Origin of the sequence: Nocardia sp. MH4 (assembly GCF_019266065.1) — a bacterium.
Taxonomy (GTDB): Bacteria; Actinomycetota; Actinomycetes; order Mycobacteriales; family Mycobacteriaceae; genus Nocardia; species Nocardia canadensis.
This window is the reverse complement of sequence record NZ_LPNR01000125.1, coordinates 108,420-163,176: the sequence shown is the minus strand read 5'-3', so window position 1 is coordinate 163,176 and position 54,757 is coordinate 108,420. Positions and strand designations below refer to the sequence as shown.

56 protein-coding genes and 2 tRNA genes (2 of these 58 only partly in view) are annotated in these 54,757 nt (G+C 70.1%); 32 read left to right on the top strand and 26 right to left on the bottom strand.

All coding sequences use genetic code 11. From position 1 onward, the window contains the following. From ATM97_RS29795 to ATM97_RS29780, 4 genes are all read left to right on the top strand, one after another. A protein-coding gene (locus ATM97_RS29795; protein WP_218721515.1) for an MFS transporter crosses the window boundary here: on the top strand, window positions 1-455 show its 3' end. 691 nt of this gene lie to the left of the window's left edge; only the last 455 of its 1,146 coding nucleotides appear in the window; its start codon lies beyond the left edge, outside the window; the stop codon is at window positions 453-455. A 344-nt stretch (window positions 456-799) separates the two neighbouring features. Continuing rightward, the gene (locus ATM97_RS29790; RefSeq protein ID WP_218721514.1) at window positions 800-1,666 is read left to right on the top strand and encodes an alpha/beta fold hydrolase; all 867 of its coding nucleotides are present in this window, start codon (window positions 800-802) and stop codon (window positions 1,664-1,666) included. Window positions 1,667-1,772: 106 nt separating this feature from the next. Then, window positions 1,773-2,981 carry a S9 family peptidase gene (locus ATM97_RS29785; protein WP_218721513.1) on the top strand — a complete coding sequence of 403 codons (1,209 nt, stop codon included), beginning with the start codon at window positions 1,773-1,775 and terminating at the stop codon, window positions 2,979-2,981. A gap of 58 nt (window positions 2,982-3,039) precedes the next feature. Then, the gene (locus tag ATM97_RS29780) at window positions 3,040-3,444 is read left to right on the top strand and encodes a helix-turn-helix domain-containing protein (protein ID WP_218721512.1); all 405 of its coding nucleotides are present in this window, start codon (window positions 3,040-3,042) and stop codon (window positions 3,442-3,444) included. Window positions 3,445-3,453: 9 nt separating this feature from the next. On the opposite strand, the gene ATM97_RS29775 is transcribed toward ATM97_RS29780, so the two are convergent. After that, the gene (locus ATM97_RS29775) at window positions 3,454-4,056 is read right to left on the bottom strand and encodes a TetR/AcrR family transcriptional regulator (protein ID WP_308248668.1); all 603 of its coding nucleotides are present in this window, start codon (window positions 4,054-4,056) and stop codon (window positions 3,454-3,456) included. A 60-nt stretch (window positions 4,057-4,116) separates the two neighbouring features. On the opposite strand from ATM97_RS29775, the gene ATM97_RS29770 reads away from it, so the two are divergent. The 3 genes from ATM97_RS29770 to ATM97_RS29760 are packed head-to-tail and all read left to right on the top strand — an operon-like array spanning window position 4,117 to window position 7,378. After that, window positions 4,117-5,070 (top strand): patatin-like phospholipase family protein, encoded by a 954-nt coding sequence (locus tag ATM97_RS29770; RefSeq protein WP_218721511.1) that lies wholly within the window; start codon window positions 4,117-4,119, stop codon window positions 5,068-5,070. Beyond that, window positions 5,067-6,545: an NAD(P)/FAD-dependent oxidoreductase gene (locus ATM97_RS29765; RefSeq protein ID WP_218721510.1), complete on the top strand. Its 1,479-nt coding sequence runs from the start codon at window positions 5,067-5,069 to the stop codon at window positions 6,543-6,545. Before ATM97_RS29770 ends, ATM97_RS29765 begins: the two co-directional genes overlap by 4 nt. Continuing rightward, entirely contained in the window at window positions 6,542-7,378 is an 837-nt protein-coding gene (locus ATM97_RS29760) for an SDR family oxidoreductase (RefSeq protein ID WP_218721509.1), read from the top strand. The genes ATM97_RS29765 and ATM97_RS29760 overlap by 4 nt, the downstream gene beginning before the upstream one ends. An 85-nt stretch (window positions 7,379-7,463) precedes the next feature. On the opposite strand, the gene ATM97_RS29755 is transcribed toward ATM97_RS29760, so the two are convergent. The 5 genes from ATM97_RS29755 to ATM97_RS29735 all read right to left on the bottom strand — a co-directional run bounded on the left by ATM97_RS29755 (window position 7,464) and on the right by ATM97_RS29735 (window position 13,161). Then, window positions 7,464-8,054: a ClpP family protease gene (locus ATM97_RS29755; protein ID WP_218721508.1), complete on the bottom strand. Its 591-nt coding sequence runs from the start codon at window positions 8,052-8,054 to the stop codon at window positions 7,464-7,466. A 25-nt stretch (window positions 8,055-8,079) separates the two neighbouring features. Then, a complete protein-coding gene (locus tag ATM97_RS29750; RefSeq protein WP_218721507.1) occupies window positions 8,080-8,685 on the bottom strand; it encodes a ClpP family protease in 606 nt (201 codons plus the stop codon). 120 nt (window positions 8,686-8,805) lie between these two features. After that, window positions 8,806-9,261: an SRPBCC family protein gene (locus ATM97_RS29745; protein WP_218721506.1), complete on the bottom strand. Its 456-nt coding sequence runs from the start codon at window positions 9,259-9,261 to the stop codon at window positions 8,806-8,808. A 181-nt stretch (window positions 9,262-9,442) separates the two neighbouring features. Continuing rightward, window positions 9,443-12,034, bottom strand: a complete 2,592-nt coding sequence (gene pepN / locus ATM97_RS29740) for an aminopeptidase N (RefSeq protein WP_218721505.1) — start codon at window positions 12,032-12,034, stop codon at window positions 9,443-9,445. 179 nt (window positions 12,035-12,213) lie between these two features. Then, window positions 12,214-13,161 carry an NADP-dependent oxidoreductase gene (locus ATM97_RS29735; RefSeq protein WP_218721504.1) on the bottom strand — a complete coding sequence of 316 codons (948 nt, stop codon included), beginning with the start codon at window positions 13,159-13,161 and terminating at the stop codon, window positions 12,214-12,216. 70 nt (window positions 13,162-13,231) lie between these two features. Between ATM97_RS29735 and ATM97_RS29730 the strand changes: the two genes are divergently transcribed. After that, entirely contained in the window at window positions 13,232-14,188 is a 957-nt protein-coding gene (locus ATM97_RS29730; RefSeq protein WP_218721503.1) for a GlxA family transcriptional regulator, read from the top strand. 207 nt (window positions 14,189-14,395) lie between these two features. Next, window positions 14,396-15,265, top strand: a complete 870-nt coding sequence (locus ATM97_RS29725; RefSeq protein ID WP_218721502.1) for a phosphoribosylaminoimidazolesuccinocarboxamide synthase — start codon at window positions 14,396-14,398, stop codon at window positions 15,263-15,265. A 60-nt stretch (window positions 15,266-15,325) separates the two neighbouring features. Here the strand turns inward: ATM97_RS29725 and ATM97_RS29720 are convergent, their stop codons facing one another. Further along, window positions 15,326-15,682, bottom strand: coding sequence for a helix-turn-helix domain-containing protein (locus ATM97_RS29720; RefSeq protein ID WP_218721501.1), 357 nt, complete (start codon window positions 15,680-15,682; stop codon window positions 15,326-15,328). 50 nt (window positions 15,683-15,732) lie between these two features. Here ATM97_RS29720 and ATM97_RS29715 point away from each other — a divergent pair, with 50 nt between their 5' ends. Then, window positions 15,733-16,626, top strand: a complete 894-nt coding sequence (locus tag ATM97_RS29715) for an NAD(P)-binding domain-containing protein (protein WP_308248667.1) — start codon at window positions 15,733-15,735, stop codon at window positions 16,624-16,626. Window positions 16,627-16,696: 70 nt separating this feature from the next. Here ATM97_RS29715 and ATM97_RS29710 read toward each other — a convergent pair whose 3' ends face one another. Further along, entirely contained in the window at window positions 16,697-17,428 is a 732-nt protein-coding gene (locus ATM97_RS29710; RefSeq protein ID WP_308248666.1) for an NAD(P)H-dependent oxidoreductase, read from the bottom strand. A gap of 125 nt (window positions 17,429-17,553) precedes the next feature. Between ATM97_RS29710 and ATM97_RS29705 the strand changes: the two genes are divergently transcribed. Next, the gene (locus ATM97_RS29705; protein ID WP_218721499.1) at window positions 17,554-18,501 is read left to right on the top strand and encodes an AraC family transcriptional regulator; all 948 of its coding nucleotides are present in this window, start codon (window positions 17,554-17,556) and stop codon (window positions 18,499-18,501) included. On the opposite strand, the gene ATM97_RS29700 is transcribed toward ATM97_RS29705, so the two are convergent. The 3 genes from ATM97_RS29700 to ATM97_RS29690 are packed head-to-tail and all read right to left on the bottom strand — an operon-like array spanning window position 18,502 to window position 19,891. Beyond that, complete coding sequence (locus ATM97_RS29700) at window positions 18,502-18,933, bottom strand: nitroreductase family deazaflavin-dependent oxidoreductase (protein WP_218721498.1); 432 nt, start codon at window positions 18,931-18,933, stop codon at window positions 18,502-18,504. Between the two features lie 45 nt (window positions 18,934-18,978). Next, window positions 18,979-19,455, bottom strand: coding sequence for an NUDIX domain-containing protein (locus tag ATM97_RS29695; protein WP_308248665.1), 477 nt, complete (start codon window positions 19,453-19,455; stop codon window positions 18,979-18,981). Between the two features lie 25 nt (window positions 19,456-19,480). Further along, window positions 19,481-19,891: a MarR family winged helix-turn-helix transcriptional regulator gene (locus ATM97_RS29690; RefSeq protein WP_218721496.1), complete on the bottom strand. Its 411-nt coding sequence runs from the start codon at window positions 19,889-19,891 to the stop codon at window positions 19,481-19,483. A 71-nt stretch (window positions 19,892-19,962) separates the two neighbouring features. Here ATM97_RS29690 and ATM97_RS29685 point away from each other — a divergent pair, with 71 nt between their 5' ends. Further along, window positions 19,963-20,376 carry a MarR family winged helix-turn-helix transcriptional regulator gene (locus ATM97_RS29685; RefSeq protein ID WP_218721495.1) on the top strand — a complete coding sequence of 138 codons (414 nt, stop codon included), beginning with the start codon at window positions 19,963-19,965 and terminating at the stop codon, window positions 20,374-20,376. Between the two features lie 67 nt (window positions 20,377-20,443). Here ATM97_RS29685 and ATM97_RS29680 read toward each other — a convergent pair whose 3' ends face one another. The 3 genes from ATM97_RS29680 to ATM97_RS29670 form a co-directional block, all read right to left on the bottom strand. Then, window positions 20,444-21,694: an RNA polymerase sigma factor gene (locus ATM97_RS29680; protein WP_218721494.1), complete on the bottom strand. Its 1,251-nt coding sequence runs from the start codon at window positions 21,692-21,694 to the stop codon at window positions 20,444-20,446. After that, window positions 21,691-22,086 (bottom strand): YciI family protein, encoded by a 396-nt coding sequence (locus ATM97_RS29675; protein WP_218721493.1) that lies wholly within the window; start codon window positions 22,084-22,086, stop codon window positions 21,691-21,693. The genes ATM97_RS29680 and ATM97_RS29675 overlap by 4 nt, the downstream gene beginning before the upstream one ends. Before the next feature lie 107 nt (window positions 22,087-22,193). Then, window positions 22,194-23,414, bottom strand: a complete 1,221-nt coding sequence (locus tag ATM97_RS29670; RefSeq protein ID WP_218721492.1) for an NAD(P)/FAD-dependent oxidoreductase — start codon at window positions 23,412-23,414, stop codon at window positions 22,194-22,196. 144 nt (window positions 23,415-23,558) lie between these two features. Here ATM97_RS29670 and ATM97_RS29665 point away from each other — a divergent pair, with 144 nt between their 5' ends. Beyond that, window positions 23,559-24,203 (top strand): DsbA family protein, encoded by a 645-nt coding sequence (locus tag ATM97_RS29665; protein ID WP_218721491.1) that lies wholly within the window; start codon window positions 23,559-23,561, stop codon window positions 24,201-24,203. 46 nt (window positions 24,204-24,249) lie between these two features. Here the strand turns inward: ATM97_RS29665 and ATM97_RS29660 are convergent, their stop codons facing one another. Then, window positions 24,250-25,479 carry a M48 family metallopeptidase gene (locus tag ATM97_RS29660; protein WP_255588607.1) on the bottom strand — a complete coding sequence of 410 codons (1,230 nt, stop codon included), beginning with the start codon at window positions 25,477-25,479 and terminating at the stop codon, window positions 24,250-24,252. A gap of 36 nt (window positions 25,480-25,515) precedes the next feature. Here ATM97_RS29660 and ATM97_RS29655 point away from each other — a divergent pair, with 36 nt between their 5' ends. Together ATM97_RS29655 and ATM97_RS29650 are read left to right on the top strand one after the other, a co-directional pair. After that, window positions 25,516-25,989 carry a ribose-5-phosphate isomerase gene (locus ATM97_RS29655; protein ID WP_019045753.1) on the top strand — a complete coding sequence of 158 codons (474 nt, stop codon included), beginning with the start codon at window positions 25,516-25,518 and terminating at the stop codon, window positions 25,987-25,989. 50 nt (window positions 25,990-26,039) lie between these two features. Next, window positions 26,040-26,843, top strand: coding sequence for an Fpg/Nei family DNA glycosylase (locus ATM97_RS29650; RefSeq protein WP_218721490.1), 804 nt, complete (start codon window positions 26,040-26,042; stop codon window positions 26,841-26,843). Here ATM97_RS29650 and ATM97_RS29645 read toward each other — a convergent pair. Next, on the bottom strand, window positions 26,794-27,426 hold the full coding sequence (locus tag ATM97_RS29645; protein WP_218721489.1) for a helix-turn-helix domain-containing protein: 633 nt from the start codon (window positions 27,424-27,426) through the stop codon (window positions 26,794-26,796). The two genes, ATM97_RS29650 and ATM97_RS29645, sit on opposite strands and share 50 nt — an antisense overlap. Before the next feature lie 92 nt (window positions 27,427-27,518). On the opposite strand from ATM97_RS29645, the gene ATM97_RS29640 reads away from it, so the two are divergent. Then, a complete protein-coding gene (locus ATM97_RS29640) occupies window positions 27,519-28,736 on the top strand; it encodes an MFS transporter (RefSeq protein WP_218721488.1) in 1,218 nt (405 codons plus the stop codon). 57 nt (window positions 28,737-28,793) lie between these two features. On the opposite strand, the gene ATM97_RS29635 is transcribed toward ATM97_RS29640, so the two are convergent. Next, window positions 28,794-29,750 (bottom strand): GGDEF domain-containing protein, encoded by a 957-nt coding sequence (locus ATM97_RS29635; protein ID WP_110039617.1) that lies wholly within the window; start codon window positions 29,748-29,750, stop codon window positions 28,794-28,796. 698 nt (window positions 29,751-30,448) lie between these two features. Between ATM97_RS29635 and ATM97_RS29630 the strand changes: the two genes are divergently transcribed. From ATM97_RS29630 to ATM97_RS29615, 4 genes are all read left to right on the top strand, one after another. After that, window positions 30,449-30,519, top strand: a tRNA-Gly gene (locus ATM97_RS29630). A 41-nt stretch (window positions 30,520-30,560) separates the two neighbouring features. Continuing rightward, window positions 30,561-30,637: transfer RNA gene (locus ATM97_RS29625), tRNA-Pro, on the top strand. Window positions 30,638-30,684: 47 nt separating this feature from the next. Then, the gene (gene fabG / locus ATM97_RS29620; RefSeq protein WP_218721487.1) at window positions 30,685-31,443 is read left to right on the top strand and encodes a 3-oxoacyl-ACP reductase FabG; all 759 of its coding nucleotides are present in this window, start codon (window positions 30,685-30,687) and stop codon (window positions 31,441-31,443) included. A 161-nt stretch (window positions 31,444-31,604) separates the two neighbouring features. After that, entirely contained in the window at window positions 31,605-32,849 is a 1,245-nt protein-coding gene (locus tag ATM97_RS29615) for a GDSL-type esterase/lipase family protein (RefSeq protein ID WP_255588606.1), read from the top strand. Between the two features lie 4 nt (window positions 32,850-32,853). On the opposite strand, the gene ATM97_RS29610 is transcribed toward ATM97_RS29615, so the two are convergent. Then, window positions 32,854-33,216: a hypothetical protein gene (locus tag ATM97_RS29610; protein ID WP_218721485.1), complete on the bottom strand. Its 363-nt coding sequence runs from the start codon at window positions 33,214-33,216 to the stop codon at window positions 32,854-32,856. Between the two features lie 160 nt (window positions 33,217-33,376). Here ATM97_RS29610 and ATM97_RS29605 point away from each other — a divergent pair, with 160 nt between their 5' ends. Next, window positions 33,377-33,781, top strand: coding sequence for a DUF1801 domain-containing protein (locus tag ATM97_RS29605; protein WP_218721484.1), 405 nt, complete (start codon window positions 33,377-33,379; stop codon window positions 33,779-33,781). Here ATM97_RS29605 and ATM97_RS29600 read toward each other — a convergent pair. Next, complete coding sequence (locus ATM97_RS29600) at window positions 33,778-34,578, bottom strand: metallophosphoesterase (protein ID WP_308248664.1); 801 nt, start codon at window positions 34,576-34,578, stop codon at window positions 33,778-33,780. The two genes, ATM97_RS29605 and ATM97_RS29600, sit on opposite strands and share 4 nt — an antisense overlap. 42 nt (window positions 34,579-34,620) lie before the next feature. Then, on the bottom strand, window positions 34,621-37,095 hold the full coding sequence (locus ATM97_RS29595) for a phosphoketolase (RefSeq protein ID WP_218721482.1): 2,475 nt from the start codon (window positions 37,093-37,095) through the stop codon (window positions 34,621-34,623). Between the two features lie 183 nt (window positions 37,096-37,278). Between ATM97_RS29595 and ATM97_RS29590 the strand changes: the two genes are divergently transcribed. The 5 genes from ATM97_RS29590 (at window position 37,279) to clpX (ending at window position 42,324) form a co-directional block, all read left to right on the top strand. Beyond that, complete coding sequence (locus tag ATM97_RS29590; RefSeq protein WP_218721481.1) at window positions 37,279-37,830, top strand: FKBP-type peptidyl-prolyl cis-trans isomerase; 552 nt, start codon at window positions 37,279-37,281, stop codon at window positions 37,828-37,830. Between the two features lie 137 nt (window positions 37,831-37,967). Continuing rightward, window positions 37,968-39,332, top strand: coding sequence for a trigger factor (gene tig, locus ATM97_RS29585; protein WP_218721480.1), 1,365 nt, complete (start codon window positions 37,968-37,970; stop codon window positions 39,330-39,332). A 187-nt stretch (window positions 39,333-39,519) separates the two neighbouring features. After that, the gene (locus ATM97_RS29580; protein WP_030202569.1) at window positions 39,520-40,095 is read left to right on the top strand and encodes an ATP-dependent Clp protease proteolytic subunit; all 576 of its coding nucleotides are present in this window, start codon (window positions 39,520-39,522) and stop codon (window positions 40,093-40,095) included. A 42-nt stretch (window positions 40,096-40,137) separates the two neighbouring features. Beyond that, a complete protein-coding gene (locus ATM97_RS29575) occupies window positions 40,138-40,803 on the top strand; it encodes an ATP-dependent Clp protease proteolytic subunit (RefSeq protein ID WP_218721479.1) in 666 nt (221 codons plus the stop codon). Window positions 40,804-41,043: 240 nt separating this feature from the next. Continuing rightward, window positions 41,044-42,324 carry an ATP-dependent Clp protease ATP-binding subunit ClpX gene (gene clpX, locus ATM97_RS29570; RefSeq protein WP_218721478.1) on the top strand — a complete coding sequence of 427 codons (1,281 nt, stop codon included), beginning with the start codon at window positions 41,044-41,046 and terminating at the stop codon, window positions 42,322-42,324. Window positions 42,325-42,393: 69 nt separating this feature from the next. Here clpX and ATM97_RS29565 read toward each other — a convergent pair whose 3' ends face one another. Together ATM97_RS29565 and ATM97_RS29560 are read right to left on the bottom strand one after the other, a co-directional pair. Continuing rightward, window positions 42,394-43,203, bottom strand: coding sequence for a hypothetical protein (locus ATM97_RS29565; RefSeq protein ID WP_218721477.1), 810 nt, complete (start codon window positions 43,201-43,203; stop codon window positions 42,394-42,396). A 288-nt stretch (window positions 43,204-43,491) separates the two neighbouring features. Further along, a complete protein-coding gene (locus tag ATM97_RS29560; RefSeq protein WP_218721476.1) occupies window positions 43,492-44,106 on the bottom strand; it encodes a dihydrofolate reductase family protein in 615 nt (204 codons plus the stop codon). 179 nt (window positions 44,107-44,285) lie between these two features. Between ATM97_RS29560 and mihF the strand changes: the two genes are divergently transcribed. Beyond that, window positions 44,286-44,600: an integration host factor, actinobacterial type gene (gene mihF / locus ATM97_RS29555; RefSeq protein WP_019045768.1), complete on the top strand. Its 315-nt coding sequence runs from the start codon at window positions 44,286-44,288 to the stop codon at window positions 44,598-44,600. A gap of 79 nt (window positions 44,601-44,679) precedes the next feature. Here mihF and ATM97_RS29550 read toward each other — a convergent pair whose 3' ends face one another. Continuing rightward, on the bottom strand, window positions 44,680-45,876 hold the full coding sequence (locus tag ATM97_RS29550) for an FHA domain-containing protein (RefSeq protein WP_218721475.1): 1,197 nt from the start codon (window positions 45,874-45,876) through the stop codon (window positions 44,680-44,682). A 278-nt stretch (window positions 45,877-46,154) separates the two neighbouring features. On the opposite strand from ATM97_RS29550, the gene ATM97_RS29545 reads away from it, so the two are divergent. Beyond that, window positions 46,155-46,832: a TetR/AcrR family transcriptional regulator gene (locus ATM97_RS29545; protein WP_218721474.1), complete on the top strand. Its 678-nt coding sequence runs from the start codon at window positions 46,155-46,157 to the stop codon at window positions 46,830-46,832. Beyond that, window positions 46,829-47,404, top strand: a complete 576-nt coding sequence (locus tag ATM97_RS29540) for a GNAT family N-acetyltransferase (protein ID WP_218721473.1) — start codon at window positions 46,829-46,831, stop codon at window positions 47,402-47,404. Before ATM97_RS29545 ends, ATM97_RS29540 begins: the two co-directional genes overlap by 4 nt. Before the next feature lie 43 nt (window positions 47,405-47,447). Here the strand turns inward: ATM97_RS29540 and ATM97_RS29535 are convergent, their stop codons facing one another. Further along, window positions 47,448-48,995, bottom strand: coding sequence for a glycerol-3-phosphate dehydrogenase/oxidase (locus ATM97_RS29535; RefSeq protein WP_218721472.1), 1,548 nt, complete (start codon window positions 48,993-48,995; stop codon window positions 47,448-47,450). Next, complete coding sequence (locus ATM97_RS29530) at window positions 48,985-49,605, bottom strand: TetR/AcrR family transcriptional regulator (protein ID WP_218721471.1); 621 nt, start codon at window positions 49,603-49,605, stop codon at window positions 48,985-48,987. The genes ATM97_RS29535 and ATM97_RS29530 overlap by 11 nt, the downstream gene beginning before the upstream one ends. A 193-nt stretch (window positions 49,606-49,798) precedes the next feature. Between ATM97_RS29530 and ATM97_RS29525 the strand changes: the two genes are divergently transcribed. Then, window positions 49,799-51,427, top strand: a complete 1,629-nt coding sequence (locus tag ATM97_RS29525) for an FAD-binding oxidoreductase (protein WP_218721470.1) — start codon at window positions 49,799-49,801, stop codon at window positions 51,425-51,427. Window positions 51,428-51,571: 144 nt separating this feature from the next. Continuing rightward, window positions 51,572-52,438, top strand: coding sequence for a YegS/Rv2252/BmrU family lipid kinase (locus tag ATM97_RS29520; protein ID WP_308248663.1), 867 nt, complete (start codon window positions 51,572-51,574; stop codon window positions 52,436-52,438). 177 nt (window positions 52,439-52,615) lie between these two features. On the opposite strand, the gene ATM97_RS29515 is transcribed toward ATM97_RS29520, so the two are convergent. Then, entirely contained in the window at window positions 52,616-53,317 is a 702-nt protein-coding gene (locus ATM97_RS29515; RefSeq protein WP_308248662.1) for an AAA family ATPase, read from the bottom strand. Between the two features lie 311 nt (window positions 53,318-53,628). Between ATM97_RS29515 and ATM97_RS29510 the strand changes: the two genes are divergently transcribed. Then, window positions 53,629-54,757 carry the beginning of a valine--tRNA ligase gene (locus ATM97_RS29510; RefSeq protein WP_218721469.1) on the top strand. 1,550 nt of this gene lie beyond the right edge of the window, so the window shows 1,129 of its 2,679 coding nt (coding positions 1-1,129); the start codon lies at window positions 53,629-53,631; its stop codon lies off the right edge, out of view.

Sequence of the window (54,757 nt, the reverse complement as noted above, 5' to 3'; positions counted from 1 at the left end):
CGGTGGCGGGTGCGGGCAGGCTGGTGGCGCTGGCCGCCCTGGCGGCCGGGCTCACCTCGGCGGCGATGGTGCGACTGTTGCGCCGCTTCCCGCCGGAATCGCTGCTCCGGGTGCTGTATTCGGTACGCCTGGCCGCCCTGCTGCCCGCTGTGTTCGTGCCCGGACCCCAGGTGCTGGTCGTGGTGGCCGTGCTGTTCGGCATCGCCTCGTTCCCGGTCATCCCACTGACCATGGCCATCCTGTCGCGCGGCCTCGACCCGGCGCGGATGGGCCGCACGCTCGCCCCCGCCTGGGTGATCCACCAGCTGGCCGCCGCCGCCGGCCTCGGCGTGGCCACCGTCGTGCACGCCCTCACCGACAGTTACCGCGGCTATTTCGCGCTCGGCCTGGTGTTCACCGTCGCCGCCGCCGCACTGATCACTCCGGTCCGCCACCGCGAACCGGTCACCGTCTGAAAGGAACACCCGATGACCGAGCTTCCGGCGATCCCGGATTCGGCGCTGGTGGCCGAGGCCACCGAGCTGGTCCGCGCCGCGGCGAGTCCGCTGATCTACCACCAACTCCCGCCGCGTCTACTACTTCGGCGCCCTGCGCGGGGCGGCGTCCGGCCTGAGCTACGACCCCGAGATCCGCTACGTCTGCGCCATGTTCCACGACCTGGGCCTGACCCGGCGCTACCGCTCCGGCAGCCAGCGTTTCGAGATCCACGGCGCCGACAGATCCTCGCCGCCTTCACCGAGGCCGTCCAGAACTCCACCTGGTCCGAGTAATCACACCCATCGAGAAAGAGAGATCCAGCATGAGCCAGATCAGCCACAACACCGTCCAGATCCAGGGGCAGACCCTCTTCTATCGCGCGGCGGGCAACCCGGAAAACCCCACTCTGTTACTGCTGCACGGCTTCCCGAGCAGCTCGGCCATGTTCCGCAACCTGATCCCGGCTCTCGCCGACGACTACTACGTGATCGCGCCCGACCATCTCGGGTTCGGCCAGTCGGGCGCCCCGAGCGTCGAGGACTTCGACTACACCTTCGACTCGCTGACCGACATCACCCTGGAATTGCTCGACACCCTCGGTATCGAGCGCTTCGCGATCTACATCCAGGACTACGGCGCCCCCATCGGCCTGCGCATCGCCTCGCGCCACCCGGAGCGGATCACCGCCATCATCACCCAGAGCGGCAACGCCTACATGGAGGGCTTCACGCCGTTCTGGGAGGTGCTGTTCGCGCACGCGAACGACCGCGTCACCCACGAACCCGAGGTGCGCAAGCTGCTCGAGCTCGACGCCACCAAATGGCAGTACACACACGGTGTTCCGGCCGATCGGCTGGCGTTGGTCAGCCCGGACACGTGGACCCTCGACCAGGCCTACCTGGATCGCCCCGGCAACAAGGAGATCCAGCTGCAACTGTTCTTCGACTACAAGAACAACCTCGACGGCTACCCCGCGTTCCAGAAGTACTTCGCCGAGCATCAGCCGCCGACGCTGATCGCCTGGGGTGAGCACGACGAGATCTTCGGCGCCGACGGTGCCCGTGCCTACCTGCGCGATCTGCCCGACGCGGAACTGCACCTGCTCCACGCCGGTCATTTCGCGCTGGAGTCGCACGGACCGGAGATCGCGGCGCTGATCCGCGACTTCCTCGGCCGGGTGCTGCGCTGAGTCCGGGGGACGGCCGGGCCTCCCGGCCGTCCCCGCGGCATCGAGTACCCTGATCGGCGGTTTACCGGCCGCGCGTGGCGGCCGTTCGGTGGCACGTGGGGGGAACATGCGGACAGGAATCGCTCGGGTGATCACGGCCGCCGCGGTGGCCTGTCTGGCCGTGACGGCGGCGGCCTGTGGGCAGGACACGGCGAGCGCGACCGAGGTCGCGGGCACTCCCCGGTCCGACTTCTATTCGCCACCGGCGGAATCGATTCCGGGACCGCACGGCTCGGTGATCCGGACCCAGCCCGTCACCGGTTCGCAGGCGGTGCCGGGAGCCAGGAACTTCCTGGTGCTGTATCGATCGGTCGACGCGCAGGGCAAGCCCGTGGCGGTCTCGGGCACGCTCGCCGTGCCGGAGGGGACACCGCCCGCGAGCGGCTGGCCGTTGCTGTCCTGGGCGCCGGGCACCAACGGGGTCGCCGATGTGTGCGCGCCCTCGCGCGCCGAGGGGTCCTCGCCGGGCAAGGACGAACAGGCGCGCTGGGTCGCCAAGGGCTACGCCGTGGCCAGGACCGATTATCAGGGCCTGGGCACGCCGGGCGACCACGGCTATCTGATCGGCGAGACCGAGCAGCGGGCGATGAGCGATATCGCCACGGCCGCACGAGAAGTCGACAAGACCGTGGGCGCGCGCTGGGTGGCGATGGGGCATTCGCAGGGCGGGCACGCCGCCTTGTTCGCCGCGAGCGCGGCCGGGGCGTGGGCGCCGGGCGCGCCACTGCTCGGCGCGGTCGCGCTGGCCCCCGCCTCCCATCTCGGCGAACAGGTCAGGATGGCGAAGTGGGCGGTGTCGAATCCGCTGGGCAAGCTCGGCACCGGTGACATCTCGCTGTATGTGCCCCTGCTGGTGCGTGGCGCGCAGACCGTCACCGATGTCGATCCCGGCCGGTTCCTCACCGGCCGCGCGGTCTCGTTGCTGCCGCTCGCGGACTCCGAATGCACCGCGGGACTGCGGGATCGGAGCAGGTGGGGTGGGCTCTCGGCGAAGGACGTGTTCACCGAGGACGGCGATCCGTCCGGCCTGCTGCGAGTCCTCGACGACAACGATCCCAGCGGATTGCGGTTCGCGGCACCGGTGCTGGTCCTGCAGGGGCGCTCCGACCTGACGGTGCCGCTGAAGTCGACCGACGCGATGGTGGCCGAACAGCAGCTCAACGGCCAGTCCGTCGACTACCGCAAGTACGACGACGTCGACCACAGCGGCATCGTCGCCGCCGGGTTCGCCGACGCGCTCGGCTGGGTGGACACCCGCTTCGGCATCACCCGCTGAGTTACGCCCACAGCAGAAGAACCGGGTGTGTCGGGACCGGCGTCCCTACGCTCGACGTATGGGCGAACACAACGGGTTGCGGGTGATTCCGGGCGGACGCGGCGAAGGGCGGCCGCGCCCCGAACCGTTGTGGCGCGAAGCCCTCGGTGAGCGGTTGCGGAGCCTGCGGCTCGAGCAGCGCTCGACGCTGGTCGACACCGCGGGGCGCGCGGGCATCTCGCCGCAGTACCTGTCGGAGGTCGAGCGCGGCCGCAAGGAACCCTCCAGTGAGATGATCGCGGCGCTGGCCGGCGCGCTCGGCACCTCGCTGAGCGAGCTGGTCGGCCAGGTGGCCGAAGCTATGCGCGGCCGGGTCCCGGCCCGGGCCGTGGTGGTCGGCGGCGACCGCAGCATCGCCACGCCCGTTCGGCCCGCGTCCGCGCAGAACTCGTTCGCCCCCAACGCCGTCCTGCTGGCGGCCTGAGCCGGACGGTTACGCCGTCAGGACGGATGCGAGCAGGCCGCGCAGCAGGTCGACCAGCGCGCTGACCGGCATCTCGGGATCGATCGCGCGCTGCACGCCGAGACCGATACCCAGCGAGAGCAGTTGCACGGCGGCATCGTCGGCCGAAATGGGCAGCTCGAAGCCCATCTCGTCGGCCTGGACCTGGATCAGTGAGCCGAGCACCGCGGTCATCGACCGCCTGCGCTCGGCCAGTTCGGTGCGCACCTCGGGCATGTGCCGGGTGCTGGTGGCGAATTCGACTTCGAGCGCGGTCCAGCCGACATCACCGATGTTCTCGTCGGCCCAGCGCGCGAAGCGTTCGATCCGCTCCGCCATGGAATCGCCGGTCAGCACCGCCGCGGCGAGGGATTCCGCGCGCTCGACGTGCACGACGTCGATCACGGCCAGGCCGAGTTCGTGCTTGGTGGCGAAGTTCGAGTAGACGGCGCCCTTGGAGAAGCCGGCCTCGGCGGCCACCTTCTCGAGGGAGGTCACGTTGTAGCCGTCGGCGAGGAACAGCCGCTTGGCGGTCTCGACCAGTCGTTCACGGGTCTGTGCGTGCGATTCCTTACGCGTCATCCGGGCGGCCACGGACCCAGTCTAGCAAATCTGGGGTACCGCTGGAATTCGAATACCGTTAGTATCCGAGTTATGACTACACGACGTGGCCTCGCCATCGGATGCGGCGGCATCCTCGGTTTCGCCTGGACCGCGGTCGCCCTCGACGCCGTCGAACAGGCGCTCGGCTGGGATGTCCGCACCGCCGACGTACTGATCGGCACCTCCGCGGGCGCGGAGATCGTCGCCGCGCTCGGCTCCGGCCGGACCCCCGGCGATCTGCTCGCCGCTCTCGACGGCGCGCCCGGCGCGGATCCGGTCCTCGCCGACCACGTGGCGGTGGATCCCGGCATGACGCCGCCGGTACCCGCCCTCGGACTGCCCGGCCTCGGGCTGGTCGGCGCCGGTATGCGCAGCGGCTCGGTGTACACCGCGCTGGCCGGACTGCTGCCGAAGGGGCGTGGCGACGCCGACTGGCTGCGCGCGTTCGGCCGGGCGCTGACCCCCCGCGGCGGCTGGGTCGACCACCCGGCGACCTGGCTGGTCGCCGCCGACCCCCGCACGGGCGAGCGGGTCGCCTTCGGATCCCCGAGCGCGCCGACCGTCGACCTCGGCACGGCCATCGCCGCCTCCTGGGCCATCCCCGGCTGGTTCCCGCCGGTGCCGGTGCGCGGGCGCGCCTTCGTCGACGGCGGCGCGGTGTCCTCGGTGTCGGCCGATCTGCTGGCCCCCCTCGACCTCGACGAGGTGGTGGTCGTCGCGCCGATGACCACCGAGGGCGGTGCGTCCGCGACCGGCCTGAGCCGCGTCGAGCGCCTCCTGCGCGCTCAGATGACCCGCGGCCTCGACCGCGAGGTGGCACTGTTGCGCGCTGCGGGCACCCGGGTGATCCGGGTCGAACCCGGTCCCGCCGAACTCGCGGCCATGGGCCCGAACTTCATGGACTCCGCCCGGCGCCCGGCCACCCTGGCCGCCGCCCGCCGAGCCGTCCCCGCCCGGGTCGCCGAGGCGATCCGGACCGCTGTCGTCGAAGGAGAAATCGTATGAGTCACCACGAAGTGGTCGTGATCGGTGCGGGCATCTCGGGCATCTGCGCCGCCATCAAGCTCGCCGAGGCGGGCGTGGAGGATGTCGTCATCCTCGAGAAGGCCGAGACCTTCGGCGGCACCTGGCGCGCCAACACCTATCCGGGCTGCGCCTGCGACGTGCCCTCGGGCCTGTACTCGTTCTCCTTCGCGCCCAACAGCGAATGGTCGCGGCTGTTCGCGACCCAGCCCGAGATCCTCGCCTACGTCGACGGGGTGGCCCGCGACAACGGCTTGCCCGCCCGTACCCGCTTCGGGGTGGAAGTGCTCGGCGCCAGCTGGGATGACACCGACCGCCGGTGGCGCCTGGACACCAGCACCGGCGAGCTGACCGCCCGCTTCGTCGTCTCGGCCGCCGGGCCGTGGAACGAGCCGCGCGTTCCCGAGATCCCCGGCCTGGCCGAGTTCCCCGGCGAGGTGTTCCACTCCGCGCGCTGGAACCACGACTACGACCTGCGTGGCAAGCGCGTCGCGGTGGTGGGGACCGGCGCCTCGGCGGTGCAGTTCGTGCCCGCCATCCAGCCCGACGTCGCCGAGCTGCACCTGTTCCAGCGCACCGCGCAGTGGGTGCTGCCCAAGCTGGACCACCCGGTGCCCGCCATCGAGAAGCGGGTGATGCGGCGCTTGCCGTTCGCGCACAAGGCCTTGCGTTCGGTCGAGTACGGGCTGATGGAAGCCCTCGGCGTGGCGTTCCGCAACCCGCGGCCGCTGATGCAGACCGTGCAGAAGGTCGGCTCGGCGTATCTGCGCGCGGTGGTGCGTGACCCGCGGCTGCGCGCCAAGCTCACCCCCGACTACCTGCTCGGCTGTAAGCGAATCCTGTTCTCCAACAGCTACCTCCAGTCGCTGACCAAGGACAACGTCGACGTGCACGCCACCGCCGTCGCCGAGTTCCGCGGCAGCACCGTGCACGGCGCCGACGGCAGCACCGCCGAGGTCGACGCCGTCATCCTCGGCACCGGCTTCCACATCCTCGACACCCCGCTGGCCGACATCGTGCGCGGCGCCGACGGCCGCACCATGGCCGAGCACTGGCAGGGCTCGCCCGAGGCCTACCTCGGCACGGTCACCACCGGCTTCCCCAACGCGTTCACCGTGCTCGGCCCGAGTCTGGGCACCGGCCATTCCTCGGCCTTCGCGATCCTGGAGGCCCAGGTCGACTTCCTGGTCTCGGCGATCGCGAGCGCCCGGCGCCGCGGCTGGGCGGTCCTGGACGTGCGTCCCGAGGTGCAGGCCCGCTACGTCGAGCAGGTGCAGGCGGCGCTGACCGGCACCGTCTACAACGCGGGTGGCTGCCAGAGCTACTACCTGGATGCCAACGGCCGCAACAGTTTCAGCTGGCCCTGGTCCACCGGCGAACTGACCCGCCGGGTCAGCGCCTTCGACCCCGACGATTTCAGCATCACCCACGACGACGAGATGGCGGTACCGGCATGAGCTACCCACGGATCGATCTGAACGGCGCGCTGGTCGCCATCACCGGCGCCGCGCGCGGCATCGGTCTGGCCACCGCCGCGGCCTTCGCCGCCAAGGGCGCCTATGTCGCGCTCGGTGACCTCGACGAGGCGCTGGCGGTGCAGGCTGCCGAGGGCCTCGGCGATCGTGCGCTGGGCCATGTCCTCGACGTCACCGACAAGGCCTCGTACGCGGCCTTCCTCGCCGCCGCCGAGAAGTGGCGCGGCGGACCGCTCGACGTCCTGGTGAACAATGCCGGCGTGATGCCCAACGGCGCCTTTCTGGACCAGTCCGACCGGATCGACCAGCTCACCATGGAGGTCAACGTCTACGGCGTCATCCACGGGATGCGGCTGGCCCTGCCCGGAATGGTGGCGCGCGGCTACGGCCACGTCGTGAACGTCGCCTCGCTGGCGGGCAAGTTCCCGATCAAGGGCCTGGCCGTGTACAACGCCAGCAAGTACGCCGTGGTGGGGCTGACCGCGGCGACCCGGCTGGAGATGGATTCCACCGGCGTGAGCGTGAGCGCGGTGCTGCCCTCGGCGGTGCGCACCGAACTCAGCTCCGGCATCGACTACGGCATCCTGCCCGCCGTCGACCCCGAGGACATCGCCGCCGCCGTGGTCCGCAGCGTGCGGACCAGGGCCGCCGAGACCGCGGTGCCGTCGTATGTGGGGCTGGCGGCCGATGTCGCCGGGCTGGTGCCCGAGCCGGTGATGCGGGTCCTGCGCAAGGCCGCCAACGACGACGCCGCGATCACCCGGGTCGACGACCGGGTGCGCCGGGCCTACCTGGATCGCATCGAAAAGCAGTGAGCCGTTGCTGAATCGCCGGCTGTGCTCGCACCGCATCCCGCGGGGGTCGGCTGGGCCGATCCCGCGGGCGCGCACAGCCCGGCGATCACTCCCGCTCGTGCAGTACGCGGTCGACCAGGCCGTACTCGAGCGCGGTCGCGGCGGTGAACACGCGGTCGCGGTCGGTGTCGCGCCGCAGGGTCTCCGGGGTCTGCCCGGTGTGCTTGGACAGGATCGCCTCGATCGCCGCGCGCATCCGGACGATCTCGTCGGCCTGCAGGATCAGATCCGGAATGGTGCCCTGACCGCGAGTCGCGGGCTGGTGCAACACGATCCGGGTGTGCGGCAGCATCGCGCGATGCCCCGCCGCGCCCCCCGCCAGCAATACCGCGCCGACCGCGATGGCCTGGCCGACACAGGTGGTGTGCACGGGCGCCTTGATGAAACTCATCGTGTCGTAGACGGCGAGCATGGCGGACAGATCGCCGCCCTCGCAGTTGATGTACAGGCTGATCGGCTGACCGGGGCTGTCGGATTCCAGGTGCAGCAGCTGGGCGATGAGCGCGTTGGCGACCCCGGAATCGATGGGTGTCCCGAGATAGACGATCCGCTCGCTGAGCAGGTGCGAGTAGATATCGGTGATCCGCTCACCGCCGCGATGCTGGGACACGACATTGGGAATCGTATAGCTGGTCATGGGTTCTCCTCTGCGAGAGCGTGTCTCACGCGGTGATGCCGATGCGGTGACGGTTGGGGATGACCTGGTCGAAGGATTCGACGATGTGGTCGATGAAGCCGTATTCCTTCGCCTGGGTGGCGGTGAACCAGCGGTCGTGCAGGGAGTCCTCGTAGACGCGATCGAAGGGCTGGCCGGTGTCGGCGGCGATCAGGCCGAGCACGGTGTCGACGGTGTAGCGCAGATCGTCGGCCTGCACCTCGACTTCGACGGCGCTGCCGCCGATTCCGGCCGAGCCCTGGTGCATGAGGATGCGGGCGTGCGGTAGCGCGAACCGGCGGCCGGGCGCGCCGGAGGACAGCAGGAACTGCCCGGCGCTGCACGCCAAGCCGAGGGCGAGGGTGGAGACCTCGCACGGGACCAGCCGCATCACGTCGCGGATGGCGAGCATCGAGGGCACCGAGCCGCCGGGGGAGTGGATCCACAGCGAGATCGGCGCCTCGGGGCCCTGCGCGGCCAGGGTGAGGAGCTGGGTGATCAGCAGGGTGCCGTTGTCGTCGTCGAGCGCGCCGTCCAGTACCAGGATTCGGCGCCCGAACAGCTGTTCGCGCGCCCGCCAGCTGAACATCGGGGTCTTGTCGTCGTGTGCCATGTCCCCACGGTGCCTCGCCCGCACCGTGTTTCGCGCCTTTTGCTGCCCCCAGCGGATCTGCTCACAGCAGCGAGCGAATCCACGGGATCGGCGCACGCCGCCTCGGTCCGTCCCGGTGAGTCAGCCCGCGGGTGTCGCGGCGAGTTCCTCGGCACAGGTGTCGAGGATCTGCCCGAAGACCCGGCCGATGAGCGGCTTGGCGAGGAGGCGGGTCACCGGTCCGCCCAGCAGCGGGACGTTGACCTCCGAGGTCGTGGTCCAGACGACCCGCGTGCCGCCGGGTGTGGCGGTGAAGGTCAGGGAACCGCCCTCGTGTCGCGCGGGCGGGAAGCTCCGATCGACCACGTAGCCGAACGAGCGCGGTGCGTCGTAACGGGTGATCCGCTCGTGGAAGTGGCCGATCAGCCAGGTGTGCCGGCGGATCGCTCCGACACCGTAGGGCGCGCCCTGCCCCGGAGTGATGAGCTTGTCGCGGAGCACCCAGCGCGAGCGCTCATAGTTGGTGGTGTCGGCGCACCAGTCGAAGACCTGCTCGATCGGTGCCGCGATCACGCGTTCGACGACGACAGTTTCCATCCCGCTTCTCCCTCGAGGTCGACAGGGAGGAATTTCCCCGAATTTAATACTACTTCACGTAGTAGATCGGGGTGGCCGAAAATCGCTGCGCCGCACAAGCGCAACGGGACGTGAGGCGGCGGGCAGAACGGCCGATGGCCCCGATCCGCCGCGGGGGATCGGGGCCATCGGGTGGTCCGGCTTACTTGGCGTCGAACTCCCTGGCGCGCAGTGAACGTTCGATGCCGGCCCGGCCCTCGGAGACCAGGCGGTACAGGGCGGGCGGGTGATCGCCCGCCAGGAACTCGTCGGCCTTGGCGACCGCGTCCTCGCTGATCGCCCAGTGCGGGTACAGGCCGACGACGACGGTCTGGGCGACCTCGCTCGACCGGCGCTCCCACACCGCCGGGATCTCGGCGAAGTACTTGTCCACATACGGCGCGAGCAATGCGCCCTGACCGGCGGGCGCGAAGCCGCCGACGATGGCGCGGGCGGTGATGTTGGGCACCGAATCGTCACCCATCACGGTGTTCCAGGCCTGCGCCTTCACCTCGGCGATCGGGCGCGCGGTGGCCGCCGCCGCGGCCTGGCGCTTGCCCGCCGCGGTCGGATCGCCCGCCAGCTCGGCGTCGATGGTCGGCGCGTCGATCCCGTCGGCGTCGATCCGGCCCGCCGCCGCCAGGGCGGTGACGATGCGCCAGCGCAGATCCGTGTCGACGGTCAGCCCCGCCAGACCGGCCACGGCCGGATCACCGTCGAGCAACCGGGCCAGCACCTCGGTGTGGCGCGGTGCGAGCTCGGCCGCGGTGAGCGCGTTGACGAAGGCCAGCTGGTGATCCGAGCCCGCCTCGGCGGCACCGGCCAGCTCGAGCAGCCGGTCGGCGAAGCCGGGCCAACCCTCCTGGTCGGCCCATCCCGGTTCGGCGTAGCTGGAGAGGGCGGTGGCGGCCTGCATGAGCAGGCGCTGCACCACGCCGATCTCGGACTCCGCGCCGATCCCGCGCTGCACCAGCGCGACGAAGTCGCGGGCCTTCATCTCGGCCTGACGGGTCATCTCCCAGGCCGCCGACCAGGCCAGCGTGCGCGGCAGCGAGTCGGCGATGTCCCCGATGCGCTGCACGACCACGTCGAGCGAATCGGGATCCAGGCGCAGCGAGCAGTAGGTGAGGTCGTCGTCGTTGACCAGCACCAGTTTTCCGCGCGCCACGCCCGCCAGCTCGGGTACCTCGGTGCGTCCGGTCGCGTCGAGGTCGAGCTCGGCGCGGTGGGTGCGCACCAGCTTGCCGTCGACATCGTCGTAGACGCCGACCGCGATCCGGTGCACGCGGTGCTCGCCGGCGCCGGGCTCGGCGCCCTCCTGCACCACGGCGAAGCTCGAGAACGTGCCGTCCGGCGCGACGAGGAAGTCGGGACGCAGGATGTTGAGGCCGGTGGTCTTGAGCCACTGCGCGCCCCAGCTCGACAGGTCACGGCCCGACGCCTTCTCCAGCGCGGCCAGCAGATCGTCGAAAGTGGCGTTGCCGTAGGCATGTTCGGCGAAGTAGTCACGCAGACCGGCCAGGAACGGCTGCAGGCCGACATAGGCGACGAGCTGCTTGAGCACCGAAGCGCCCTTGGCGTAGGTGATGCCGTCGAAGTTGACCTCCACCGCGTGCAGGTCGGGGATGTCGGCGGCGATCGGGTGGGTCGAGGGCAGCTGGTCCTGGCGATAGGCCCAGGACTTCTCCACATTCGCGAACGTGGTCCAGGCGCTGGTGTATTCGGTGGCCTCGGCCTGGCACAACACCGAGGCGAAGGTGGCGAAAGACTCGTTGAGCCACAGGTCGTCCCACCACTTCATGGTGACCAGGTCACCGAACCACATGTGCGCCATCTCGTGCAGCACCGTCTCGGCGCGGCGCTCGTAGGACGCGCGGGTGACCTTGGACCGGAAGACGTAGTCCTCGAGGAAGGTGACCGCGCCCGCGTTCTCCATCGCGCCCGCGTTGAACTCCGGCACGAACAGCTGGTCGTACTTGCCGAAGGCGTACGGCACGCCGAAGTTGTCGTGGTAGAAGGCGAAACCCTGCTTGGTCTCGGTGAACAGGCGCTCGGCGTCCATGTGCTCGGCCAGCGAGGCGCGGCAGAAGAGGCCGAGCGGGATCTCGCCGTGGCTGTCGGTGTAGGTGTCGGTCCACCGCGCGTACGGGCCGGCGATCATGGCGACCAGGTAGGTGCTCATCTTCGGGGTGGTCACGAAGGTGTGCCGCACGACCGCGCCGACCTTGTGCTCCTCGGCGGTGGCGCCGTTGGAGACGACCTTCCAGTCATCGGGCGCGGTGGCGACGATGTCGAAGGTGGCCTTGAGGTCGGGCTGGTCGAAGCAGGCGAACATCCGCTTGGCGTCGGCGGTCTCGAACTGCGAGTACAGGTAGACGTTGTCGTCGGCCGGATCGACGAAGCGGTGCAGGCCCTCGCCGGTGTGCGAGTACTCGCAGTCGGCCTCGACGACGAGTTCGTTGGTCGCGGCCAGCTCGGGCAGCGCGATGCCGGTCGACTCGTCGTAGTCGCTCACATCGAGCGGGGTGCCGTTGAGGACGGCCGAGCGCACCCGCGCGGCCACCAGGTCGATGAAGGTGCTCGCGCCGGGGGTGGCGGTGAAGGTGACGGTGGTCTTCGAACCGAAGGTGTCCGACACTTCCGAACCCGCGCTGCGCGGCTGGTCGGTGAGGTCGAGTTCGATCCGATAGTTCTGCACGGCCACCGTCGCGGCGCGCTCGACCGCCTGGTCGCGGGTGAGATTCGGGGCGGACATAGATCTCCTTCGTCGTCGACGAACACGGCACTTCTCGCGCGTTCCGGTTCGCACCGGTGCGCACATCAGCGTCCACAATGCCACCTGCCGTGCGGCACCGCTCACGAGTTTCCCGCCGATGCGGCGCCGCCCGCGCGCACCGGCGGCGCCGCCACCCACCGGTGGCGGCGCGGGCCCGGTCAGCGCATCGTGACGACGAGTTTCCCGAGCGTCCGATCCGTCTCGCCGATCGCGTGCGCCTTCGCCGCCTCGGCCCGCGGGAACACCCCGGCGATGGTCGGGCGGATGGTGCCGGCGGCGAGCAGGTCGGCGACCGCGTTCATGCCCGCGTGATCGGCCTCCACGAGCAGCGCGGCGAACCGGACGCCCCGCTCGGCGGCCGCGGCCCGCAGGTCGTCCTGGGCGCCGGCCCGGATGGTGACGAGCAGGCCGCCGGGTCGCAGCGTGGGCAGCGACCGGTGGGAGTTCTCCTCGCCGAGCGTGTCGAGCACCACATCGACCTCGCGCACGACCTGCGCGAAATCGACCTCCCGGTAGTCGATCAGTTCGTCGGCGCCCAGCGCGCGCAGGTGCTCGTGCTTGGGCGCGCTCGCCGTCCCGATGACATACGCGCCCCGCGACTTCGCGATCTGCACCGCGAGGTGGCCGACCCCGCCCGCGGCCGCGTGGATCAGCACCCGCTGGCCCGCCTCGAGATTTGCGGTGTCGACCAGCGCCTGCCAGGCGGTGAGCGCGGCCAGTGGGGTCGCCCCGGCCACGATGTGGTCGATCCCCGCGGGCTTGCGGGCGAAGGCGCGCGCGGGCCCGACGACGTACTCGGCCAGCGAACCGTGCCCGTGCGGATAGGGCAGCATCCCGAACACCTCGTCGCCGGGCGCGAACAGGGTGACGCCGAAGCCGACCGCCTCGACGACACCGGAGACGTCCCAGCCGAGGACGAACGGCGGTGCGGGCAGGAACAATCCGGGGATCGCGCGATGTTTCCAGTCGGTCGGGTTGAGGCCGGCCGCGTGCACCCGGACGAGCAGCTGGCTCGGACCGGGGAGGGGGCGGGGGAGTTCGACCTCGTGCAGGACCTCGGGTCCGCCGAGGGAGTCCTGGCTGATGGCGCGCATGGTGTCGGTCATGGGGTCAACGGTGCCGGGTGCGACCCGGCGAGAAAATGGCAAGATTGTCATCCTCCGATAGAATCGTGCCATGCATCGCGTGGTGGTCCTGGCGCTCGACGGCGTCTACCCGTTCGAACTCGGTACGCCCCAGCGGATCTTCGGGACCCTCGACGACCGCTACGAGGTACTCACCTGCTCGGCCGACGGGCGGCCGGTGCGGACCTGCGCCGACTTCCGGATCGCCGTCGAACACGGTCCCGAGCTGCTGGCGACCGCCGACACGGTGGTGATTCCGGCCTCCGACATCACCGAGGCGTTGCACGGGCTCGGCGAGGTGACCCTGGGCGCGCTGGCGCGGATCGGGCCCGGCACCCGGATCGTGTCGATCTGCACCGGAGCGTTCGTCTTGGCGGCGGCGGGTTTGCTGGACGGGCGGCCCGCGACCACGCACTGGCGCATGGCCGACTCGTTCCGCAGGCACTTCCCCCGGGTCCGGCTCGATCCGGACGTGCTGTTCGTCGACGACGGCGACGTCCTGACCTCGGCGGGCGCGGCCTCCGGCGTCGACCTGTGCCTGCACATCGTGCGGGCCGACCACGGCAGCGCGGTGGCCAACCACGTGGCGCGCCGCTGCGTGGTGCCGCCGTGGCGCGAAGGCGGTCAGGCGCAGTACATCGACCAGCCCGTCCCCGATCCCGCGATGGCCAGCACCGCCGCGACCAGGCACTGGGCGCTCGAACACCTCGAGCTTCCGCTGACCATGGCGGAACTGGCCGGGCACGCGCGAATGAGTCAGCGCACCTTCGCGCGCCGCTTCGTCGATGAAGTGGGGACGAGTCCGGGTCGCTGGCTCACCCAGCAACGCGTCGCCAGGGCCAGGCTCCTGCTCGAGGCCAGCGATCTGTCGGTCGAGCAGATCGCGAGCCGCGTCGGCTTCGCGACGGGCACCTCGCTCCGCCAGCACTTCCAGGTCGCCGTCGGCGTCGCCCCGCTGGCCTACCGCCGCACGTTCCGCGTCGCCGATGGCGAGCGCGCGACCGCCTGAGCGGCAACCCCGCCGACCGCGGCTGGTCCGGCTGCGCACCGGTGACCGTCATCGCGGCGCGGCTACGGCCAGGCTGGGCACACGTCGGCCACCGCCGTCGCGGCCTGGGCGAGAGCGCGCCGCATCGGAATGTGACCGCCCTCGCGTCGTGGTGACCAGGTCGGATTCGGTGCCGGGGGTGGCCGGTACAGTCCTTGCATACCGAGGATGTACGCCCACCCAGGATTCGGAGGCTCGACGTTGAAGCATGTGCACGCCGGGAAAGTTCGTGACCTCTACGAGGACGGCGACACCCTGCTGCTCGTCGCGTCGGACCGCGTCTCGGTCTACGACGTCGTGCTGCCGACGCCGATTCCGGAGAAGGGCGCGCTGCTGACGCAGCTGTCGAACTGGTGGTTCGAGTACTTCACCGGCATTCCCAACCACGTGGTCTCGGCCACCGACGTGCCCGCCGAGTTCGCCGGGCGCGGTATCCGGGTCAAGCCGCTGAAGATGGTCCAGGTCGAGTGCATCGCGCGCGGGTACCTGACCGGGTCGGGGCTCAAGGAGTACCAGCAGTCGGGCACCGTGTCCGGTATCGCGCTGCCGCCGGGGCTGCGGGACGGCGACAAGCTGCCCGAGCCGATCTTCACCCCCTCCACCAAGGCTGCCGAGGGGCACGACGAGGCGATCAGCTTCGCCGACGTGGTGAACCAGGAGGGTCGCGAGGTGGCCGAGCGGCTGCGCGATCTCACCCTCGAGATCTACTCGCGCGGTGCCGAGCACGCGGCGAAGGCGGGTGTGATCGTCGCCGACACCAAGGTCGAATTCGGCTGGGACGGTGACGTTCTCACCCTCGGCGACGAGGTGCTCACCTCCGACTCCTCGCGTTTCTGGCCCGCCGACGAGTGGGAGCCGGGCCGCGCCCAGCGCTCCTTCGACAAGCAGTTCGTGCGCGACTGGTCGACCTCCACGGGCTGGAACAAGGAGTACCCGGGCCCGGAGATCCCCGCCGACGTGGTCGAGGCGACCCGGCGCAAGTACGAAGAGGCCTACGAGCGCATCACCGGCAAGACCTGGGGTGGCATCCAGTCCTGAGGTTTCCGCGACGCCCGTCGGTGAACGGGCGTCGCGCCCCCTCTTCGCGATCGTGGGGCGTCAGTGCACCGGCGCGAGAACGCCTTTGACCTCGCAGATGTGGTCCATATGCTCGGTGCCCCACGCGCCGAGCGTCACCAGCGCCGCATTGAGTGATACCCCGAGCTCGGTGAGGGAGTACTCCACTTTCGGTGGCACCTGCGCGTAGACCTCGCGGTGGACGATGCCGTCGTGCTCGAGTTCGCGCAGCTGCTGGATCAGCATCTTCTCGGTCACCCCGGGGACCAGTCGCTTCAGGTCGCCGAAACGCTGGGTGCCGGTGGACAACGCCCACAGGATCAGCGCCTTCCACTTGCCGCCGACGACATCGAGCGCGGCATCGATACCGCAGGAATACGGACGCTCTCGCTGCTTCATGCTCGCCTTACTTACTTTTTGGTGAGTATTGGACTTGATAGTCGGTACTTGTGCAGTGTAGCGCTACCAGCGAATCTAGGAGTGCGTTGCCGACCGGCAACCAGAACTCCGAACCAAGGGGAAACATGACCAACTCGGCGACGGCACAGCGGGTTTCGGTGCTCGGTCTCGGCGCGATGGGCACGGCGCTGGCGCGGGCGCTGCTCGCCGGCGGCCACCAGGTGACGGTGTGGAACCGCACCGCGGCGCGGGCCGAGGCGCTGGTGGCCGAGGGCGCGGTGCTCGCGGCGACCTCCGCCGAGGCGATGGCGGCGGCCGATCTGGTGATCCTGTGCGTGCTCGACGACCCGGCGGTGCGTGAACACGTCGAGCCCGCCGCGGCGCGACTGCGCGGTCGCACCGTGGTGAACCTGACCACCACCACGCCGGAGCAGGCACGGTCGCTGGGCGCGTGGGCGCTGGCCAACGAAGTCGACCTGATCGACGGCGGCATCATGGCCGTGCCGTCGATGATCGGCGGACCGGCGGCGTTCGTGCTCTACAGCGGCGCGACCGCGGCCTTCGAGCGGTTCCGCGCCGTGCTGGAGCTGTTCGGCCGCGCCGAGTTCGTCGGCGCGGATTTCGGCGCCGCGGCGATGTACGACCTGGCGATCCTGGGCGGCATGTACTCGATGTTCGCCGGCTTCCAGCAGGGCGGCAAGATGGTACGCACCACCGGTGGCACCGCGGCGCACCTGGCCACGCTGATGGCGCCGTTCCTGCAGGCGATGACGACCATGCTCGCGCAGTACGCCCCCGGCATCGACGACCCGGAGAACTACGTCCCGGAGCAGAGCGCCGAATTCACCGCGGGCGCACTCGGCACCATCGACAAGGCGGCCGCCGAATCCGGCACGCCCACCGAACTCTTCGGTGTCCTGCTGCGCGCACTTCCCGGCATCTAGCCGCCGTGGGAGACCGCCGTCGGGCGCGATCGCGCGGTGACCGGGCCGGTCACCGCGCGATCGCCGGTCCTCAGGCGTTCACCAACTGCGCGGCCAGGAAATCGTCGACGAAGCCCTCGGCGGTCGCCTCGAACGCGGCGTAGTGCGCGATGCGGGCATCGCCGCTGATCGCCTCGCCGATGATCAGGTTGCCTTCGGCGTCCAGGCTCTGCGGCTGATCCTCGGCGTCGGGAAGCAGACCGACGCGAGAGTCGGCGAAACCGCTGTAGTAGGCCAGACCCGCGCTGAGCTGGGCTTCCAGCAACTGCTGCATGCCGGGCAGGATCTCGTCGCCCGCGGTCGCACCCGCCAGGCCCAGCCACAGGATGCGCTTGCCCGCCAGGCGCGGCTTGCTGCGGCCGTAGGCGAATCCGTAGTTCCAGACGCTGTCGATCCAGCCCTTGAGCGTCGCGGGCACGCTCTGCCAGTAGACCGGGAACACCACGACCACCACCTCGGCGGTCAGTAGCCGCCGCATGTGCGCCTCGGTCCCGGGGGAGTACCGCTTGTCGCGGTCGCCCCAGTCGGGCTGGTCTGCCACGGTCATTCGCGGGTCGAAGTTCTCGGCGTGCAGATCCAGGAAGTCGATCGTGTACCCGGCGGCGGTGAGCCGGTCGGCCGCGCGGCGCGCGATATGGGCCGACAGCGAGTCGGCGCGGTGGTGGGCGAGCACGACAAGCGCTGTGCGAGTGTTCGATTCGGACTGCTGCGACCCGGTGGTGGTCGGGCCGGTCGGCACGGTGGTGATGGGCGACTGCGACACGGTGGGCTCCCTGTTCGATCGTGGTGTGGGGCGGTGCGCCCCGTGTCTTCGAGTCAACCGCGATTCGCGTGGACGATCTATGGGTGATCATCTCGGGTTGATAGGAGTTCGTCTACGCTGGTGGCATGGACCCGTTGAGTTCACTGCTGAGTGGCATCCGTGCCGACGGCTCGGTCCTGGCCCATGCCGTCCTGCGCGCGCCGTGGACGATCCACTTCGCCGACCGGGCGCCGCTGATCATGGTGTGCGTCCTGCGCGGTGGCGGCACCCTGGTGCTCGCCGACGGTTCGCGCACCCGCCTCGTCGCGGGCGACACGGCGGTGGTGCAGGCCGCAGAACCGTTCCGGCTCATCGACATCGACACCCCCGACGATCGCGCACCGGTGGAATACGAACTGTCCTGCTTCGTGCCGAACGGCTTCGGTCCGGCCGATCTGAGCTGTGCCACACCGGAATTGATCGAGGAGGTCGGCGAAACCGGTGTCCCGGAGGAGACCTCGATGATCGTGGGAGCCTATCGCGCCTCGGGCAGGCGACACGAGCGGCTGTTGCGCGCCCTGCCGCCGGTGATGGTGGTCGCCGCCGACAGTGATGTGTGCGCCTGGCTCGAGGATTCCGCCGCCGAGGCCGTCCGGCACAGCGCGGGCTCGCAGGCGATGATGGACCGCCTGCTGGACTGGGCGCTGGTCTGCAACCTGCGCACCTGGCTCGCCGAACAGCAGCACTGCGCGCCCGCCTGGTATCGCGGGATGGCCGACCCGGTGGTCGGTCCGGCACTGGAAGCCATCCACGCCAAACCGTTCCAGCGCTGGACGGTCGCGAGCCTGGCCGCCGAGGCCGCGGTGTCACGGGCGTTGTTCGCCAAGCGGTTCACCGAGGTGATCGGCGAACCGCCGCTGACCTATCTGACCGAATGGCGGATGGCCGAGGCCGAGGAACTGCTCGCCGATCCCGCGCGCAGCGTCGCTCAGGTGGCGACCAGTGTCGGCTACTCCGACGCCTTCGGGTTCAGCGCCGCGTTCAAGCGCTCGCGCGGCAGCAGCCCGACGGAGTTCCGGGCCGCGCTGGTCTGATCAGGTGCGCGGGGTCAGCAGGACCAGCGGGATCTCCCGGTCGGTCTTGGTCTGGTAGTCGCCGTAGCCCCGGTAGCCCGCGACGACCCGGGGCCACAGTGTCGCCCGTTCTTCGGGGGTGGCGATGTGGGCCGTCATCGGGCGGGTCGGGCCGGTCTGCAGCGACACCTCGACGTCGGGGTTGTCGCGCAGGTTGAGATACCAGGCCGGGTGGGTCGGATCGCCGCCGCGGGAGGCGACCACGACGATGGTGTCACCGTCGACGACCGGCGCGGTCAGCATCACCTTGCGCGGCGTGCCGGATTTGCGGCCGATCGTGGTCAGCTCGAGGGACGGCATCCCGAAGATGCGGTTGCCGACCCGGCCGCCGGTGAGCGTGAGCAGGGCGCGGTGACCGGCGTTCATGATCTTCAGCTGCAGGTCGCTGGGCATGACCGCAATCTACTCCGCGTCCGTGAACGCCCGGGGCACGCGAGGTCAGCCGATCAGCTCGGTCAGCCGGGTGAGGAAGGGGCGCTGACCTTTTCCGAGTTTGTCCAGCGCGGTGGCCGGATCGAACCAGGCCGCCCGGTCGATCTCGGGGAACTCGGCGCGGCGGCCCGAGCGCGGCGGCCACTCCATCTCGAACGTTCCCGGGACCACGTCGGCCGGATCCAGATCGCCCTCGACGGCCCACGCGGTGACGGTCTTGCGCCGGTTCCCGCTGCCGTATCGCACCTCGCCGAGCGCGGTCCATTCGCCTTCGGGCACCGGCAGGCCGAGCTCCTCGGTGAACTCCCTGGCCGCGGCCACGCGCGCCGATTCCTCCTCGGGGACGTACTCGCCCTTGGGGATCGACCACGCCGAGGCGTCCTTCTTCGCCCACAGCGGGCCGCCCAGGTGTCCGAGCAGCACCTCGATCCCGTCCGCGCCGTGCCGATAGACCAGGACGCCCGCGCTGAATACCTCCGTCACGAACCAGAGTCTGCCATCCGCGCGGTCAGTCGAGGCCGTCGACGAACCGGCCGAGCAGGCGGGCGAACTCGGCGCGGTCGGCATCCGGCCAGCCGGTCATCGCGCGGTCGAAGGCGCCGCGGCGGCGCTCGTGCGCGCGGTCGAGCAGGTCCCGGCCCTGCTCGGTGAGCACCAGCAGTGAGCGTCTGCCGTCGGACTGGTCGGCGGCGCGGCGCAGGTAGCCCGCGGTCACGGCGGCCGCGACGAGCTTGCTGGCGCGGGGCTGGTCGACGGCCAGGGCTGCGGCCACCGTGGACACCGTCGGGGCGGTCGCGTCCTCGACGACATCGAGCACGTCGAAGGCTTGGCCGCTCGGCGCGTCCGCCGCCAGGGTGCGCCGGGTCTGCCGCCGCCGGATGGTGATCATCGCCCGTTCGATCCGCTCGACCTCGTCCACGGGCTCATGCTACCTTCGAACATATACATGTAATAGGACATGTAATTGTCGATAGACATGAAAGGTGGACGATGACCGAGCGCAGATTGATCGGCTATCAGGTCAAACGCCTGGACCGACTCATCGAAGCGACCTTCGATCGGGCGGTGGACAGTGTCGGGATGTCGCGTCGGGAATGGCAGACGCTCACCACGATCGTCCGGGACCCCGGCGCCGATCCGGTCGACGCGTTGCGTCCGTTCTGGGACTCCGCCGACGAGTCGATCACCGATGTCACCACCGCACTGGCCACGCGGGGCTGGATCGCCCGCGCGGACAGCGGTCGGTGGGCGGCCACCGACGTCGGTCGGGCGGCGCACGAGTCCGCCGCCCGGTCGGTGGGCGCCATCCGTGGACAACTGGCCGAGGGGATCACCGCGGCCGAATTCGCCGCGTTCACCGACACTCTCGCGCACATGATCGCCAACCTCGAGCAGTCGGGCTAGCCGACCACGGCCAAGCGAGGCCGGATCTCGGCGCGAGCCCGCCGGGCTTCCCCGCCCGGGCCGACGCTCAGTGGGCGGGCGTGGTTTCCGCAGGCCGCTGCGGCGAGCCCGCCGCGCCCGACCGCACGCGGGCGGCGCGCAACAGCAGGTAGTCGCGCTCCGGCACGCTCGCCGTCTGCTTCGCGGCCAGCTGATACTGCGCGACGGCGGCGGCGTCCTCGCCCGCCATCTCGTGCAGGTGCCCGCGTACCGCGGCGAGCCGGTGGGAGCGGGCCAGCGGCTCGGCCACCGTGTCGGCGACCGCGAGCCCGGCGGCCGGGCCGTGCACCATGGCGGTCGCCACCGCCCGGTTCAGGGTGACCATCGGATTCGGGTTCGCCCGTTCGATCATGGTGTAGAGCACCAGGATCCGGGCCCAGTCGGTGTCCTGGACGCGCGCGGCCTGGGCGTGCAGGCCCGCGACCGCGGCCTGGAGTTGGTAGTTCCCGGTGAGCCCGGTGGACATCGTCGCGGTGAGCAGGCGCAGGCCCTCGGTGATCTGGGCGCGATCCCAGCGGGTGCGATCCTGCTCGTGCAGCGGGACCAGTTCGCCGTGCGGACCCGAGCGCGTGGCCCGGCGGGCATCGGTGAGCAGCATCAAGGCGAGCAGGCCGGTGACCTCGGTGTTCTCGGGCAGCAGGGCCCGCAGCGCGCGGGTCAGCCGGATCGCCTCGGCGGAGAGGTCGCCGCGGCGCAGCCCCGCGCCCGCGCTGCTGGTGTGACCCTCGGTGAAGATCACGTACAGCACCTGCAGCACCGCGCTCAGCCGCGCGCTGTCCTGCGCGCCGTCGGCGAACGGACGCTCCGATTCGGCCAGGCGCTTCTTCGCGCGGGAGATGCGTTGCGCCATGGTCGCTTCCGGGACCAGGAAGGCGGCGGCGATCTCGGCGGTGCTCAGGCCGCCGACGGCGCGCAAGGTCAGCGCGATCGCGCCGGCGGGCGGCAGATCGGGGTGGCAGCACAGGAAGTACATGTCGAGGGTGTCGTCGCGGCCGCTCGCCTCGACCGGCACCTCGCGCACGAACACCGTGGTCTCCCTGCGCCGCCGCGCGACCTCGGCGCGTACCGCGTCGGCCATCCGGCGCTGGGCGACCTGGATCAGCCAGCCGCGCGGATGCTCCGGTAGTCCCTCGGTCCGCCATTGGGTCGCCGCGGCCAGCAGCGCGTCCTGCACGGCATCCTCGGCCAGGTCGAAATCGCCGAACCGGCGGACGAGAACACCGAGGACCTGCGGGGCGAGTTCGCGCAGCAGGTCCTCGATGCGGGGCGTCGTGCTCACTCCGCGGGCGCGCTCATGACCTGGCGCACCTCGATGTACTCGCCGATCGGCTTGCCGCCGGGCCCGGGCGCGGCCGAGGCCTGCGCGGCGATCTCGATCGCGCGCTCGCGCGAGTCGACGTCGACGACCCAGTAGCCGGCCAGGAACTCCTTGGTCTCGGGGAACGGGCCGTCGGTGACCACCGGCGCCGAGCGGCCGTCGGAGACCACGATCAGTGCCTGATCCGGTCCGGCCAAGCCCTGGGCCTCGACGAGTTCGCCCGCGGCGGCGAGCTGTTCGCCCAGCGCCCGCTGGAAATCGATGTGGGCGGCGATGTCCTCGGGCGCCCACTCGGGCAGCGGGGTGCTGCAGTAGGCGGCGTCGGCGTAGGTCTTGACCAGCATGTACTTCATCGCATAGCTCCTGGGGGTCGCGGGCGCCCGGCGGGCGCGCTCGAGACATGGTCGGAGCCGGCGCGCGCCGTTCGACACGTCGGCTCCGGCCTGTGATGTGAACTGGATCACAGTGGAATGTCGGGGTCGGCCAGCCGCTCCGGATCGACCGGCTCGCCCGCCAGGATCAGCTGCTTGATTCGCTCGGTCACGTCCCAGACGTTGACATTCATGCCCGCCACGACCCGGTTCTGCGGGTCCAGCCAGAACGTCACGAACTCGCGTTCGGCCTGGTCCCCGCGCACCACCACGCGCACGTCGTCATCGCGGCCGACAAAGCCGGTGTACTCCATGCCGACGTCGTACTGATCGCTGAAGAAGTACGGGAGCCGGTCATAGGAGGCGGGCTTGCCCAGCATGGTCAGCGCCGCCACGGCGGGCTGATTGAGCGCGGTGGCCCAGTGCTCCACCCGGACGGGCCGGTTCAGCACCGGATGCTGCTGCTCGGCGATGTCGCCGACGGCGACCACGTCCGGGTCGCTGGTGCGCAGCGCCGCGTCGACCACCACACCGCCGTTCGTCGCGAGCCCCGCCGCCAGGGCGCCCTCGATATTGGGTGCCGCGCCCACCGCGACCAGCACCGCCTCGGCGGGCACCACGGTGCCGTCACCGAGCTGCACGCCGGTCGCCACGCCGTCCTCGGTCAGGATCATCTCGACGGTGGTACCGGTCCGCAGGTCGACCCCGTGCGAGCGATGCAGCTCGGCGTAGAACGCGCCCATCTCCGGACCGAGCACGCCGACCAGCGGCAACTCGGCCGACTCGAGCACGGTGACGTCGACCTGCCTGGCGCGCGCCTGGGCGGCGACCTCGAGCCCGATCCACCCCGCGCCGATGATCACCAGTTTGCGGTGCGAGCGCAGCAGCTCGGCGATCACCTCCGAATCCCCGATCGTGCGCAGCGTGTACACATTCGGCGCGGCGGCACCGGGGATGGGCAGCATGCGTGGACGTGAGCCGGTGGCCAGCGCCAGCTTGTCGTAGGTCAACGTGGAGCCGTCGGGCAGCGTCACAGTGTGGGCGGCCGGATCGAAGGCCGTCGCGGTGGTGCCCAGCCGCAGGTCGATGTGGTGATCGCGGTACCAGGACCCCTGGTCGACGGTGAAATCGGGCAGCTGCTGGGTGCCGGCCAGATGCTGTTTGGACAGTGGGGGCCGCTCGTAGGGCAGCTCCTCCTCGGCGGCGAGCACGGTGACCCGGCCGTCGAAGTCGTTGGCGCGCAGAGCCTCGGCCAGCTTGGCTGCACCGAGTCCGCCGCCGATGACGACGAAATGCTGATTCGAGCTCATGAACGGACTCCTTCTCGCGGACGACCGGACTCCCTCGCCTCGAGCCTAGTGCGCGCGATGGCGCACGGGAACGATTCCGGTCGTCGCGGGGTTGCACCAACCGGTGGGCGCGTCGCCCCGCCGAGCTGACCCGAGAGGAAAATCGTGAGCGATCAGGCCACGAAGGACGTCGTCGATTTCTGGTTCGATCCGTTGTGCCCCTGGTGCTGGATCACGTCCCGCTGGATCCTCGAAGTGGAGAAGGTGCGCGACATCGAGGCACGCTTCCACGTGATGAGTCTGTCGGTGCTCAACGAGGGCAAGGACGACCTGCCCGAGCGCTACGTCGACCTGATGGCCGCGGGCTGGGGACCGGTCCGGGTCGCCGTCGCCGCCGCCGAGAAGTCCGGCGACGAGATCCTGTTGCCGCTCTACACCGCGCTGGGCACCCGCATCCACGAGCGCAAGGACGAGTACCAGCGCGACTCCGTCGCCGAGAGCCTGGCCGCGGTCGTCGCCGACGCGCTGGCCGAGCTGGAACTCCCCGCCGAGCTCGCCGAGGCCGCGACCAGCACCGACTTCGACGAGGCGCTGCGCGCGAGTCACCACGCGGGCATGGACAAGGTCGGCCCCGATGTGGGTACCCCGACCATCCACGTCAACGGCGTGGCGTTCTTCGGTCCCGTGCTCTCGCGCATTCCGCGCGGCGAGGACGCGGGCCGGGTGTGGGACGGCGTGGTCGCGCTGGCCTCGTACCCGCACTTCTTCGAGCTCAAGCGCACGCGGACCGAGGACCCGGTCTTCGACTGAGCGACGAACGGGGTGCCGGACTCCTCGGTCCGGCACCCCGCCGTGCTCACACCGGCTTCGGCGGGAGCGCGCGCGGCGCGGTGATCGGGGGATAGCCGCCCGGCGGTGGGATCGCGCCGGGATGGGGCGCGCTCGGGCGCAGGAACATCGGACCGTGCCTGCTGCGGTCGCGCAGTGCCCACATCCGCCAGGTGAGGACCGGATGGCTGGACATGGCGTTGATCAGCCAGACGAACCCGCCCTTCTCGATCGCGGCCCGATCGGCCATCTCGTCGAAACCGACCTGCGCGTTGAGGTACTTGCCCGCGGCCAGCGTCCCCATCGCGCCGGGCGCGCCCTGATACCGATTACAGAATCCGTGGTTGTCCGCGGTGTACTCCTGGGCCCGGATCAGCGAGGACCCCAGGATCGGCAGCCACGGCGCGACGAACATGCCGAGCTGGCGCCAATACGACACGTGCCCCGCGGCGATATGGCCCACCTCGTGGCCGATGATGAAGGCCAGCGCGTCGGGATCGCGGGCGGTGCCGCCGATTTCGAACAGGTCGCTGTAGACCACGACGAACCGGCGGAACCCGTGTCCGGAGGCGAACGCGTTGATCTGGCCGTTGCCGAGCACGACATAGGCGTCGGGCACCTTGCTCATGCCGAACCGCGCGGCCGCCTCCTGCACCATCCGGTAGCCCTCGGGGAACTGCGTCGGCGACATCTTCACGCCGTTGATCCGCTGGGTCGCGTAGTTGAGACCACGACCCATCCACAGCAGCACCGGCGCGAACACCAGCAGCAGCACATACGGACTGGTCAGGATCGAACCGCTGTCGACCGGCTGTCCCTTGTCGTCGAGCACCGGCTCGGCGAAGAACTCGACCAGCAGGATCAGCGCCACGAGCAGATACGCCACCGTCGTGAACATGATGACGACCACCAGCAGCGGGATCTCCCACGAATGCCGGGCCGGCATCCCGTAGGGAGACAGCCCGCGCGGCTGATGCCGCGGCGGGATCGGCGGACCGCCGGGCGGGTGGTAACCGGCCTGCGGCACCGGGGGATACGGGCCGGGGTACTGGGGCGCGGGCGCGTACGGTTGGGCCGGGAAACCGCTGGTCGGCGGGACTGGCTGGGCCCACGGAGACGACGCGGAGCCGGGGTGCGGGGGTGGAACGGGGGTGTCGCCGGTGGTCTTGTCGAGCGACGGTGCCGACTCGGCGGGTGGGCCGGAATGCCCCGGTGGGGGACCTGCCGAAGGCGGCTGAAGCGGTTCGTGCGGGTGCATGAAACGACTCTAAGCGGGCCTGACACAATCGCAGCCATGCGCGTTTACCTGGGTGCCGACCATGCCGGTTTCGAACTGAAGAATCACGTCAAGGCCCATCTGCAGGAGGCCGGACACGACGTCGTCGACTGTGGTGCTCTCGAGTACGACGCCCTCGACGACTACCCCGCCTTCTGCATCGAGGCGGCCCGCCGCACTGTCGCCGATCCGGGCTCGCTCGGCCTGGTCTTCGGTGGCAGCGGCAACGGCGAGCAGATCGCCGCCAACAAGGTCCCCGGCGCCCGCTGCGCCCTGGCCTGGAGCGTCGAGACCGCCAAGCTGGCCCGCGAACACAACAACGCCCAGCTGATCGGCATCGGCGGCCGCATGCACACCACCGCCGAGGCGCTGGCCATCGTCGACGCGTTCCTCGCCCAGGCGTGGTCGGAAGAGCCGCGCCACCAGCGCCGCATCGACATCCTCGCCGACTACGAGAAGTCCGGCGAAGCCCCCGCGGTCCCCGCGTACTGAGGGCCACCCGCCCGACCGTGAGTTGATCGAGATCGAGGAAGGTGTGTTTCTTGCCTGAGGGGCACACCCTTCATCGCATCGCCCGCCTGCATCAGGAACGGTTCGCCGGTGGCGCCGTGCGGGTTTCGAGCCCGCAGGGGCGTTTCGCCGAGGGCGCGGCGATGGTGGACGGGCAGGTGCTCGAGTCGGCCGAGGCGGTCGGCAAGCACCTGCTGCACCACTACGCGTCCGGGCTGACGGTGCACGTGCACCTCGGGTTGTACGGCACCTTCAGCGAGGCCGAGCTGCCGATGGCGGCACCGGTCGGTCAGGTGCGGATGCGGATGCTCGGCGCCGCCACCGATTTCGGCACCGACCTGCGCGGGCCGACCGCCTGCGAGGTGCTGTTGCCGCCCGAGGTCGACGCACTGACCGCCCGCCTCGGCGCCGATCCGCTGCGGCCCGACGCCGACCACGAACGCGCGGGCGCGCGGATCCGCCGCTCCCGCCGGGCGATCGGCGCGCTGCTGATGGATCAGGCGCTGATCGCCGGCGTCGGCAACGTCTACCGCGCGGAAGTGCTCTTCCGGCACGGCATCTCGCCGTTCCGCCCCGGCACCTCGGTGAGCGCCGCCGAATGGGACGCGCTGTGGGCCGACCTCGTCGCGCTGATGCCGGTCGGTGTGGCCACCGGCCGCATGCACGTCGTGCGGCCCGAACACGACACGGGCGCACCGTCCTACGCCCAGGACCGGCCGCGCACCTACGTCTACCGCCGCCAGGGCGAGCCCTGCCGGGTGTGCGCGACCCCGATCGCGCACGGCGTCATGGACGGGCGAAACCTCTTCTGGTGCCCGACCTGCCAACCGCGCTGAGCCCGCCGGGGGTACTCGCTCTGACGTGGATGCGCTCGCCGTGCGCGCCGAACAGACTCAGGATCTCGACACTGCCGCGGCCGGCCGCGCCGAACCAGTGCGGGATCCGGCAGTCGAACTCGGCCGCCTCACCGGCGCCCATGACGAATTCGTGGTCACCGAGCCGGACCCGCAGCCGTCCACGCAGCACGTACAGCCACTCGTGGCCCTCGTGGGCGCGCGGGAACGGTTCGGCGTCGCGGGCGGGGATGATCATCTTGTAGGCCCGTGGCTCCCCGGGATGACGGGACAGCGGGATCAGCGTCCGGCCGCCGTTGTCGGTGGACTCCTGCGCCACCCGGGGATCGACGACGCGTGGCGCCGCGACGATCTCGTCGAGGCCGATGCCCAGCGCCGTCGTAATCGGCAGCAGCAGTTCGAGACTCGGCTTGCGCTGCCCCGATTCCAGCCGTGACAGCGTGCTCGTCGAGACGCCGGTGGCGCGGGCGAGCGCGGCCAGGCTGACATCGCGCTTGTCCCTGGCCCGGCGCAATCGCGGGCCGATCTGCTCGATCACCGCGCCTACGGTCGGCTGATCCTCCATCCACCCAGTGGAATCCATCCGTCCCGGAAACGGCAAGGTTCTTTGCTGATCGAGCAAGAAGGTCGCGATGCTCGTCGCGGAGGTGATCCGAGATGGATTCGACAAGGGAAACGGACAAAATCACTCCGGTCGCGCGGACGAGCGACCGGCTGCCGACGGGGGTATATCTGCTGGGGTTCAGCCTGTTCGCGATGGGCAGCGCGGAGTTCCTGCTCGCGGGGGTGCTCCCCGACGTCGCGCTCGATCTGGGGGTGCCGCTCGCGTCCGCGGGCCTGCTCATCACCGCGTTCGCGCTCGGCGTGGTCTTCGGTGGACCGCCGTGCGCGGTGCTCGGCCTGCGTCTGCCGCGACGGTCGGCACTATTGGTGACCCAAGCGGTGTTCGCCGCGAGTATCGCGATCGGGCTGGTCGGTGACTATCGGGTGCTGCTGATCTCGCGGGTGGTCGCCGGCGTCGCCTACGCGGGATTCTTCGCGGTCGCGTCGGTGACGGCGGTCCGGCTGGTGACCCCGGACCGCGTCGGGCGCGCGTCCGGGGTCGTGGTGAGCGGACTCAGTGTGGCCATGGTGGTCGGCGGTCCGCTGGGGACGCTGCTGAGCCAGGTCCTCGGCTGGCGCGGCGGATTCGTCGCCGTCGTGCTGTTGACCCTCGCGGGACTGCTCGGCTGCCTGCTCGGAATACCCACGGGCGCAACGGAGTCCGGGGCCGGGCCGCAGGTGCGCCGTGAGCTCGCGGTGATGCGAACGCCCGTGCTGTGGGGGATCTACGCGATCACCATCCTGAGCACCGCGGCCTACATGATCACGTTCAACTATCTGGCGGCGCTGCTGGGGGAGGTCACCGGTATCGCGGCCGTGTGGATCCCGGCCGTCCTCGCGCTGTTCGGCATCGGCGCGTTCGTCGGCCTGTCCATCGGCGGCCGGATCGCCGACCGGCGACCGCATACCGCGCTGCTGGCGGGGACGATCGCCATCGGACTGCTGTCGGTGGTGCTCGCGGCGGCGATGGACCGGGCGTGGGTGGTGGTGCCGGCGGTCTTCGCGCTCGGCGTCGCGGCGTTCGTCCTCAATCCCGCGCTCTACCGCCGGGTGTTCACCATCGCGGCCGCGGCCCCCACGCTCGCCGGGGCCACCACGGTGTCGGCGTTCCAGCTGGGGATCAGCGGCACTCCGGTGCTGGCCGCCGCCGCTCTCACGCACGGCGGCGGTCTCACCTCGGTCAGCCTGATCGGCGCGCTGCTCGCGGTCGCGGCACTGCCGCTGATCCGGCTCGACGCGACGCATCGAGCCGGATCCGAGCGCACTGCCTGACTACTGTCATCGAAAGGGGTTGAGCCGGAACGCGAAGTGCAGGCTTCGCGATCCGACTCAGCCCGCGACCGCGGTTCCCAGTTCCGGGTCGCCCGATTCGGCGAGCGCGAAACGCCGCCCGCCCGCGGATTTCGCCGAATACATCGCGCGGTCGGCGCGACGCAGCAGATCGGTGAAATCGCACGTCTTTCCCGGCGCGCAGAACGCCGTGCCCACGCTCGCCGAGACCGGTACCGGCCCCGCGCTCGACCACACCGGGTCGCGCAGCGCCGCCACCACGCGGTGCGCCAGTTCGCCGAGGGTGTCGCGCCGCGGGTTGGCGGCGACGACGAACTCGTCACCGCCGTACCGGCAGATCACCGTGTCGGGCGGGCACACCTCGCGCAACCGGTTGGCCAGTTCGACCAAGACCTCGTCGCCGATCGCGTGTCCGTAGCCGTCGTTGATCTGCTTGAACCGGTCCAGGTCGACCACCAGCACACCGACGCCGCGGGTCGGGTCGGCCGCGAAGGCCCGTACCCGTTCCTGCAGCAATGTGCGGTTGGCCAGATCGGTCAGCGCGTCGTGGGTTGCTTCGTGGCGCAAGCGGTGCTGCAGCGCGGCGATCTCCTGTACGCGCAGCGACACTTTCGCCGAGATGTTCTGTTCCTGTTGCGCGAGCGCCCGTTCCTGCAACGCCTGCGCGTAACTGTCGATGGCCTGACTGGCGACCAGCGGCCAGCGGGTGGCCACCAGCGAGCCGGGCACGCCGGAAGGGAAGCCGAGCAGCCAGCGGGTGGCGTGCGCCAGCATCCTGGTTCGTTCGAAGGGCGCCTCGGCCAGCCGGGCGCCGAGCATCCGCGCCTGTGGCACCGGGAACGGTTCGGTCCGCGCAAGATGCAGCAGCCGCTCGACGATCTCGACGAGCACCGGCTCCAACTGGTGCGGCGCCGTGGACGATCCCGGTTCGGCGCATACCGCGCGGGCCCAGGCGCGGGCCATCGCGGCGACCGGTGGCTCGATGTGGACAGTCATCGACATCACCGGCGGTAGGTGGCGACGAGCTCGCCACCTCGATCGTTCGCACTGCTACGCGGTTGAGTCCACCGAGTTCGGCACACGCTCACCGCCCCCTTTCCAGATACCCCCGTCCGGCAAAAAGGATCCTAGCAAGCCACCCGAGACCGAAAGGTCGCGTCGTAGAACGCGTTGCAGGTCTCTCGCGAATGGCGATCGGCTATGACATCGCTGCAGGCGCTCCGGCGTTACACACTTCCCGAAAAAACTTTGGGAAGACCGAAAACTGCAGCGTAGAGCCCATCTCGAGGTGGCGGTCGTTGCCATGTCATGAGGTTCCTCCTGGCCCAAGGGCGAGTCGTGACGAGGTGGCCGAGTGACCACGACTCCCCCCGACAAGGAGCCCGTCACGCGCCATTTCATGGTGGCCTACTCGCCGCCCACGTGCCAGGTTTTTAAGGAAAATTCTCCTATTTATTCCCCCGGTGGAGCAGGCGCCGGTCCCCATGGGCGCGCATCCACCATCGTGGCCGGGAGGGGGTTCGCGTGGATAGGGTCATTAGGCCCTAATCGGGCATCGGCGCCGGCGGAGTCGTCACCGCGGGGCGGGGCGCGTCGCCGTGCTCGCCGGGGGGCGGATTGGCATTTCTCGCGCGGGATTCGGTACAGTCGTGGCGCACACGACATCGTGGCGATCCCATCGATGTCGTATGCCTGCGGGTGTAGTTCAATGGTAGAACCTCAGCCTTCCAAGCTGATGGTGCGGGTTCGATTCCCGTCACCCGCTCAAACATGAATTCCCTCGACGGCGTCGCAGCCCCGAGGTCTCGGGGTGTAGCGCAGCTTGGTAGCGCATCCGCTTTGGGAGCGGAGGGTCGCAGGTTCAAATCCTGTCACCCCGACCATCATCATTCGCCCAGCTCACGGTTGTGCTAGCGCGGTAGGAGTGCACATGTCCACGGAACGCAGGGTCGCGATCGTCACCGGTGCCGCGCGGGGCATCGGCGCCGCCGTCGCCGGCAAACTCGCCGCCGACGGATTCGCCGTCGCCGTGCTCGATCTCGACGCCGCCGCCTGCGCGGACACCGTCGCCGCCATCGAGGCGGCCGGGGGCAGCGCGCTCGCCGTCGGCGCCGACGTGGCCGACGAAGCGGCCGTCGCCGCCGCGGTCGAGCGGATCGCCACCGAGCTCGGCGCGCCGACCGTGCTGATCAACAATGCCGGCGTGCTGCGTGACAACCTGCTGTTCAAGATGTCGGTGGACGACTGGGACACGGTCATGAACGTGCACCTGCGCGGTGCCTTCCTGATGACCAGGGCCGTGCAGAAGTACATGGTGGACGCGAAGTTCGGCCGCATCGTGAACCTGTCGAGCACCTCCGCGCTCGGCAATCGCGGCCAGGCCAACTACTCCGCCGCCAAGGCGGGCATGCAGGGGTTCACCAAGACCCTCGCCTTCGAGCTGGGCAAGTTCGGCGTCACCGCCAACGCGATCGCGCCCGGCTTCATCGAAACCGAGATGACCGCCGCGACGGCGGCTCGGGTCGGCGTCGACTTCGAGGCGTTCAAGCAGGCCGCCGCGGCGCAGATCCCGGTCAACCGGGTCGGCACGCCCGCCGACATCGCCAACACGGCGTCGTTCTTCGTGAGCGAGGGCGCGGGCTTCGTGTCCGGCCAGGTCATCTACGTCGCGGGTGGACCGAAGGACTGACGCGAAGGCCGGTGGGCGCGAGAAAGTTTCGCGATTTCCCGCCGCCGGTCCACCGGCGCTTTTACTGTTACCCCCGATAACGGTCGGGTGGTGACTGCTGGAGGCTGTGCGGCGTGGGGAAGTGGGCGGTTTTCGGGGCCGCGATGGTACTGGCCGGATCGATGTCGACCGGGATCGCCGGTGCGGCACCGACGACCTGCGCCGAGTCCACCTGGGTGGGCAGCTGGATGGCGGCGCCGTCCGATTCGCTCAGCGCGGCCGACCCGTCGCTGGTTCCCCAGCTGTCGATCTCGGATCAGACCTATCGCGTGGTGATCACCCCGCATCGGGGCGGCTCGGAGTTGCGCGTGCACCTGACCAATCGCACCCGGCCGATCGCGATGGACATCGGCCACGTGACCGTGGCGCACCGGACCGTGGGCGCGGCGGTCCGGCCCGACTCCGTGCGCGAGGTGACTTTCGGCGGCGCCCGAGCCGTGCGCATCCCGCCGTGGAGCGACGTGGTGAGCGATCCGGTCCAGCTCGACTTCGAGGCGTTCGCGGCGCTGGCGGTGAGCGTGCACGCGCCCGGGCTCGCGGTGCTGCCGACCGAGCACTTCAACGGCAACGCCACCAGTTATTACAGCCTCCCGTTCGCCGGTGACCGCACCGCCGACCCGTCCGGCGCGCAGCTGCCGCTGAGTACCACCGCCGTGCCGTTCGTGTCGGGACTCGACGTGCGGGCGCCGGGGGAGGTGTCGGCCATCGTGGCCTTCGGCGACTCGATCACCGACGGCTATGTGTCGGCCACGTTCCTCGGCACGCCGCAGGACGGCGGCGTGATCGATCAGAACGTGCGCTATCCGGATTTCCTGCAGCGCCGACTCGACGCCGCGGGCAAGCCGTTCAGCGTGCTCAACGCGGGGATCTCGGGGAACCGGGTCACCCGCGACGGATTCATCCCGCAGTTCGGACCGAACGCGGGCGCCAGGCTACAGGCCGACGTCATCGACAAGGCCGGGGTCGGTGATGTCATCGTGCTCGAGGGCATCAACGATCTGGGTATCCCGATCGGCGCCGGCTACGACGAGGTCGTTGCCGGATACACCGGCCTGATCCAGCGACTGCACGCCGCCGGACTGCGCGTGCACCTGGGCACAATCCTGCCGACGAGCAACGCGCTGCTCGACGGGATGATCACCCTGCCGTACGCGAATCCGGTGCGGCAGCGGATCAACGCGTGGATCCGCACCCAGCGACTGTCCGACAGCGTGGTGGATTTCGATGCGGCGCTGCGTGATCCGGCGAACCCGGACGTCCTCGATCCCCGCTACGCCGGCCCGGACAACCTGCACCCCAACGCCGCGGGCTATCGGGCGATGGCCGAGGCGATCGACCTCGACCGGTTCACCCCGAGCTGCGGCTGACGCCTCAGGCGCAGCGGAACCGGAATTCGGTGCTCACCTGCGTGCCCGCGGCGACCTGCAGCCGCACCGGCGCGGTGTCGGCGAGCGCGCACCCGCCGGGCACGGTGATCACCTTCGCCTCGTAGCAGCCGTCGGGCAGCGCCGCGGTGGCGCGGCCGTCGGCGCCGCTGGTCAGGGTCGTGACGACCGGACTCTCGCCGCAGCGGGTCACCGTGATCTCGGCGCGGTTGACGGGGATCGGGTCGCGGCCGGTGAAGGCCAGCACGGTGAGCGTCCCGGCGGTGCCCGGCGGCGCCGGATCGGCGGCGACCGGCCCCGCCCCGACCAGCGGACAGAGTACGGACAGGGCGAGCAACGTTCGGCGCATGAACCTCTCCTCATCGATGAGTCGGGTCGTCCGCTGCGATGGTAAGCCGGTTTCGCCGGGTGGCGGCCCGCTCGCCCGGGATGTCGAGTTGACGATTCGGCGACGATCCTCCCGGGCGCGCTGCCCGGACCCCGGCCCGCCGATGTGCCACCATCGATCGGTGAGTTACGTCGCCGATCCTCGCGTCGACGCCTACATCGACGCGCTCCCGACCTGGCAGCAGGCGATCTGCCGCCAGGTGCGCGATCTCGTCCACGCCGTGGACCCCGAGGTCGTCGAGACCGTGAAGCGCCGCGTGCGGCCCTACTTCGTGCTCGACGGCAATGTCTGCGCCCTGCTGGCCGCCAAGACGCACGTCAACATCTTCCTCTACGACGGGGCCATCGTCCCCGACCCGGACAACATCATCACCGGCGGGCACGACAACAAGACCGCCCGCACCGTCGCCGTCTACGAGGGCCAGACCCTCAACGAACGCGCCCTGGGCAAGATGCTGAAACAGATCATCGCCGACAACCGCGCCGGCGGCTGGCGCAAGATCAAACAGGACCGCGGCGAGGCCTAGCTGCCGGGGGTGATGCCGGCCCGCTCGCTCCAGATCTTCTCGGCGGGAACGGAGATCGTGGTCAGTTCGGGGTAGCGCAGGGCGGACAGGGTGCCGCCGAAGACGGCGCCGGTGTCCAGGCAGAGGGTGTTGTTGACCCAGGTCAGGGTGGTGACGGGGGTGTGGCCGTAGAGGACGGTCGCGGCGCCGCGGTAGTCCTGGGCCCAGTCGTAGCGGATGGGCAGGCCGTGCTCGTCGAAGTCGCCGGTGGGCGAGCCGTAGAGCGCGAAGGAGCGGGCGCGCCCGGAGGTGCTGCCGTGCAGGCTCTCCGGGAGGCCGGCATGGGCGACGACCAGCCTGCCGCGGTCGAGCAGATAGTGGCTGGGCAGCTCGCGCAGGAACGTGTGTGCGGCGGTGCGGAATTCGGCGTCCTCGTCGGCCAGCTGGGCCAGGGACAGTTCGAGTCCGTGGGCGACGCGGACATTGCGGCCGTCGAGCGCGCGCATCAGTTTGTACTCGTGGTTGCCGGTGACGCACAGCGCGGTGCGCGCGGCGACCATGCCCATCGCCAGGCGCAAGACGCCGGGAGTGTCGGGACCGCGATCGACGAGATCGCCGACGAAGACCACCGTGCGCGCCCGCGGATGCGCGGCGCCGACGGCCCGGCCGCGCTCGTCGCGCTCGATCGTGTAGCCGAGTTCGCCCAGCAGCGTTTCCAGCTCGCCGCGGCAACCGTGGACATCGCCGATCACGTCGAAGGGTCCGGTGAGGTCGCGACGATCGCGAGGGAGGGTGTCGGGGCGGCGGGGCTCGGTCATCGACTCCATCGTCGTGCAGCCCAGCCCCGCGCCGCAACCGCGTTACGTCACAGTGGGGACCGCGGCCTCGGGCCAGACCCAGTTCGCGACGACCGGGATGTCCTCGCCGTGCTCCCTGGTCCAGCGGCGCGCGATCAGCCGGGCGTCGACCATCTCCTGGCGCAGCCCGGCGGCCCGCCCGCGCAGGCCCGGCACCCGATCGATCACGTCGAGCACGAGGTGGAAGCGGTCGAGGTCGTTGAGCATCACCATGTCGAAAGGCGTGGTGGTGGTGCCCTTCTCCTTGTATCCGCGCACGTGCAGTTCGGCGTGGTTGGTGCGGCGGTAGGTGAGGCGGTGAACCAGCCAGGGGTAACCGTGGAAGGCGAAAATCACCGGCCGGTCGGTGGTGAACAGCGCGTCGAACTCGGCGTCGGGCAGGCCGTGCGGATGCTCGTCGGCGGGCAGCAGCCGCATCAGGTCGACGACGTTGACCACCCGGATCCGCAGGTCGGGGAGGCGATCGCGAAGAATCGCCGCGGCGGCGAGGGTCTCCAGGGTGGGGATGTCGCCGGCGCAGCCGAGCACCACGTCGGGGGTGGTGCCGGGTTCGTCGTTGTGGCAGGCCCACTCCCAGATGCCGACCCCACGGGCACAGTGCAGCGCGGCCTCCGACACCGAAAGCCAGTCCGGCCCCGGCTGTTTGCCCGCGACGACGACATTGGCGTAGTGCCGCGAGCGCAGGCAGTGGTCATAGGTGGACAGCAGCGTGTTCGCGTCCGGCGGCAGATACACCCGCACGATCTCGGGACTCTTGTTCGCCACGACATCGAGGAAACCCGGGTCCTGGTGGGTGAATCCGTTGTGATCCTGGCGCCACACGTGCGAGGTGAGCAGGTAGTTCAGGCTGGGGATCTTGCGCCGCCACGGCACCGCCAGACTGGCGTCGAGCCACTTGGCGTGCTGGTTGAACATGGCGTCGACGATGTGGATGAACGCCTCGTAGCAGGTGAACACCCCGTGGCGGCCGGTCAGCAGGTAACCCTCCAGCAGGCCCTGGCACATGTGCTCGGAGAGCACCTCCACGGCACGGCCGGTCGGGGACAGGTCGACGTCCCAGCGGCCCACCTCGGCCTGCCAGTCCCGCCCGGTCACCTCGAGAATGTCCTGCAGCCGGTTGCTGACCAGTTCGTCGGGGGCGAGGGTGAGGAAATTGTGCGGATTGCGGACGGTGACATCGCGCAGCCAGCCGCCCAGCACCCGGGTCGCCTCGTGCGGGCCCGAGCCCGGCTGCTCGACGGCGACGCCGTAGTCGCGCCAGTCCGGCAGGTCCAGGTCGCGCACGAGCAGTCCGCCGTTGGCGACCGGGTTCAGGCTCATCGGCCGTTCGGGGATCTGGGCGAGTACGGCGGGGACCGGGGCGCCGTGCTCGTCGAACAGTTCCTCGGGCCGGTACGAGCGCAGCCACTGCTCCAGCACGTGCCGGTGCCGCGGGTCGGTGCGGGCGGCGGGCAAGGGCACCTGGTGCGCGCGGAAGGTGCCCTCGACCTGCTTACCGTCGACGACCGGCGGGCAGGTCCAGCCCTTCGGGGTGTGCAGCACGATCATCGGCCAGCGCGGCCGGGTGGTGTCGCCGTCCTCGCGGGCCGCGCGCTGGAATCCGGCGATGCGATCCAGGCAGGTGTCCATCGCGGCGGCCAGTGCCTGGTGCACCGGGGCGGGATCGTCGCCCGAGACGATCAGCGGTTCGTAGCCGTAGCCGCGCAGCAGCGAGATCAGCTCGTCGGTGGGGATGCGGGCGAAGATGGTCGGATTGGCGATCTTGTACTCGTTGAGCGCCAGGATCGGCACCACCGCGCCGTCGCGGCCCGCGTTGAGGAATTTGTTCGCGTGCCAGCTGCCCGCCAGCGGGCCGGTCTCGGCCTCGCCGTCGCCGATCACGCAGAACACGGTCAGCTCGGGATGGTCGAGCGCGGCGCCGTACGCGTGCAGCAGGCTGTAGCCGAGTTCGCCGCCCTCGTGGAACGAGCCGGGGGTCTCCGGCGCGCAGTGGCTGGGCACGCCGCCGGGGAAGGAGAACTGGTGGAACAGCCTGCGCATGCCGTGGCCGTCGCGGGCGATGTCGGGGTAGAGCTCGGCGTAGGCGCCTTCCAGCCAGGCGCAGGCGTTCGGGCCGGGGCCGCCGTGGCCGGGACCGGCCACATACACCGCGTTCAGTCCGCGCGCGCGGATCACCCGGTTCGCGTGCGCCCACACCAGATTCAGGCCGGGCACGGTGCCGAAGTGGCCGAGCAGGCGCGGTTTGATGTCGTCCGCGCGCAGTGGTTCGCGCAGCAGCGGATTGTTCATCAGATAGATCTGGCCGACCGCGAGATAGTTCGACGCCCGCCACCAGGTGTCGACGGCGACGAGTTCGTCGCGCGAGAGCGGGCCGGGGGCATCGGTGAGGACATAGGGCTGCGGGGCGATGGTCTCGCCGTCCCCGCCGCCCACGTCGTCGGCGGCGGTATCGGCATCGAGATCGCTGGTCCGGGTCATCGCGGACTCTCCTCGTAGTCGGTGAGCTGCGGCGTAGTCGGTGAGCTGCGGCGCCGTCCGCGCCGACGGGACCTGCCCGGGGCACCGATCGGGTACTCGGCGACACCGGTGGAGAACGCACCGCCGAGCCTACCGCCGTGCCGGTACCCGGCGCCGTACACGCGGTCTATTACTGTGCGGGCCATGCATTCTCTCGGCAGGATCATCGGCATCGGACTCGTCGCGGCCGCCGCGATCGCGACAGCGGCCTGCGGCTCGGACTCGGATTCGGCGAGCTCGCCGAGCAGCAGCACCGCCGCCGGCCAGTCCACGGCGAGCAAGGGCCGCGAATGCACCGCCGACGACATCGAGGTCAGCGGTGGCTACGGCGACGCGCCGGAGATCACCATCCCCGACTCCTGTGACCCGCCCACGACGCTGATCGTCAAGGACCTGGTCGCGGGCAACGGTCCCGGCGCGGTCGCGGGTCAGCCGCTGACCATGAACTACGCGCTGGTCACCTGGTCGGACAAGCAGACCCTGGACAGCTCGTTCAAGCGCGGCAAGCCGTTCCAGCTGACCCTCGGCGCCGGCCAGGTCATCGAGGGCTGGGACCAGGGCCTGCTCGGTGTGCAGCAGGGCGCGCGCCGGCTGCTGATCGTGCCGCCGAACCTCGGCTACGGCGCGGGCGGCAACGGCGTCGCGCCGAACGAGACCCTGGTCTTCGTCACCGACGCGGTGCAGGTCGGCCGCTAGCCGCCGCCCAAACAACCGCCGATTGCACGACCGCGAAGGCGGTCAACTACCCTGGTCGGGATGCGTGCGCCGCACCCGGTCAGGGTGCGACGTCCCATGCGGGGACACCACTGAACTACGAACCAAGGAGCATGTCCGTGAAGAGCACCGTCGAGCAGCTGAGCCCGACCCGGGTCCGGATCAACGTCGAGGTGCCCTTCGAGGAGCTGAAGCCCGACTTCGACAAGGCGTACAAGGCGCTGGCCCAGCAGGTCCGCATCCCCGGCTTCCGTCCGGGCAAGGCTCCGGCCAAGCTGATCGAGACCCGCGTCGGCCGTGGCGCCGTGCTGGAGCAGGTCGTCAACGACGCGCTGCCGGGTCGCTACGCCGAGGCCGTGCAGTCCGCCGAGGTCAAGGTCATCGGCCAGCCCGAGATCGAGATCACCAAGATCGAGGACGGCGAAGAGCTGGCGTTCACCGCCGAGGTCGACGTGCGCCCCGAGATCGCGCTGCCGGACTACTCGGGCCTCGAGGTCACCGTCGACGCGTTCACCATCGAGGACGCCGACATCGAGCAGCAGCTCACCTCGCTGCGTCAGCGCTTCGGCACCCTGACCGGTGTCGAGCGCGCCGTGCAGGACGGCGACTTCGTCTCGATCGACCTGTCGGCCACCGTCGACGGCGAGGACGTCCCGGAGGCGGCCACCACCGGTCTGTCGCACGAGGTCGGTTCGGGTCAGCTGATCGAGGGCCTCGACGAGGCGATCACCGGTCTGTCGGCCGGCGAGTCGAAGGAGTTCACCTCCACCCTGGTCGCCGGCGAGCACGCCGGTAAGGAAGCCGTCATCACCGTCACCGTGCAGTCGGTGAAGGAGCGCGAGCTGCCCGAGGCCGACGACGAGTTCGCCCAGCTGGCCAGCGAGTTCGACACCATCGACGAGCTCAAGGAAGACCTGAAGGGCCGCGTCGAGCGCGTCAAGAAGGTCGAGCAGGCCGGTCAGATCCGCGACAAGGTGCTCGACACCCTGCTCGAGACCGTCGAGGTTCCGCTGCCCGAGGCCGTCGTCAAGGCCGAGGTCGACGCGGTGCTGCACGACGCCGTCCACGGCTTCGACCACGACGAGGCCAAGCTGGCCGAGGCGCTCGAGGCGCAGGGCTCCTCTCGCGAGGAGTTCGACAAGGACACCCAGGAAGCCGCCGAGAAGTCGGTCAAGACCCAGCTGCTGCTCGATGCCATCGCCGAGGCCGAGAACACCCAGGTCGGCCAGCAGGAGCTGACCGAGCGAATCCTGTTCCAGGCCCAGCGTTACGGCATGTCGCCGGAGCAGTTCATCCAGCAGGTGCAGCAGGCCGGTCAGCTCGGCGCGGTGTTCGCCGACGTCCGTCGCGGCAAGGCGCTGGCCGGTGTCGTCGGCCAGGTGAAGGTCACCGACTCCGAGGGCAACGTGGTCGACACCACCGAAATGTTCGGTGACCCTGCGGATTCCGCCGAGACCGAGCAGGTCGAGGCCGCCGCCGAATAAGTTTTGTGATGCCGGTGTGACCGGTACCCCACCGAGGGTGCTTGGATTGCGCTGTGAGCGAAGAAGGGCGGTACCGGGAGTTCGGTGCCGCCCTGCTTCGTTACTGTTTGTGACGACGAACCGTATGGCCGTAGCAATCGGTGAGAAGAGAAGGCAGGTATCCGTGACAATCAACCAGGCAGGGGTCATGACAGCCGCTACTGCTGGTCTCAACCTCAGTGATTCGGTGTACGAGCGGCTGCTGCGCGAGCGCATCATCTTTCTCGGCACCCAGGTCGACGATGACATCGCGAACAAGCTGTGCGCGCAGATCCTGCTGCTCTCGGCCGAGGACCCGACCAAGGACATCTCGCTCTACATCAACTCCCCGGGTGGCTCGGTCACCGCGGGTATGGCCATCTACGACACGATGCAGTTCGCCGAGTGCGACATCAAGACCGTCGCGATGGGTCTGGCCGCGTCGATGGGGCAGTTCCTGCTGACCGCGGGCACCAAGGGCAAGCGTTTCGCGCTGCCGCACACCCGGATCATGATGCACCAGCCGTCGGCAGGCATCGGTGGTTCGGCGGCCGACATCGCGATCATGGCCGAGCAGTTCGCCCACACCAAGCGCGAGCTCAACGAGCTGCAGTCGCTGCACACCGGCAAGTCGGTGGAGCAGGTGACCGAGGACGCGGACCGCGACCGCTGGTTCACGGCGAAGGAAGCCCTCGAATACGGCTTCATCGACCACGTGGTCACCCACGCGAACCAGGCGAAGTAACGCCGCCGTCCCCCCTCACTCGAGACAAGCTTGGAGATAAAGATGGCCAACCTCTTCGACCCGCGCGCCGGACATGGCGGCTCCGCTGCGGGCCTCCCGCAGGCGCGCTACATCCTGCCGCAGTTCACCGAGCAGACCTCGTTCGGTGTCAAGACGTCGGACCCGTACAACAAGCTCTTCGAAGAGCGCATCATCTTCCTGGGCAACCAGGTCGACGACGTGTCGGCGAACGACATCATGGCGCAGCTGCTGGTGCTGGAGTCCCAGGACCCCGACCGCGACATCACCATGTACATCAACTCGCCCGGCGGCTCGTTCACCGCGCTGATGGCGATCTACGACACCATGCAGTACGTCCGCCCCGACGTGGTGACGGTCTGCCTGGGTCAGGCCGCCTCGGCCGCTGCGGTGCTGCTGGCCGCCGGTGCCCCCGGCAAGCGCGCCGCGCTGCCCAACGCGCGCATCCTGATCCACCAGCCGTCCTCGGGCGGCGTGCAGGGCCAGGTGTCCGACCTCGAGATCGCCGCGGCCGAGATCGAGCGCATGCGGCGCCTGATGGAAGTCACCATCTCGCGCCACACCGGCAAGTCCGAGGAGCAGGTCCGCAAGGACACCGACCGCGACAAGATCCTGACCGCCGAGGAAGCCAAGGAATACGGCATCGTCGACCAGGTCTTCGACTACCGGAAGCTCAGCGGGCAGAAGTGACACGCCCGGGCCCGTCGCCCGATCTGGGCGGCGGGCCCACCATTTTTCGACCGTGGGCCTCACAATGGTGAGAACCCGCACAACGCTTCACAGAAACATGCGCGAGTTGTCGACCTCTCTCGCGCACACCAGGTACGGTCGACTCAGGGACCATTGCTCTGATTGACGGCACCGAAACGTATTTCCGGCCCAATCGGGGGACGACGGTCGCACTCGGACAAGGAAGTAGGGACCTACGAGATGGCGCGCATCGGAGACGGCGGCGATCTGCTCAAGTGCTCGTTCTGCGGAAAGAGCCAGAAGCAGGTCAAGAAGCTCATTGCGGGCCCCGGGGTCTATATCTGCGACGAGTGCATCGACCTCTGCAACGAGATCATCGAAGAAGAGCTGGCCGAGTCGAGCGAGGTCAAGCTCGACGAGCTGCCCAAGCCCTCGGAGATCCGGGATTTCCTGGAGAACTACGTCATCGGCCAGGACACGGCCAAGCGCACGCTCGCGGTGGCGGTCTACAACCACTACAAGCGCATTCAGGCCGGCGACAAGGGCCGCGACAGCCGCGGCGAGACCGTCGAGCTGGCCAAGTCGAACATTCTGATGCTCGGCCCCACCGGTTGCGGTAAGACCTACCTCGCGCAGACGCTGGCGAAGATGCTGAACGTGCCGTTCGCCATCGCCGACGCCACCGCGCTCACCGAGGCGGGCTACGTGGGCGAGGATGTCGAGAACATCCTGCTGAAGCTGATCCAGGCCGCCGACTACGACGTCAAGCGCGCCGAGACCGGCATCATCTACATCGACGAGGTCGACAAGATCGCCCGCAAGAGCGAGAACCCGTCGATCACCCGCGATGTGTCCGGCGAGGGTGTGCAGCAGGCGCTGCTGAAGATCCTGGAGGGCACCCAGGCGAGTGTGCCGCCGCAGGGCGGTCGCAAGCACCCGCACCAGGAGTTCATCCAGATCGACACCACCAACGTGCTGTTCATCGTGGCGGGCGCGTTCGCGGGCCTGGAGAAGATCATCTCCGACCGCACCGGCCACCGTGGCATCGGCTTCGGCGCCGAGGTCCGTTCCAAGGCCGAGGTCGACACCGACGACCATTTCGCCGACGTGATGCCCGAGGACCTGATCAAGTTCGGTCTGATCCCCGAGTTCATCGGCCGCCTGCCGGTCGTCGCCTCGGTGACCAACCTGGACAAGGAATCGCTGGTCAAGATCCTCTCGGAGCCGAAGAACGCGCTGGTCAAGCAGTATGTGCGCCTCTTCGAGATGGATGGCGTCGACCTGGAGTTCACCACCGACGCCCTCGAAGCGGTCGCCGACCAGGCGATTCTGCGTGGCACCGGCGCTCGTGGTCTGCGCGCCATCATGGAGGAAGTCCTGCTCCCGGTGATGTACGACATCCCGGGCCGCGACGACGTCGCCAAGGTGGTCGTCAACGCCGACACCGTCACCGAGAACGTCCTTCCGACGATCGTCCCCCGCAAGACCCAGCGCACCGAGCGCCGCGAGAAGTCGGCGTAGCGCCCACACAGGCACACGAGAGCGGGCCCGTACTCCGGTGAGGAGTACGGGCCCGCTCTCGTGTGGTGACTAGCTCTCGCGGAAGGCGGGGGCCGCGGAGAGGAGGTCCTCGGCGTCGTCGGTGGGTATTTCGGCGGAGGCGCGAGCGATGGCGGTGCTGTAGCGAGCGCTGGCGGCGTTGTGGATCATCAGGGCCACGCCGATCATGACGGGGGCCACGGCATGCACGGCGGCGTCGTACCAGTGCTTGGCGCTCAGGTGGGGGTAGGTGTTGAGGGCGATGGTGAGCGAGAGCAGGAACAGCTCGGCGACCAGGACCTGGGTCCGGTTGCCCATCACGCCCCACTCGGCGACGCGGGTCGTGCCGATCATGATGATGACCAGGCAGACGCTGATCATGGCCTCCAGGCCGAAGCTGGCCCAGTAGAGCGGGTCGCTCGGCCCGCCGGGGGCGATGTTGTGCTGGACGTTCACCGCCGACCACAGCATGCCGGCGATGACCACGCCGGCCAACGCGCGCAACGACCAGGTGCGGTGCTGGTAGAGCGAGGCCAGCCGGGCACGCGGGTTGGATTCGCGGCGCTGGGCGGCGATGGCCTTGCGGGCCAGCATCACGTCCGCCATCTCGGCCCGCTCCATCTCGGCAGTGGTCTCGCGCAGCCGGTCGGCGTGGGTGGAGGCGGCCTTGATCTGCTTCCAGCGCTGGTCGCGCTCGTAGGTGCGGATCTTCTCGGCCAGCTCGCGCTCGGCGCGGAGCTCGTCCTCGGACAGGGCGTCGGTCAGGGCCGGATCGGACTGGTAGGCGATGCGCCGCCTGGCCCGTTCGACCCGGACAGGCAACGCAACGACCTCGTCATCGAGCGGGTGTTCCTCGCGCATCGCAACTCCAGTAAGCAAAGGGTTCGCCGGGTCGCGTCATTCTTGCGCATAGAGCGGGGGAGAGCACAACCGCGGGCCGCATTTCTCGCCGACCCGCCGATGCCGGAAACGTCTGGCGCACAACTGTGTAGCTGTTACCGCACTCGCACGGGGAGACGGTGACGACCGGTGACCGGTCGCGCCCGGGTCGAGGAGCTTCGTTGATCCTCCGTGGTTCGCCGTTGAACCTTGGTCCCGTTTTGTGCTTCTGCTGATGTTTCGTCGCAGCTGGGCGCGGTGTTACGTGGATCACCCGGCGGAGAAGTCGCCGTACTTCGGGGCCCCGTCGGCGCGGTAGCTCGCGATGAGCACGCCGGTGGACGTGGTGCGCGAGTCGGTGAGGGCGAACCCGGTGGGGCGCACCGTCTCGGTGAACAGTCTCTTGCCGCTGCCGAGCACCACCGGGAAGGTCAGCAGGTTCATCGTGTCGACGAGACCGGCCGCGAGCAGGGTCTGGGCGAGTACGCCGCTGCCGTGCATCTGCAATTCCCGGCCGGGGCGATCCTTGAGCGCCGTCACCGCGGCCACGATGTCGCCGTGCAGCAACTCGGTGCCCGCCCAGTCCGCCTCCGTGCGGGTGGTCGTGGCGACGTATTTCGGCAGGGCGTTGAGCTTGGTGGCCACCGGGTTGTCCGGGTCGTCGATCTTCGGCCAGTAGCCCGCGAAGATGTCGTAGGTGCGCCTGCCCAGCAGGAACGCGTCGACCCGGTCGAACACCGAGTCCATGAAGACGCCGAAGTCGTCGTCGGCGAACGGGGCCGACCAGCCGCCGTGGGTGAAGCCGTCGACGGTATCCTCCTCCGGCCCGCCCGGCGCTTGGTAGACACCATCGATGGTGAGGAACTGGGTCAGGGAGAGCTCCATGGCGACCGTCCTTTCGTCCGTTTCGTCCGTCTTGCAGGTCGTTCACCCATTACGACGGGCCCAGCACGCAAAACTCATCGGCGTATCCTCGCGGTGTGTCGGACTGGTGCTGCCGTTCGGTTGCTGTTTACTCGGTCCGTCAATCAGATGTTCGAGTGACGAGTGGAAGCGGAGGAGACATGGCACTGCCTACGATGACCGCCGAACAGCGCACCGAGGCGTTGGCCAAAGCGGCTGCCGTGCGCAAGGCGCGCTCGGAACTGATCGGCAAGGTGAAGGAGGGCAAGGTCACCGTCGCCGATCTGCTCAAGAAGGCCGACAGCGACGACCTGGTCAAGAAGACCAAGGTCGCTGCGGTGATCAAGGCGCTGCCGGGTGTCGGCCCGGTGAAGGCGGCCAAGCTGATGGATCAGGCCGAGATTCCCGAGGATCGCCGCATCGGCGGCCTCGGCGCTCGCCAGCGCGCGGCGCTGCTCGACGCCCTCGAGGCCTGAGCCGAATCGCGAACCGGCGCCCGTGGACGCACAGCGTGCACGCCACGGGCGTCGGGACAGTTCGGCCGCATGAGCTTTCTCAGACGCAGTAGGTCAGCAGGAAATCGTTGATCCGCAGGCGCCAGCCCGGTTGCAGCTCGATGGGCAGGGTGCCGACGCGCGACCAGCGTTCGGAGTCGGGGGCGGCGAAGAACGTACCGGAGGTGGCGGGGGCTTCCCGGACGAACACCTTGCCACGGTCGGGGGCGACGAAGGCATGGACCCGGGACACGAGCCGGTCGCGTTCGATCAGAATGGGAGTGGCGGCGGCGGCCCGCACAGATTCGTCGCCCGAGGGATTACGGCCCAGGACATAAGGCCGATCCAGGGGGTAACTCAGTCCGTCCTCGGTGACGAGGGCGCCGCGCGAGCTGGTGGGGTGCGGCCCGGACTTGCTCAGCGCGACGGGCTCGGCCCGCTTCGCCGCGTCCAAGGCCTGCGACCACGCCAGCGGGGCGTTGGCGGCGGGGGAATTGCGCGGACCGGTGCTGACGGTCTCGCCGTCGGCGGTCACCGGACGCGAGCCGGTGCTCACGGTTTCGCCGTCGGGACCGCTCGTCTCGGTGGCGGCCACGAAACCGGTTGCCGGGCCCGGGAACCCGGACTCGGCGCTGGGGGTGGCGAAACCCGCGGTCGCCGGCCTGGCCTCGCCGTTCTCGGTGCGATCCGAGTGCGTGCGCAGGGCGCGGAATCCGGTGGCCTCGGTCGGTGGCGGCTCGTCGACGGACTCGATCCGGCGCGGTGCCGGATTGCGGCGTCGGCCGAGAGTGAGCACGAATCCGTTGCCGGTGACGATGCCCGCCCGCAGGTCGGTGCGGGGATTGGCGCTGGTCGGGTCGGCCATCTCGGCGCCGACCGCGATCCGGCGGACGGGTTCGCGGATGATCTCGTCGACCCAGGTGAAGGCGCGGTCGCCGGCCAGGCGGCGGTTGCCCTCGGCGCCGGAGATCTCGGCGATCACCGCGCCGCGCAACAGGATCAGCATCCCGTCGGCGGTCGGGGCGAGGACGCCGAACGGCGGCGGGGCGGACGCGCCGCCGAAGACGACACCGGCCAGTCGCTGGGCCAGTGCGGCGCCGGGCGCCGAGGCCGCGGTGCTCATGGCGACGGTTTCGACCGCGCCGAGTAGTCGGTCGGTGGACGGGGTTTCGCCCGCGAGATACATGACGACGTCGCCGAATCGGGCGACGATCCCGGTACCGGGCACGATGGCCACGGTAGACGAATGCGCGCGCATCAATGCCTCCTTGTCGGACTGGCCTTTGCCAGCATAGATCGACTCGCCGGATGCGGTTGAGGGTTGTGTGCCCGAACAGCGCGCGAGCAGGCCCTCACCTGGTGTTCCGGCAGGTGGTGGACGGGCGTTTCGGGCACCGGTGCACCACTGGCGCAGCGGATTTCGGTCGTGTCGTGATCACCGGGCGAGGCTGTCGAAGCCGTCTGGGCGGCCAACGGTGCGCGATTACGAACAATGTTCGTGTCAAACGTCGTTCGTGGCCCGCGTATGATCGGCGCATGAATGCCGCACCCGTCAGCCGCCGGGCCCGACCGGCGAAAGCCCCGTTGAGCCGTGAGGTCGTCATCGAGACCGGTTTGCGCATCCTCGACACCGACGGCCTGGCCGCGCTCACCATGCGCCGGGTCGCCCAGGAGCTCGACACCGGCGCCGCCTCGCTCTACGTCTACGTCGCCAATCGCGACGACCTGATGACCGGCATGCTCGACCACGTCCTGTCCACCGTGACCACGCCCACCGAGGGCGACTGGCGGCAGCGCCTGACCGCCGTCGTCGCGTCCGCCGTCGAGGTGCTCGGCAGGCACGAGGGGCTGGCGCTGGTCGCGTTCGGCCGGATCCCCACCACCGAGCACGCGCTCGGTCTGATCGAACAGCTGCTCGCCCTGCTGCGCGAAGGCGGCCTCGATCCGGCGACCGCCACCTGGGCCGTCGACCTGATCCACCTGCACATCACCGCCGAGGCCGCCGAGCAGGCGGCCTACAACACCCAGGGCGGCACCGAATCGGAGTACCTCGCCGAGATCGGCAGGCGCTTCGCCGAGCTGCCCGCCGAGCGCTACCCGACCATCGTCGCGCTGCGCGAGCAGATGCTCGCCGGTGACGGCGACGCCCGTGGCCGGTGGGCCTTGCGCGCCATGCTCAACGGCATCCTCGCCACCCCGGTGGACGCGCGATGACCGGCGTCGACCAGCCCGGGATCGCCGCGCGAGCGCAGGCGGGCGGCGGACCCATCCGGCCCGCGACCGAGGCCGAGATCCCGGTGCTGCAGGAGATCGAGCGGCGCGCGGGCGCCCCGTTCGCTGCGGTGGGCATGACCGCGGTCGCCGACGACGACCCGCCGCACGCCGACACCCTGCGCGAATACATCACCGCCGGACGCGCCTGGGTCTGGCCCGACGAGACCGGCCGCGCCATCGGCTACCTGGTGCTCGGCATGGTCGACGGCGAGCCGCACGTGGACCAGGTCTCGGTGGACCCGGCCCACGCCGGGCTGCGCATCGGCAAACGCCTGATCGACCACGCCGTCCGCTGGGCGAAAGACCGTGGGCTGCACGAGATCACCCTCACCACGTTCACCCACGTCCCGTGGAACGGCCCGTACTACGAGCGGCTCGGCTTCTCCTACATCCCGCCCGCCGACGAGACCCCGGAGCTACGAGCCATCCGCGCCGCCGAGATCGCCCACGGCCTCGACGAATGGCCCCGCGCCTGCATGCGCGCCGACCTGGCCACCTGGACCTACGGCTGACGCTCGCCCGGACCGCCGCGCGAAGCCGCGCAGGGTGTCGCGGTCAGCTGCCGACGACGGCCCTGGCGAAAGCGGCTTCCGCTGCCGGGGTCGCGGCGGCACGGTCGTCGGGGACCAGGCCGATGCGGGTGCGGCGGTCGAGCAGGTCGTCGACGGTGAGCGCGCCCTCGTGGCTGATGGCGAAGTCGAATTCGGCGGCGGTGACGTCGATTCCGGGCGCGATCGGTGCGCGCAGCGACGGGTCGGACAGCCAGGCCGAGACGATGCGGCTCGCCTCGCTGCCGTAGCGCTCGATGAGGACCGGGGGCGCGTCGATGCGGTCGCGGGCCGCGCCCGCGACCGCGCCGACCAGCGGGAGCCCGGTGGTGCGGCACGGTGACGCGGCCAGCCCGGCACGGGCGACGGCGGCGTCGACGGCGTCCTGCGCCATCTGCCGGTAGGTGGTGAGCTTGCCGCCGACGACGGTGATCAGGCCGTCGGGGGAGGTGAGGACCGCGTGCTCGCGGGAGATGTCGGCGGTGCTGTCGTCGGCGGTCTCGAGCAGCGGGCGCAGCCCGGCGAAGCGGCCACGGATGTCGGCGCGGGTCAACGGTTCCCGCAGCGCGGTGTTGATGGTGTCGAGCAGGAAGTCGATCTCGGACTCGGTGGGCTGCGGCTCGTCGGGGATCGGGCCGGGCGCCTCCTCGTCGGTGAGGCCCAGGTAGACGCGCCCGTGCGCGGCGGGCAGCGCGAAGACGAAACGGCTGATGCTGCCCGGGACCGGCACCGTCAGCGCGGCGCTCAGGCCGCCGAACGCGGCGGCGTCGAACACCAGGTGGGTGCCGCGGCTGGGCCGCAGTTTGATGCTGTGGTCGACCTCGCCCGCCCACACCCCGGTCGCGTTGATCACCGCGCGGGCCCGCACGGTGAGCGTCTCGCCGGTGATCGTGTCGCGCAGCCGGACCGAATCCCCGGTCGCGGTCACGGCTTCCAGCCGGGTGAGCACGGTCGCGCCGTGGGCGGCCGCGGTGCGGGCCAGGGCGACGACCAATCGCGCGTCGTCGACGAGCTGGCCGTCCCACGCCTGTAGCCCGCCACGTAGTCCCTCGCGGCGCACGGTCGGGGCCAGTCGCAGTGCCTCGGCGGCGGCGACGCGGCGGGAGCGGGGCAGGGTGGCGGCGGAGGTGTGGGCGGCGACGCGCAGCGCGTCACCGGCGGCGAAACCCGCGCGGATGAGCGCACTCTGGGAGAACGTGATGCCGGGCAGCAGCGGCACCAGCTGGGGGAGCGGGCGCACCAGGTGCGGGGCGGTGGAACGCAGCATGACACCGCGCTCGACCGCGCTCTCGTGCGCGATGCCGACCCGCCCGCTCGCCAGGTAGCGCAGGCCGCCGTGCACCAGCTTCGAACTCCAGCGGCTGGTGCCGAACGCGAAGTCGGTGCGCTCGACCAGCAGCGTGCGCAGTCCGCGGGAGGCGGCGTCGAGGGCGACGCCGGCGCCGGTGACGCCGCCGCCGATCACCAGCACGTCGACCTCGGGTCGATCGCCGAGCGCGGTCAGGTCGGCGGTGCGGCGGGTCGCGTGCAGAGCGGCCGTCGAATCAGGAGTCATCACAGTCCTTGTCGCGAGGAGGGAGCAGGTAACCCTCGATCGCCCTCGCCAGCTCCGCGTCGAACTGCGCACCGGCCAGCAGCGGTTCCACCGTGCCCGCGGACTGCACCGCGGACTGGGTGATGAGCAGCAGCATGGTCGCCATCTGCTCGGCGTCGCCGGCCCGGATCGAGCCGTCGTCGTGGCCGAGCCGGATCGCGGTCGCGAACAGCTCGATCAGCGTGCGCTGGTTGCGCCCCAGCCTGCCGAACACGTAGGTGAGCATGAGGTCGGTGTCGGTCCGGAAGATCTTGGCGAACACCGCGTTCGCCCGGATCGCGGCCGCACCGGCGACGATGCCGCGCACCAGCCGATCCCGGCCGAGGCCGATCTCGGGCATGGTCTCGCCGACGATCGTGCGTAACTCACGGACCAGGAGCTCGGCGATCAGCGACCCGGTGTCGGGCCAGCGCCGGTACACCGTCGGCCTGCTCACCCCGGCGCGGCGCGCCACCTCGGTGAGCGTGGTGCGACGGACACCGAAATCGACGACGCAGGCGCGCGTGGCATCGAGGATCGCCACGTCGGTGGGCGAGAGTTGCTCGTCCGCGTTGGTCGCGATGTCGATCATCGTGCTTCACCCCGGTGTGTTCGGCGGCGCCGGAAGCGGCGCCGTGGTCGAGCTGGAACGCCCAAGGGTATCGAGCGGACCAGCGGGGTCGGTGTCGTGAAGGCGGGGCAGTGACATCCGACAGCGATCGGATGTCGACTCGAGGACATATCGTACTGGTTACTGCTTGACACTATATGTCAGAATGTAACGCATGGTCGAGACGCAACCCGAAAATCCCGGTGCCGCCACCCTGCCGCCGCGTATGGTGTGGGACGCCTGGGGTGTCCCCGCTGGACACCAGCCCCTGTCGGCGCAGATCCGTGGCCTGCTCGCGCAGGTTTTCGGCATCTCGGGCGAGCCGGTGGCGCGTCGCGACGAGGGCGACGTGCCGCTGCGCCCCACCACCCTCACCGACACCGACCGGGCCGGGATCGCCGCCATCGTCGGTGACGAAAATCTCAGCACCGAGAATGTCGTCCGGCTGCGTCACGCCGGCGGCAAGAGCACCCCCGACCTGCTCCGTCGCCGGGCCGCCGAACCCCAGGACGCGCCGGACGCGATCGTCTTCCCCGCCGATCACGCGCAGGTCCTCGCGCTGCTGGCCTACTGCTCCGAGCACGGCGTCGCGGTCGTTCCCTTCGGTGGCGGCACCAGCGTGGTCGGCGGCGTCGACCCGGTCCGCGGGCAGTTCGCCACCGTCATCGCGCTGGATCTGCGCAGGCTCGACACCCTCACCGGCGTCGACCCGGTCAGCGGGCTCGCGACCCTCGGCGCCGGCGTCACCGGCCCGCAGGCCGAGAAGCTGCTGAGCGCGCACGGACTGTCGCTGGGGCATTTCCCGCAGAGCTTCGAATTCGCCACCATCGGCGGGTTCGCCGCGACCAGGTCGTCCGGTCAGGCGTCGGCGGGCTACGGCCGCTTCGACGACATGGTCGAGCGCCTTGTCGTCGCCACCCCGCAGGGCACCGTCGAGCTCGGGCGCGCGCCCGCGTCGGCGGCCGGGCCGGATCTGCGGGAGCTGTTCGTCGGCTCCGAGGGCACCCTCGGCATCATCACCTCGGTCACGCTGCGCGTGCACCCGGTGCCCGAGACCACGGCCTATCAGGCCTGGTCGTTCCCCGACTTCGCCACCGGCGCGGCCGCGCTGCGCGCCCTGGTGCAGACCGGCGCCGCGCCGACCGTGCTGCGGCTGTCCGACGAGGCCGAGACGGGGCTGAACCTGGCCCGCTCCGGTGACGTCGGCGGCGCGTCCGTCGCGGGCTGCCTGGCCATCACCACCTACGAGGGCACCGAAGCGCATGTCGCGGCTCGTGCGCTGGAGGCGAGCGGACTGCTCGCCGCCGCCGGGGGCACCGCGCTCGGCGAGGCGCCCGCCCAGCAGTGGGAGCACGGCCGCTTCGCCGCGCCGTACCTGCGCGACGCGCTGCTCGACGTCGGCGTGCTGTGCGAGACCCTGGAGACCGCGACCACCTGGGCCAACCTGTCGAACCTGAAGACCAAGGTGACCGGCGCGCTGATGGACTCGCTCGGCGCGCAGGGCACCCCCGCCCTGGTGATGTGCCACATCTCGCACACCTACCCGACCGGCGCCTCGCTGTACTTCACCATCGTCGCCAAGCAGCTCGACGACCCGATCGCGCAGTGGCGGATCGCCAAGTCGGCCGTCGGTGACGCGATCATCGCCGCGGGCGGCACCATCACCCACCACCACGCCGTCGGCGCCGATCACCGTCCGTGGATGCAGTCCGAGGTCGGTGAGCTCGGCGTTCGCGTGCTGCGCGCGGTGAAACGCGAACTCGACCCCGCCGGGGTGCTCAATCCTGGGAAGCTGGTGCCGTGAGGGAGCTTTGGCGAGTGAACCGTAGGCGCAGCGCGCGTTCGCGAGAGGTGGAGTCGTGAGCGAACTCACGGTGCGGCGGGTCCTCGTCGTCACGAACCCGTACTCGGGGGCGGGGCGGGGCGGGGCGACGGCGTCGCCGAGGCGGTGCTGGAGCGGTTGCTGACCCAGGGCGTCGAGGTGGCCGAGGTGCGGGCGCCCAGCGCGGCCGAATCGGTCGAGCAGGTCAGAGCGGCCGTCACCAGCGAGCTGCGCAGGCCCGACGCGGTGATCTGCGTCGGCGGCGACGGGCTGATGAACGTGCTGCTGGCCGCGGTCGCGCACAGTACGGTGCCACTGGGTCTGGTGCCGGCGGGCACCGGCAACGACCTGGCCAGGGAACTCGGTATCCCCACCGGTGATCCGGCGGCGGCCATCGACATCGTGCTGCGCGGCCGGGTCCGACACCTCGACCTCGGCCGGATCGAGTCGACGTACGCGACGCCCACCTGGTTCGCCACCGTCGTCGGCACCGGATTCGACGCACGGGTCACCCTGCGCGCCAACAAGATGCGCTACCCGCGCGGCCCGCTGCGCTACACCGTGGCCGCGGTGGCCGAGCTGATGCGCGGCTACACGCTGCCGTTCACGATCGAGCTGTCGGGGCTGGCGCCCGGCGCGCTCGACAATCCCGAGGGCGAGCACGCGGTCGTGCACACCGATGCGGTGATGGCCCCGATCGGCAACACCCGCACCTACGGCGGCGGCATGCTGGTGTGCCCGGACGCACTCGCCGACGACGGCTACCTCGACATCACGGTGGTCGGCGCCGTCTCCCGGCTCGAGATGGCGCGGCTGCTACCCGCGCTGTCGGCGGGCAAGCGCATCGATCATCCGTCGACCAAGCGCTACCGCGCGCGCCGGATCACCGTCAGCGCCGACGGCGGCTACGCCACGGCCGACGGTGAGCCGGCTGGGATGCTGCCGGTCACCGTGCAGGCGATGCCGGGCGCGCTGACGGTCCTGGTTCCCTAGGCAGGCGCGGCCCGCCCTGCTGCCCCGGACGCGTGCTGACAGCGTGGTCTGCCGCGCACCCGCGGTCGGGCTGCGCCGTCGCGCGTGCCGGGCCGCGGGTGGTCGGGTTGTTCGCACCGGTGCTCGACGCGCGCCAGGGCGACGGCCGGCAACTCGGCACAGGCGGCGGATGGCGGCTCAGGCGGCGTCGAAGGTGACGCGGGTGACCGCGCTGAGGGCCGGGCGGTCGACGATCACCACCGACGCCGACTCCAGCGGTTCCGAGACCGGGCGGAGCGGGCCGTCGCCGCGCGCGCCGAGGGCGCTCATCAGCTGCTCCCATCGGCGGCAGTGCGCGGTGAACGCCACCCCGTTGACCCGTCTGCCCCGGGTGATCTGCCCGTGTCTGGCCTGCGTCGCGGGCACATCGATCAGCACCATGTGCAGTTCCCGGTGCTCCTCGCGGGCCCAGCGCGCGATCAGCCTGCGGCTCCAGCCGAAGGTGGCGCAGTCGTGGATGGCCACCGGCCCGTCGGCGGTGCGCAGCGCGCGGCGGATGGCGCGGTAGTGCGCGAGGTGCACCAGCGGCCGCCACAGCGGGTAGGGCAGCAGACCGAGCCGGTGCCGGAGCCGGTTGCGGGTGTGCTGGGAATCGAGCACCAGCGCGCCCGAGGCCGCGCGCACCGGCTGCTCGGCCTCTGGTCCGGCGGCGAAGAACCGGTGTAGCGCAGTGGATTTGCCCGCGCCGGGCACACCGGCGAAGACCAAGACGCTGGCAGCGGGGTACTGGAGCTCGTCGACCTCGCCCGCGCGGAGGTCGAGCAGCGCGGTCGGACGGACGGTCCGGATGCGCGCGGCGCGGGGCGGGGGAGATGCGGCGGAATCGAGCGGGGGCGTCACCCTCTCCAGACTCCGGTAAAACGGACAATTCGGCAATCGGGGATTTCCCCGATCTTCGCCAAAGCAGCTTGGCTCACAACGACTTCCGCGTGTCGTTGGGTCCTGGGAACAAGAGTTACTCGCGCGGCAACCAGAAACTGAGAATTGCCTATGGATTCCCCTGGCCACGCCGAATCGCCGGTAGTATCACAGGGGTAGACGGAGTCTTCGGTGTCCCTCATCCACCGAAGATTCCGTCTCTGTTTTTTCGGCGGTGCCGCGCTGTGGCGGGGGGCGTCAATAGCTTTGCCGGGGCCCCTTAGGATTGGTGGGTGACCAGCGCAGCCCCAGACAACTCGCGTAATCGTGCCGATGCCCTGCCCAAGAGCTGGAACCCCGGCGAGGTAGAGGCCGACCTGTACGAGGGCTGGGTAGCCGCCGGATACTTCGGCGCCGACGCGACCAGCGGCAAGCCCGCCTACTCGATCGTGCTGCCACCGCCGAACGTCACCGGCACCCTGCACATGGGCCACGCCCTCGACCACACCCTCATGGACACCCTCACCCGCCGCAAGCGGATGCAGGGCTACGAGGTGCTGTGGCTGCCCGGCATGGACCACGCGGGCATCGCGACCCAGACCGTGGTGGAGAAGCAGCTCGCCGCCGACGGCAAGACCAAAGAGGACTTCGGCCGCGAGCTGTTCATCGACAAGGTGTGGGACTGGAAGCGCGAGTCCGGCGGCGCGATCCAGTGGCAGATGCGCGCGCTCGGCGACGGCGTCGACTGGAGCCGCGACCGGTTCACCATGGACGAGGGCCTCTCGCGCGCCGTCCGCACCATCTTCAAGCGCATGTACGACGCGGGGCTGATCTACCGGGCCGAGCGCCTGGTGAACTGGTCGCCGGTGCTGAAGACCGGCATCTCCGATCTCGAGGTGGACTACAAGGACGTCGAGGGCGAGCTCGTCTCGCTGCGCTACGGCTCGCTCGACGACAACGAACCGCACGTCGTGGTGGCCACCACCCGGGTCGAGACGATGCTCGGTGACACCGCCGTGGCCGTGCACCCCGACGATCCGCGCTACGCCGCGATGATCGGCACCACCGTCTACCACCCGATCACCGGCAGCCAGATCCCGATCATCGCCGACGACTACGTCGACCCGGAGTTCGGCACCGGTGCGGTGAAGATCACCCCCGCGCACGACCCCAACGACTTCGAGATGGGCCTGCGGCACAACCTGCCGATGCCGACGATCATGGACGAGGGCGGCCGGATCACCGGCACCGGAACCGAATTCGACGGCATGGACCGCTTCGAGGCCCGCGTGAAGGTGCGCGAGCGCCTGGCCGCCGAGGGGCGCGTGGTCGCCGAGAAGCGGCCCTACGTGCACAGCGTCGGCCACTCCGAGCGTTCCGGCGAGCCGATCGAGCCGCGCCTGTCCATGCAGTGGTGGGTCA

What these genes read in the sequence shown, in the direction of transcription:
- ATM97_RS29790 (WP_218721514.1), top strand. Translation starts at nt 800, where the DNA reads ATGAGCCAGATCAGCCACAACACCGTCCAGATCCAGGGGCAGACCCTC.
- mihF (WP_019045768.1), top strand. Translation starts at nt 44,286, where the DNA reads ATGGCACTGCCTACGATGACCGCCGAACAGCGCACCGAGGCGTTGGCC.
- ATM97_RS29565 (WP_218721477.1), bottom strand. Translation starts at nt 43,203, where the DNA reads ATGCGCGAGGAACACCCGCTCGATGACGAGGTCGTTGCGTTGCCTGTC.
- ATM97_RS29615 (WP_255588606.1), top strand. Translation starts at nt 31,605, where the DNA reads ATGTCGACCGGGATCGCCGGTGCGGCACCGACGACCTGCGCCGAGTCC.
- ATM97_RS29755 (WP_218721508.1), bottom strand. Translation starts at nt 8,054, where the DNA reads ATGACCAGCTATACGATTCCCAATGTCGTGTCCCAGCATCGCGGCGGT.
- ATM97_RS29705 (WP_218721499.1), top strand. Translation starts at nt 17,554, where the DNA reads ATGGACCCGTTGAGTTCACTGCTGAGTGGCATCCGTGCCGACGGCTCG.
- clpX (WP_218721478.1), top strand. Translation starts at nt 41,044, where the DNA reads ATGGCGCGCATCGGAGACGGCGGCGATCTGCTCAAGTGCTCGTTCTGC.
- ATM97_RS29745 (WP_218721506.1), bottom strand. Translation starts at nt 9,261, where the DNA reads ATGGAAACTGTCGTCGTCGAACGCGTGATCGCGGCACCGATCGAGCAG.
- ATM97_RS29580 (WP_030202569.1), top strand. Translation starts at nt 39,520, where the DNA reads ATGACAGCCGCTACTGCTGGTCTCAACCTCAGTGATTCGGTGTACGAG.
- ATM97_RS29655 (WP_019045753.1), top strand. Translation starts at nt 25,516, where the DNA reads ATGCGCGTTTACCTGGGTGCCGACCATGCCGGTTTCGAACTGAAGAAT.
- ATM97_RS29780 (WP_218721512.1), top strand. Translation starts at nt 3,040, where the DNA reads ATGGGCGAACACAACGGGTTGCGGGTGATTCCGGGCGGACGCGGCGAA.
- ATM97_RS29720 (WP_218721501.1), bottom strand. Translation starts at nt 15,682, where the DNA reads ATGAAGCAGCGAGAGCGTCCGTATTCCTGCGGTATCGATGCCGCGCTC.
- ATM97_RS29725 (WP_218721502.1), top strand. Translation starts at nt 14,396, where the DNA reads ATGTACGCCCACCCAGGATTCGGAGGCTCGACGTTGAAGCATGTGCAC.
- ATM97_RS29770 (WP_218721511.1), top strand. Translation starts at nt 4,117, where the DNA reads ATGACTACACGACGTGGCCTCGCCATCGGATGCGGCGGCATCCTCGGT.
- ATM97_RS29700 (WP_218721498.1), bottom strand. Translation starts at nt 18,933, where the DNA reads ATGCCCAGCGACCTGCAGCTGAAGATCATGAACGCCGGTCACCGCGCC.
- ATM97_RS29560 (WP_218721476.1), bottom strand. Translation starts at nt 44,106, where the DNA reads ATGGAGCTCTCCCTGACCCAGTTCCTCACCATCGATGGTGTCTACCAA.
- ATM97_RS29595 (WP_218721482.1), bottom strand. Translation starts at nt 37,095, where the DNA reads ATGACCCGGACCAGCGATCTCGATGCCGATACCGCCGCCGACGACGTG.
- ATM97_RS29660 (WP_255588607.1), bottom strand. Translation starts at nt 25,479, where the DNA reads ATGCACCCGCACGAACCGCTTCAGCCGCCTTCGGCAGGTCCCCCACCG.
- ATM97_RS29640 (WP_218721488.1), top strand. Translation starts at nt 27,519, where the DNA reads ATGGATTCGACAAGGGAAACGGACAAAATCACTCCGGTCGCGCGGACG.
- ATM97_RS29735 (WP_218721504.1), bottom strand. Translation starts at nt 13,161, where the DNA reads ATGACCGACACCATGCGCGCCATCAGCCAGGACTCCCTCGGCGGACCC.
- ATM97_RS29545 (WP_218721474.1), top strand. Translation starts at nt 46,155, where the DNA reads ATGAATGCCGCACCCGTCAGCCGCCGGGCCCGACCGGCGAAAGCCCCG.
- ATM97_RS29765 (WP_218721510.1), top strand. Translation starts at nt 5,067, where the DNA reads ATGAGTCACCACGAAGTGGTCGTGATCGGTGCGGGCATCTCGGGCATC.
- ATM97_RS29685 (WP_218721495.1), top strand. Translation starts at nt 19,963, where the DNA reads ATGACCGAGCGCAGATTGATCGGCTATCAGGTCAAACGCCTGGACCGA.
- ATM97_RS29675 (WP_218721493.1), bottom strand. Translation starts at nt 22,086, where the DNA reads ATGAAGTACATGCTGGTCAAGACCTACGCCGACGCCGCCTACTGCAGC.
- ATM97_RS29750 (WP_218721507.1), bottom strand. Translation starts at nt 8,685, where the DNA reads ATGGCACACGACGACAAGACCCCGATGTTCAGCTGGCGGGCGCGCGAA.
- ATM97_RS29760 (WP_218721509.1), top strand. Translation starts at nt 6,542, where the DNA reads ATGAGCTACCCACGGATCGATCTGAACGGCGCGCTGGTCGCCATCACC.
- ATM97_RS29550 (WP_218721475.1), bottom strand. Translation starts at nt 45,876, where the DNA reads ATGCGCGCGCATTCGTCTACCGTGGCCATCGTGCCCGGTACCGGGATC.
- ATM97_RS29590 (WP_218721481.1), top strand. Translation starts at nt 37,279, where the DNA reads ATGCATTCTCTCGGCAGGATCATCGGCATCGGACTCGTCGCGGCCGCC.
- ATM97_RS29600 (WP_308248664.1), bottom strand. Translation starts at nt 34,578, where the DNA reads ATGACCGAGCCCCGCCGCCCCGACACCCTCCCTCGCGATCGTCGCGAC.
- ATM97_RS29535 (WP_218721472.1), bottom strand. Translation starts at nt 48,995, where the DNA reads ATGACTCCTGATTCGACGGCCGCTCTGCACGCGACCCGCCGCACCGCC.
- ATM97_RS29610 (WP_218721485.1), bottom strand. Translation starts at nt 33,216, where the DNA reads ATGCGCCGAACGTTGCTCGCCCTGTCCGTACTCTGTCCGCTGGTCGGG.
- ATM97_RS29525 (WP_218721470.1), top strand. Translation starts at nt 49,799, where the DNA reads ATGGTCGAGACGCAACCCGAAAATCCCGGTGCCGCCACCCTGCCGCCG.
- ATM97_RS29540 (WP_218721473.1), top strand. Translation starts at nt 46,829, where the DNA reads ATGACCGGCGTCGACCAGCCCGGGATCGCCGCGCGAGCGCAGGCGGGC.
- pepN (WP_218721505.1), bottom strand. Translation starts at nt 12,034, where the DNA reads ATGTCCGCCCCGAATCTCACCCGCGACCAGGCGGTCGAGCGCGCCGCG.
- fabG (WP_218721487.1), top strand. Translation starts at nt 30,685, where the DNA reads ATGTCCACGGAACGCAGGGTCGCGATCGTCACCGGTGCCGCGCGGGGC.
- ATM97_RS29575 (WP_218721479.1), top strand. Translation starts at nt 40,138, where the DNA reads ATGGCCAACCTCTTCGACCCGCGCGCCGGACATGGCGGCTCCGCTGCG.
- ATM97_RS29785 (WP_218721513.1), top strand. Translation starts at nt 1,773, where the DNA reads ATGCGGACAGGAATCGCTCGGGTGATCACGGCCGCCGCGGTGGCCTGT.
- ATM97_RS29670 (WP_218721492.1), bottom strand. Translation starts at nt 23,414, where the DNA reads ATGAGCTCGAATCAGCATTTCGTCGTCATCGGCGGCGGACTCGGTGCA.
- ATM97_RS29635 (WP_110039617.1), bottom strand. Translation starts at nt 29,750, where the DNA reads ATGACTGTCCACATCGAGCCACCGGTCGCCGCGATGGCCCGCGCCTGG.
- ATM97_RS29530 (WP_218721471.1), bottom strand. Translation starts at nt 49,605, where the DNA reads ATGATCGACATCGCGACCAACGCGGACGAGCAACTCTCGCCCACCGAC.
- ATM97_RS29645 (WP_218721489.1), bottom strand. Translation starts at nt 27,426, where the DNA reads ATGGAGGATCAGCCGACCGTAGGCGCGGTGATCGAGCAGATCGGCCCG.
- ATM97_RS29730 (WP_218721503.1), top strand. Translation starts at nt 13,232, where the DNA reads ATGCATCGCGTGGTGGTCCTGGCGCTCGACGGCGTCTACCCGTTCGAA.